Below are 57,671 nucleotides of genomic sequence, written 5' to 3'. Positions count from 1 at the left end.
TAGTTGAAAAAGCGATCAGCAAAGGTTCTTTGATCCTCCTCAGAAGCTCGAAAAGACGGTTGCCCAGGATGAAATACCCTACCAGTAAAAGTGCCAGCCAGAGTATGCCTAAAGCAAAGAAAAAGTCCCTGAGGTAAATCGCATATACTTTAAAGATCTCAAATCCATTGGTAGCAACCACTGCAGCGATAGCTCCCAGCACCCCAAACGGCGCGAACCACATGATGTAGCCAACCATTTTCAGGATCCCGTGGGCTACGATATCAAATAATTTAATCACCGGCTGCGAATATTCTTCGCCCATATTCGCCAGTGCAATCCCGAACATAATGGAAAATACCACGATCTGCAGTACTTCATTGGTGGCAAAAGCCTCAAACAAACTTTTAGGGATAACATGCTTTACAAAATCTTCCATGGAAAAGCCTTTGCTGGTCTTCAGAAGATCCTCCGCCGAAGCTGCATCCTGAATAGGCAGCTGTGTCACATGCCCGGGTTCCAGCCAGTTCACCAGCATCAATCCTATAAACAGAGACAGCAGGGAAGCGGAAATAAACCACAGCATGGCCTTAGTCCCTACCCTTCCGATCATTTTGATGTCACTCATCTTGGCTATTCCCACAACAAGGGTGGTAAATACCAGAGGCGCAATGATCATCTGTACCAGCCTGATGAATACGGTCCCTAAAAGTTTGATATTCTTAGAAAATGATTCTGCGCTTTCCGGATATTGTACATGTACAAGGCCTCCGATGGCTACCCCAAGAACAAGGGCTATAATAATGGCTATAAAGAGTTTGTTTTGTCCTTTCATATCATCCAATTCAAGTTGCACAAATATAATGGTTTTTCTATTGGTACAAACTCTCGTTGAAAATGATGATGAATTCTTTCGGCTGACCTTAAAAAACTTCAATTCCCATAGTATTTTTAACAAATCCACCGGACATTTACAGGATAATATGATTTTGGTATAAATTTTATTGTTACATTTGAGTATACTAACCTATTAAATATACATTTATGAAAAAAACCATCACCATGGCTGCACTGGCTGTAGCTATTTCCTTCGGAGCGGTTTCATGTAAAAAGAAAGTTTCTGATGCAGATTTACAGACGCAGGCTACTACGGTAGTAACGTCAAACCCTAATGCATCGGTTGAGATCAAAGACGGAGTTGCCCATCTGAGCGGAACCTTTGAGAGCCAGGAAGCTAAAGATGCCATGATCAAACAACTGAAAGCTATCAACGGAGTGAAAGAAGTTCACGACATGGCTACTGTTGCTCCTTCTACAGCAGTGACTCCGGTGGATACCCAATCTGCCACAGATCCTGCCGTTCAGCAGAAAGTTCAGGATGCACTTAAAGATTTCCCTTCCGTGAAAGTACAGACCATTAACGGTGAGCTTACCCTTACCGGAAACGTATCTGCGCAGCAGGCCAGAAAGATCAAAGAATCGGTTGATGCCCTGAAAGTAGGGAAAGTAAATTATAACTATACTGTAAAATAAACATCATGAGCACATTACAAGATAAATATTCAGGTGTAATTTCTGCAGCACAGTCTGCCGGCATTACCGATCTACAGGTTCAGGAACAGGATGGCATCCTGTATGTTTCCGGACATGCATCCAATACAGCAGCTAAAGATGCAGTATGGAATGCTTTAGGCGCAATTGACTCTTCGTATTCCGCTTCAGACATCAATATCGATGTTCAGGTAGCCGGTCTATCTGCTGGAGCTCCACTTACCGTAGCTACAGAAGATTCCAACCTTAATATCCGCCAGGAGCCTTCCACAGATGCCGCAGTGGTAGGAAAAGCATCCAAAGGATCTTCCGTAACCCTGATCGAACAGACTTCCGATGACTGGTGGAAGGTAAAAACAGATGACGGACAGGAAGGATATGCCTATTCAAGGTACCTGAAAGCATAATAAAATTTAAAATATTTTTATCATACATCCCAATACTGGGATGTTTTTTTTTATTTTTGCAGCTTTAACAAACGTATGGGGAAGAAATTGCTTTTATTTTGCTGCATGCTGATCAGCTATATATTCAGTGCACAACAACTTGAAATTACAGGAAGCGTCACCAACCATGAAAAGCTTGCTGTAGAAAATGCTACCGTCTATCTTTTAAAGACAGAAGGATTCTTCGATCATCAATTATACTTCCACCAACAACACGGGAAAGTTTTCCCTGAAAGTAACTCCGCAGAATGAGCCTTCGATGCTTAAAATTGATGCTGATAAACTGATTTCCTATTCCAAAATATTTGACAAAATAGATCAACAGGTGTCTTTGGGAAATATTGAGCTTGAGAACAATACGGTACATACTATCGAGGAGGTTAAACTTAGTGTGGCACCGGTTAAAATTAAAAAAGATACCATTGAATTCAATGCCTCCTCCATCAAGATCCGGCCGGACAGTAAAATTGAGGAGCTGCTTAAACAGATTCCCGGTGTGGAGATCAGCAACGAGGGCAAAATAATGGTCAATGGAAAAGAAGCCGACCAGATTATGATCAACGGTAAGCCCTTCTTTGATAAGGACGGTAAGATTGCGCTTCAGAATCTTCCTGCAGACCTCATCAAAAACATCCAGTTCACCACGACGAAAACGAAAGAGGAAGAACTTACCGGAAAAACGGCAAAATCCAAGAATACTACTATTAACTTCAATATCGACGAAAAGAAAAACAAAGGCCTGATTTCCAGAATCACGGCCGGCTACGGATCTGATAAGCGCTATGAAGGGAGCGCATTGATCAGCTATTTTAAAAAAGATACCAAAATAAGCCTTCTGGCGTCTTCTAACAACATCAACTCCCGTGGATTCTCCAACAATGAGATCTTTGATAGCATGGGCAACGGAAGAAATGCCTGGATGATGCAGGGCGGCAGCATCATGAGCTCCGGAGGCACTACATATTATATGCCTTCAGGTGATAATTTAAAAGGGATTCAGAGATCTACGGTTGTCGGGTTTAACTATAATGACAAGCTGGGGAAGGATATCGATCTGGACGCATTCAGCCTTATGTACAATGATAATAACCTGAAAACCCGGTCCAAAGCCTCAAGATCTACCCTCCTTCCGGATTCTGTACTGAAAACCAATTCCGAAAGCGACGGCGAAACGGAAAACAGGCAGTACAGCTTTGATACTTCGTCAAAAGTCAAAATTGATTCGCTGACCAGTTTTTATTTCTCGCCTTCGTTCTCGCATACCAAAAGCTACAGTACCGGAAACTCTGCTTCATCTACATTCAGGAATAATGAGCAACTCAATGAAAATACATCTTTTACGAGGACAGATTCTGAAAACAACTCTTTCAACCCCAATATTTATTTCTCCAAAAAGTTCAGGAAGAAAGGAAGGGTGATGTACAGCAATATTTCCAGCAATATTTCAGAGTCCAAAGACAGCAACCTGAACCGATCGAAAACCGTATTTTACCAGAGTGCTGATCCGGATGACATCAGGAACCAGCTGACCCAAAACAAAAGTCAGAGTAACAACTCTTCTTTCAGCGCAGGATATACAGAGCCTGTTTCTGATTCTGCCACTGTCAGCCTGAATGTGGGCTACAGCTCAAAAATCAGCAGAAACACGAGGAATGTGAATGATTTTAACGCAATAACCGGAGATTACTCTGCTTACAACGCTCTTCTGTCTAACCTGATGAACCAGAATATCAATCAGTTTTCACCGGAACTTTTATTTGATATCAATAAAAAGAAAATCACGGTCTGGGGATCTGCAAAACTGGATGTATCCGATATGAAAGTCAATTCCGTATTCAACGGACAACAGACCCTCCTGACTAAAAGCTTTGTCTTGCCTTCCCACAACATGAGCATCCAATACAACTTTTCTGAAAACAAAAGCTTAAATCTTTATAGCTATTCCTACTTTGATATCCCAACCGCACAGCAGCTTACTCCCTACACCGATTATGTGAATCCGCTGATCGTCTACCAGGGGAATCCTGACCTCAAAAATACTTGGAACACTGAAGTTTTTTTGAATTTCTATAATTATAACATACTGAAAAACATCAATTATTACGCAAATGCCAGCTTCAATTACAGGAATAATGATATCGTTAATTATTCCTACTACGATTCATCCGGCAAGCAGCTGGTCACCTACGCGAATATAAGCGGGAACAAGAATGCCAACTTTGGAGGTGGCATCAGCAAAACCTTCAAATGGAAAGAAAATAAGCTGACAATAGGTCCTAAATTCAACATGAATTATGCCTACAACAAAGGATTTATCAACAATCAGGTATACAGCAGCCAGGTATACAGCATTACACCTGCATTGGGAATTACGTACGAGATCAAAGATAAGATTACACTGAAACCGTCGTACTACCTGGCCTACCAGTTCTCAGATTACACCCATTACAGCATCGATCAGGTAAAGACCACCAACCAGTCCTTAAAACTGGAAATGACCAACTACATCCTGAAAAGCCGCCTGGTTTTGGGAAATGATTTTGAATACAACACCAGCTCAAATATAGCTCCAGGATTCAAGCGAGACTTTTACTTCTGGAATACCAGCATAGGCTATTCATTCTTTGACAAGCAGCTCACTGCCAAAGTAAAGGTCTATGATGTCCTGAACCAGAACCAGAGCGTAAGAAGAGTGATCTCACAAGCCTATTTTGAAGACCGTGAAGACCTTATCCTCAAACGTTACATTATGTTTTCCCTCAGCATGAAGCTGAATAAGTTTGCGGGGAAGAAGGTGAAGACTTAAAAAACATTGAAATCTTCACCCCACCAGAAGAATTTCCTTCATTTTTAAAGCTCCGCATGTTTTAAAATGTTTTTTATTTATAATTTAGCCTCCAAATTATACGTATGAAACTCCGCATATCCATTCTGCTTCTTATATTCTTCATGGTGGCCAGGTCACAGGGCAAACGTCAGGACGATGATTTTGTAGAACAGAACTTTACCAAAGAGGAAGTATACATCCCCATGCGGGACGGTGTCAAACTTTTTACGGCTGTATACATTCCCAAAGATATCTCTTCCAAAAACAGGTATCCTTTCCTGATGCAGAGGACATGCTACAGTGTGGCTCCTTATGGCAAGGAATACCGATCCAAACTGGGACCTAATGAATACCTAATGAAAGACAAGTATATTTTCATCTATCAGGATGTGCGCGGGCGGTACATGAGTGAAGGAACATTCACCAATATGACCCCGCAGGTGGACCACAAGACTAAGAAAGATGTGGATGAAAGCACAGATACCTATGACACCATCGAATGGCTTCTTAAAAACATCAAGAACAACAACGGGAAAGTGGGACAGTTCGGGACTTCTTATCCTGGATTTTATACTGCCGTAGGCACTCTCGCAGACCACCCTGCACTCGTTGCTTCATCTCCTCAGGCACCGATATCCAATTTCTGGAATGATGATTTCTTGCATAACGGAAGGTTCATGCTGGCTTATTTCAGAACTTTTCCCGTTTTCGGAGTACAGAAGACCAAACCGGAAAACAAGGCCTGGTATTCGGATTCCATGATCAAAGCAAAATCGGATGACGGCCTTAAATTTTACCGGGATATGGGCACCCTGAAAGACGGATACGAAAAGTATTATAAAGACAATTTCTTCATGACAGAAATTATGAACCATACCAACTATGATGATTTCTGGCAGAAAAGGAACCTGCTTCCGCACCTGAAAAATATCAAACATGCAGTAATGACCGTAGGCGGATGGTTTGACGCTGAAGATCTTTCCGGTCCGCTCAACATTTATAAAACCATTGAAAAGACCAGCCCGAAAGCTAAAAATACCATCGTTATGGGCCCGTTTTCCCATGGAGGGTGGTCATATGAACAGGGAAAGCATTTCCATAATGATATTTATTTCGGAGACAGCATTGCAACTTATTACCAGAAGAACATAGAAACACGCTTTTTCAACCACTACCTGAAAGGAAATACCAAAGAAGACGCTGGTTTGCCGGAAGCACTGATGTACGATACGGGAGCAAAAGCCTGGAAGGAGTTTGCCACCTATCCTCCGAAAGAGGCTCAAAAGGTTAATTTCTACCTGGCATCAGGAACGCTTAAACCGTCTGCCGGACAAGGATATTCTGAATATTACAGCGATCCCAGCAATCCTGTGGTAAGCTCTGTGAACCTTAAAGATTTCAACGGGTTTACCCCGAGGAACTATATGTCCGAGGACCAACGGTTTGCAGAAGGAAGGCCTGATGTACTCACCTTTACTACAGATGTTTTAACTGATGACCTTAGTTTTGCCGGCGAACTGATGGCCAAACTGAATATCGCCACCACTTCCACTGATGCCGATTTCGCCGTTAAGCTGATCGATGTCTATCCGGAAGATTTCAAACCTGCCGAAAAGAAAGAAGGGGTAGTTTATGGCAATTACCATCAGATGGTGAGGAGCGAAATTATGCCTGCACGATTCAGGAATTCAAAGGAAAAAGCAGAAGCATTGATTCCGAATACGAAAACAGCCGTCAACTTCAGGCTTCAGGATGTTGTCCATACCTTTAAGAAAGGACATAAAATCCAGGTTCAGATCAGCAGTACATGGTTTCCACTTTTCGCTGTTAACCCACAGAAATTTATGGAAAACCCTAATTTTGCCACACCGCAAGATTATACAAAGGCGTTCATTAAAGTCTTTGATGACAGTTCAATAGAAGCGCAGGTCCTGAAATAGATCCTTGTTTAAACATTCTTTTAAAATCTTAGCCAATGATATTCCGAACCTATAAAAGATTGAAAAACGATTATAGATATTCGTGAGAATTAAACTGCATATAAAATAACTTAACAAAGAGCAGGTGTGATGGTGTCGAAAGGGATTATGTTTTTGAAACATAAGCAAATTTAAAGAAAACAGCTTTGAAAAAGAAGAACACATGAGCCTCTAAAAATCTATGATTTTTAAAAATGCGTGGAAAAATAATCTGCGTAATCTGTTAGATCTGCGAGAGATTATAAACCACAACAGTCACAAAAGTTTTTTTGGCAAATGAGAATGATGAAGAAAATAGAAGAACACAAAACTTAAAAATCTACGGTTTTTAATACGTTAAAACAATCTGTGTAATCTGCTTATCTGCGAGAGATAAAGACCATAAACAGCTGTGAACGTCCATGTGGTCATTAGGAAAAAACAGCAGTAGAAGACTAACACCTGATTTTTAAACAGAGCATATTGTATTTAAGGCCTGCCTTTTTCAATATTCTTATATAATCATCATCTATTTTAACTGGATAGCACCGTTATCCTTCAATCGTCCTGAACGTAAGATTGACTCTGGGTGTTTTTACTTTGGTAGTCGGCGGCAGGCGGTGCAGCCAGTGGTCCTGTGTGGTTCCTTTCATCACCAGCAAACTGCCGTTTTCAAGCCACAGCTCAATCTTTTCTTGGGTTGTTTTATGCTTGAAAGCAAATTTCCGCTCTGCTCCGAACGTCAGTGAAGCAATGGCACCATGTTTTTTAAGATCTTTTTCCGCATCGCTGTGATAGGCCATTCCTTCGTTTCCGTCATGATACAGGTTCAGCAGGCAGGAATTATAGGTTTCGCCGCTTAATTCTTCACATTTCTTCTTTAATTCCAGCAATTCAGGAGTCCATGCTATGGCTCGTTTCGTGAGTTTGGAATAGGTGTATTCAAATGGCTGGTCCCCAAACCAGGCTACTTTTCGCTTGGTGGTGATCAGCTTGCCGAAAATAATGGCCTCATCGTTCTCCCAAGGAATCTGGCTGAAAAGGTAGGTATAATAAGATTCTGACATTTCCCCCGAAAACACCTTCCCATAATAATGAACCGTACCATCATATGGAAGGATATTGACCGGATTTTCTGACGGATTTTCAAAAAGGCTGAGCATAATGAATGTGAACTATATATTGATCCATTAAAGGTAAATAATTTTACTGTGATCCTGATGATCTTACAGCTGTATACCATTCCCTGAATAGGAATTGCGGTAAGAATTTAAAGAATCAGGAAAAAGACAGATTTTCAGGATCAGTAAGCGCGTTCTCCCAGCCGATAATCAGTTGCTTCCTGTGGCTTCCCCAATGGTAGCCTCCGATTTCACCGGAAGACAGGATCACGCGGTGGCATGGGATCAGAAATGCGACAGGATTGTTGCCGATAGCCGTTCCTACCGCCCGCGGCGCTCGGGAATGGCCTATTTTTTCTGCCAGGCTTCCGTATGTTGAGAGCTTTCCTGCCGGAATGGTAAGAAGGCTTTGCCAGACTTTAAGCTGGAAATCCGTCCCCCTCAAATGAAGCTTCACTGTTTCCGGACTGTTCCAGTCTTTACTGAAAATGGACAGGGCACTGATGTGAAATGCTGTTTGATGTTCCAAAAAAGAAGCATTGGGAAACCTGAGCTTCAGATTTTCCAATCCTTTTTCTTTATCTTCTTCAAAAGCCATATGGCAGATCCCTTTCTGCGTTGAAGCCGTAAGGATGGATCCGAACGGACTGTCTGAATAGCTATAACTTATTTCCAGGCTCCTGCCGCCATTCTTATATTCGGCAGGGGACATGCCTTCAATATTCACGAACATCTCATGCAGCCTGCTGGTGCTGGAAAGCCCGGTTTCATAGGCCGTATCGGCAACGCTGGCTTTTCCCTCATGCAACAGCTTTTTAGCATGCTCCAGACTGATGTACTGAAGGAATTTTTTAGGACTGGTCCCCGCCCATTCCGTAAATATCTTCTGGAAATGAGCAGGGCTCAGGTGTATTTTTTCCGCTACTTCCTCCAGCCCGGGCTGAAGCAGGAAATTTTCCTGTATGTAGGCTATAGCCTTGGCAATTCTTTGGTAATTGATCTGACTTTGTGTAAACATATCATTCCGTTTTATTCCACAAATTTCCAGAAAATACACGACAGAAAAAATCCGGTTCCTGCGGAATGCATTATTGATTAAGATGGTAATACGCCAGCATTTTGTAGTAAAGCTTAGCAGCCAGGAATGCACTTGGTTTAGCCATCGGGGAATCCATCAGCTCCACGATGTCAAAAGCAACCACGTTGCATTTTTCAAATACTTTTCTCAGCAGTTCCAGGGTAGGATACCACTGAAGGCCGCCCGGCTCAGGAGTTCCGGTAGAAGGCGCAATAGAAGGATCAAACGCGTCAAGGTCAATCGTGATATACACATTCCCAGAAACTTTTTCAAGGACATCGTTCACCCAGTTTTCATTATTAGCGATCTCATGCGCAAAAAACACCCTCCCTTCCGGTAAATACTCAGCTTCCTCAATATCCATGGAACGGATTCCCACCTGAACCAGGTTATGTTTTTGGTTGGCTTCAAAAACCGCACAGGCATGGTTGGATGTAGACCCGTGGAATTCAGGACGCAGATCGGTGTGGGCATCCAGCTGAAGAACAGTCAGGTTCTCATACTTCTCCCCAACGGCACGGATGGAGCCAATCGACACGGAATGCTCGCCCCCGAAAAGGGTAAATAATTTTCCATCGTGGTTCAGAAGTTCTTTGGTTTTCTGGTATACGGCTTCCGTCATTGCTTCGGGAGTGGAATTTTCAGAAACTTCCCCGGCCATGTATACCCCCTGAAGGTAAGGCTCGGTTCCTGTTTCAATGTCATAAAGCTCCATGTTCTCGGAAGCATCAAGGAATAATTCAGGACCTTTGTCTGCTCCTTTGCCCCAGGTGGATGTCCCGTCATAAGGAACGGTAACCAGTACTACTTTAGCGTTTTCCAGTGATGCATTTTCTTCAGGAATTCCTGCGTATGTTCTCATGCTGTATTATAGATTTAAAGATTGAAATATTTGACACAAAGATACAAATAGTCGCGGAGTTATAAAGATGAACTTAATGAGGGAATTTGCATATTCCGGCCCTCCCGGCCTCTTTTTTGCTGTAAACGTTTCAGTCTTTGGTTTTATAAGGTTACTTTTGTAAAAAAAACAACTATGCCTCTAAAAGCTGTGCTATTCGATATGGATGGCGTTATTGTAGACACGGAACCGCTGCACAGAAAAGCGTATTTTAAAACATTTGATGACCTGGGGATACAGGTTCCGGAAGGATTGTACACTACATTTACGGGATATTCCACCAAAAAGGTGTGTGAAACCCTGATTGAAAAATTCGGCCTTTCCCAAACCTACGAAGAGATTGCAGGCATCAAAAGAGAATATTTTAAAGATTTCTTTTACAACGATGAGCATTTCGATCTCATTCCGGGTGTAAAAAACCTGATTGAACATTATTACGAAAACGGCATCACCCTGATCCTGGCTTCTTCCGCTACAATGACTACCATTAATATGGTATTTGAAAAGTTCGGGCTTGAAAAATATTTCAGCGGCAAGATCAGCGGAGCAGATCTGAAAGAGTCAAAACCTCATCCGGAAGTATTTATCCTGGCGGCAGAAATGGCCGGCGAATCCGCAGAAAACTGTATGGTAATTGAAGATTCCACCAACGGGATCCTCGCTTCTCACCGGGCAGGCATTTTCTGTGCCGCTTACAGGAGCCCGCATTCCAAAGACCAGGACTATACCCTGGCAGATACCGTAGTTTCGGATTACCCCGAACTTGAACTGGAAAAAATTTCCAAATACTTTTAAAAACAAAAGCTATCAGTTTAAACTGATAGCTTTTTATTATTTATTTGGTATTAACTCTTATCCTTGGTAACCCAGGAGCTTTAAGATGTCTTCAGGTTCCTGTTTCTCACGGAAAATCTCATACTGGAACTCTCCGTTCTCATCTTTCTGGATCAGGACATGCCTTGGCTGCGGCATCAGGCAATGGTGAACACCACCGTATCCTCCGATGGTTTCCTGATAAGCACCCGTATGGAAAAATCCGATGTATAATGGTTTGGTATCACTGAAAACCGGCAGGTAAATCGCATTGGTATGCTGTTCAGAATTGTAGTAATCATCTGAATCGCAGGTAAGTCCGCCCAAAAATACCCTTTCATAGGTATCTTCCCAACGGTTCAGCGGCAGCATAATAAAATGCCTAGAAATTGCCCAGGTATCCGGAAGTGTAGTCATGAATGAAGAATCAATCATATTCCACTTCTCACGGTCATTCTGGCGTTTCTGTGAAATAATTTTGTATAGGTTGGCCCCACTTTCCCCTACGGTAAAGCTTCCGAACTCCGTGTAAATATTCGGCTCTTCCACCCCTTCTTCCTCGCAGAATTTTTTGATCTGGGAAACGATTTCCTCCACCATATATTGGTAGTCATAATCGAAGTTCAGGGAGGTTTTTATTGGAAATCCTCCCCCGATATTCAGGGAATCCACTTCGGGAGCGATCTTTTTCAGACGGGCATATACCCGGAGACACTTATACAATTCATTCCAGTAATAAGCCGTGTCTTTAATCCCGGTATTGATGAAGAAATGCAGCATTTTCAGCCTTGCATTGGGATGCTCGGCAATTTTCTGGCTGTAATACGGGATGATATCCTTGTATCCGATCCCAAGCCTTGAGGTATAAAACTCAAATTTTGGTTCTTCTTCGGAAGCGATCCTGATTCCGATATCAAATGTGGTATCAATGCTTTCAGTAAGCTTATCCAGCTCACGGTAATTGTCCAGTATCGGAGTAATGTTTTCAAAACCGCTGTTGATCATTTCCGAAATTTTCGCCAGATAATCATCCGTCTTGAATCCATTGCAGATTACTTCAATATTTTTATCTACTTTCCCTTTTTCATACAGCGATTTTACGATGTCCATATCATAGGCAGCTGAGGTTTCTATGGAAATATCATTCCTTAGGGCCTCTTCCAGGACGAAGTTAAAATGGCTGGATTTTGTGCAGTAGCAGTAAGTATAATTTTTCTTATATTCGGTCTTTTCAAAAGCACCTCTGAACCAGCTTTTTGCTTTCTGAATATTTTGGGAAATCCTCGGCAGGTAACTGATCTTCAACGGAGTGCCGAATTTTTCAACAACATCCATCAGGGGGATGTCATGGAACAACAGATTATTCTCAGAAACATTAAATTCCTCGGTAGGAAAATAGAGCGTCTGGTCAATGAGTTCCGAATATTTTATTTTCATTTCTAGATAGGAGAATTAAGGAGTACAAAATTGCTAAAAAACTTTGATTTTTTGGTGTTAATTTTTTATAAATTTTAAATAGCCTTTTAACCGCCAGAACAGCATCAAACTCAGTATTTTTTGCCTTTAAAACCGGAAAAATCAGTTATTATGGATTTTGCATTTCATAATCCTGGTAACAATCAGGATATCAAAAATAAAAGATTTTAATAGTATGGCTTCCCGATAAAAATAAGCAGGTCACCCGTTTCATAAGAGACTGATATCTCATTTTCAGCTGCGAAATTCCGTGTGCCTAATCTGGAAGTTATATTGAGAGCTTCATTTTCCAGGGGCCAGTTCAGGCCTTTTGTCACAATATGATCAGCGGAAGGAAATGGGTACAGTGACACCATCCTGCCCTGAATGCCGGTCAGGGAAAAGTTTTTCGGTATGAAGAAATACTCTGAAAATTCATCATAAAACAGGATATTCATGCGGTCTTTAAACATATAGGCTACCGTAAGATTCCCCAGGAAATGATCCTGTTCGCCGCCGCTTCCTCCCAGAACATCCACTTCAGTAAATCCTTTCTGCAAAATAATTTCCAGAGCTTTATGAAAATCGGTTTTATTTTGATCCGGGGTAAAAATAAATTTGTCCTGATACACATTTTCGTCATTTCCCGTATGCGAATCAAAATCACCGGAAATAAAATCGAGCTTTTCAAGGGGGAAATGCTGACGCTTCAGGTAATGAAAAGCCCCGTCCGTACAGGCAATAAGTCCGTAAAATTCCGGATCGGGAAGGCTTTTCGGAGCTTCCCCATTGATGAAGAGCAATGCTTTACCGCTCATTCGGATTCCAGTATTCTTCCGGTTCATGATTGATTTTAGAGACATACCTTGCAACGACGAAAAGATAGTCTGAAAGCCTGTTCAGATACCTGATCAGCTCCGGGCGCACTTCTTCGGATTCGTTAAGGAAAACCAGTGAACGCTCTGCCCTTCTGCAGATCGTGCGTGCCGCATGAAGAAAGGTTGCTGCTTTTCCGCCACCCGGCAGGATGAAATACTGGAGGGGTTCCAGCTGTTCGTCAAATGCATCCATCCACTGTTCCAGTTCTTCAGTTTCCGTTTCAGAAATTATCAGGGGAAGACGGGATTTTCCATTGGCCAGCATCAGCTTATCTACGGGAGTAGCCGCTTCAGAGCCTACGGTAAAGAGGTCAAACTGGATTTTTTTCAGCTGCTTCAGGACTTCCGCATCTTCTATATGGCTCTTGGCAATGCCGATGAATGAATTCAGCTCGTCTATATTTCCATAGCTTTCCACACGGGCACTGGCTTTGGAAACCCTGGTGCCGCCATAAAGAGCGGTCTGCCCTTTATCTCCTGTCTTCGTGTAAATTTTCATAGTACTAAAATACTTTTTCACAGTAAAACGACCAAGCTTTTTGTACGATTTTTAAGCCTTACCATATTACATCATATTGCTGAGGTATTTAGAATGATGTACGGGAACGGCAAAATGTGATTGCAGATTCATTAGCAAGATTTTAAATTCATTTAAAAATTTTTTTTTATCACGAATTCCTACTGACAGACTGCTGTCATCTATCGGTCTTACCTTTGTCATACAAACAACTTAAAAATGAATATTATGACATCAACACAGACATCAACAGCCACCGGAAAATTTATGAATTCTGCACAACTACTGGAACATTGGCAGGGGCACCGCAACCTTACCAGAAGGGTAATCGAAGCCTTTCCTGAAAAGGATTTATTTGAATTTTCCCTCGCCGGGATGAGGACCTTCGCCAAAATGGCCGTTGAATTGATCAGCATCGGTGGCCCGGCTTTGAGAGGAATTGTAGAAAACAAAACCGATGCTTTGGATGAAGAAGCTTTTGTACCTTCCACCAAAGAGGAGCTTCTGGCAAAATGGGATGAGGAAACCGTAGTGATTCACGATTATTTCAACCGCATTCCGGAAGAGCGTTTCCAGGAATCCTTCAATCTTTTCGGGCAGTATGAATTCCCGGTGTATCAGAATATTATGTATTTCATTGATAACGAAATCCATCACCGCGGCCAGGGCTATGTATACCTGAGAGCATTGGGTATTGAGCCCCCGTTTTTCTGGGAAAGGTTTGCTGTTTAAACTGTAGATTTCTTAAATCAGAATCCTACATAAACAGCCTAAAAAATGAGTTCCGCACGTTACGGGACTCATTTTATTTCGTTCAGAAAGGCCTGATGTCAGGAAGCCGGTAAAATATTCCTGAAAAACTCAGCTATATTCCTTTTAATGGTAGTAAAGATATCCGAAACCGGAAATTCCTTATTGTCATATCCTACAGGAAATCCCTTTTCAACATATTCATTATTCTTAGATAAAGTCAGTACCTCAAAATCTTTATTCACTTCTCCCAAACGGTCTGTGTGGATATCCAGGTAGCGTACGGAAGCATTTTGAGAAAAATCCAGCCCGCTGAGATTGATGGTCTTGATTTCTTTCCTGAGGTCTGAACGGAAGTAAAGATTCATGTTTTTTACATCAATCACCGTCTGCCATTCACCGGGATGGATAGAGTTCAGGATATTCCAGGCGTAGTCTACAGGCTTTTTGTCCTGCGTATAGTTTTTCATCATATAGTATGCACGGCTGTAACGGTTTTCCCATTGGTTCATCTGATCAAAGCTGAACTTTTCCTTTCCGCCTAAGAAATCAAATTTCTGCACTTCCTGCAGATCTTTATGGTATTGGTTATTGCACAGCAACGGCATAGGCATATCTTTATCCGTTAACACCTTATATTTTCCGTCCAGCAGAGCAATGGTCGCAGTATTTCCTCTGGCATCCGTCAGGAAAAAATGACTTCCGGCAGCATTCGGCCACCAGTCGATATTGGGGCCTTTATTAAGGTTGTTTACCACTTCTTTTACGGATGTGTAATGATCCAGCTGATACTGTATCCACTGGGCCCAGAACATATCAGGCTGTGAAGGATTCCTGACTCTACCGGTCTCTTCCAGGTAAAGCTCTACCAGGAACAATCCTTTTTCATTCACTCCGTAACATGGAAAATCATACCCCAGAAGGTTAAAGGTGACAGACCCGTATCTGGATTTCCACTGCGTTGCCGGTACAGCACTATCTGTGGTAAGGTTTTCCCAGCTGATGTTGCGTTTAAGGATGCCCCGCTTATTTACTACAATCATTCCCGGCATGGTTTTCCAGTTCTCATTAAAGCCAACCACACAATAATCATGGCCTTTCAGAAGAAATGCAGAGCATGCTGAAACAGCGGCGGAACACATCAACAGTACAAACAGTAAACACCGTGAAAAAATATATCTCATAATCAGAATTGCTTAAATATATTATCCTGATTAAAAATACTATTTATTATTCAAAAGGAATTTGATGATCTGTTAAACGTGACTGGCAGCGGTACCATTCTGAATTACAATCTGTTCAGGATACGTTCAGCCAACTCTCTTATTTTACTTCTCAGAGAATCGGGTTCCAGAACTTTGGCATAATCAGCAAAAGTAATCAGCCAACGCGGGAATCCTTCTTCAATCCAGTCGGTTTCAAAAATCATTTCAATCCCTTCTTCATGGAGTATTTCTTCTATGATCCCATAGTATTTTTTGGAATTCACTAGGTGCCCCACGATCTTTTTATCGACCATAAGCCTTACTCTGGTCTTGTTTCCATTAGGTTTGCTTCGGTAATCATTGATTTGTCCGTACTCCTGCAGGAAAGGATTCTGCGTTTTCATAATCTGCCGGATCCTGTCGATCCTGAACTGCCTAAAATCGTTCCTTAAGGTACAGAAAGCCATGAAATACCAGTAATTGAACTCAAAAAAGACTCCTACGACTTCAACAGTCCTGGTGGAAATCTTCTCGTCTACCGTACGGTATTCTATGGTCAGCTGCCGCTTTTCCGCTATGCTTTCCATGATGATGGGAATCACATTTTTGATGTGCTCGCCGGACACCGGAGGGTAGTTGAATATATCAACCTTTTTCTCAATGCTCTGGATCAGGTTTTTATCTGAATGCCTCAGTACGGAACGCAGCTTTTCCATGGCATTCTGATGATGGATACCCAGGCTCTGATCCGAAAAATTCTGCATCAGCTTTTCTGCGGTGATAAAACTCAGAACTTCTTCCTTGGTAAACATCACCGGAGGAAGTTTGTAACCATCCATCAGTGAATAACCGCTTCCTGCCTCACCCACAATGGGAATTCCGGCATTCTCAAGAGTCTTGATGTCGCGGTAAATCGTACGGATGCTTACCTCAAACTTTTTCGCGAGATCCTGTGCCCGCACCAGAGGTCTGGATTGCAGTTGGGTGAGAATAGCGGTAACCCTGTCGAGTTTTTTGAGATAATGGTCGTTCATTGGGATGAGTGATGATTGATAAATGATAATTGATGAATGATGAATGATTATTAATGCAAGGTCATTGTTACACTGTTACACTGTTACATTGTTAAATTGATACATTAATACATTACTGCTCTTTAAACGTACTTACCAGCTTATCCAGGTTCAGGCTTCTTGCCGAAGCATCAAAAATTTCCCGGTAGGTTCCATTCTTTTGTACCAGTTCATCATGACTTCCATGCTCCACTACCCGCCCCTTTTTCATGACGTAAATCGTATCGGCATCCAGGATCTGGGACAGTGAATGCGAAATAATAATTACGGTCCGGCCTTCTTTGATGGCATCCAGTGAGTTTTTGATCTGTTCCGTAGCGATTGCATCCAGACTGGCCGTAGGTTCATCCAGGAATATGATGGGAGGATCTTTCAGGAAGAGCCTTGCAATGGCAATCCGCTGCTGCTGCCCTCCTGAGAGCTGGGTGGCATCATGCTGATACTGATCCGGAAGATCCAGGATCTGATCATGCAGATACGCCTTTTTAGCGGCTGCTTCAATTTCTTCGAAGCTGGCATTCATATTTCCGTACCTTATATTGTCTTCAATGCTCCCCTGGAAAATATGGTTTTTCTGGAGTACAAGGCCGAGATCATTCCTGAGAAAAGTATTTTCATATTCATTCAGGTCTATGCCGTCCAGCATAATACAGCCGGAATCGGGAAGGTAGAACTTACAAAGCAGGTTGATTACGGTTGATTTTCCGGCACCGCTTAATCCTACCAGTGCTGTGGTCTTCCCGTTTTCAATAACCATGGAAACTTCATGCAGGGCCTGTGTTCCGTTCGGATAGGTAAAATTGACATTTTTAAGTTCAAAAGTCCCTTTGATATCTTTTTCCTGAAACTTTCCGTCCGGTTCTATTTCATCATCGGCATTTAAGATTTCAAAATAGCCTTCTGCATAGATCATCGCATCGTTCATATCGTCATAAATCCTGTGCAGCTGCCGGATAGGCGCAGAAACGTTATTAAAGAGCATAATATGAAGCATGATAGCTCCAATGGTCATCTGCTGGTCCAAAACCAGATAGACCGTTAACAGGATAATAAGTACAACACCAAACTGCTCGATGAACGTCTTCAGTCCGTCATAGATAAAATTGGTCCTGCGCGTGAACATCTGGCTTTCCATCAGCTGCATCTGCAGGTCATACTGCTTCTTGCCCTCAAATTTTTCCCTGACAAAACTTTTAATGACCATAATGGAGCTGATGAGGTTTAAAAGGCCTGAAGTTTTCTGCTCACGCTGATTTCTCAGGTTCCTTCGTACACCGCTCAGCTTTTTTGCCTGTAATGAACTGATGTAGAAGTATACCGGTACAATTACTGTGGAAACCGCACCCACGTATACATTCTGCATGTACATGATGATCAGTGCAATAAAGGCATTGGAGAATAGCGGCAGCATATCGATGAAGAAATTCTGAACCAGCCTTGTAAGGCTTTCAATACCCCGGTCGATCCTGATCTGGAGCTTTCCGGAATCATGGTTTTCATCATTGAAATAGGCTACTCTGTAGGTAAGGATCTTGTCGATGGCAGATTGTGCTAAAACCGAACTCACATTGATGCGTATTTTCTCTCCGTAAAACTTCTGTCCGAAGTTGATGAAGATATTTAGCAGCTCCTTGCCGAGGAGGATGACCGATATAACAATTAAAACATGTATTCCCTCGGACATCGGATGCGGTAATCTGGTAAGCTGCGTGACCTCATCTACCGTATATTTCAGGACGATAGGGTTAACCTGTGCGGCCAGAGCACCGAGAAAAGTGAGAAACAGCGTTCCGTAGATCATTAGCCGGTATGGGCGGATGAATACGATCAGCTGCTTATAGATTCCGAATAAAGTTAGGGTTCTGGTAAAAGGTTTTGCCATGACTTCATTTAACTAAAACGTACCGTTTCCGAAAGAAAAGGTACGTTTTATTCTATGTTTAAACAAGAAGTTTTTATTTTAAATATTAACCTTCATACACATATGTGGTTACGTAATGCAGTTCCGGACGTGCTGCTGCCTTCGATTCGGCTTCTGCCTGCTCTTTGGAATACTGAGAATTGATTTCTTTTTTCTGGAATACATAGGCATTATTGGCATTCTTGTCAATCACATCATTGAAGATATGCTCAATTTCGGAATTGGCGAGGGATGCAAAGCTGATGTCTTCAAAGCCGTGCATGGTCCTAAGGTCGTCAAACTGGGAGAAATTCTCGTCCACAAAGCTTTGCAGCTGGGTTTTGGAATCGAAATTTCCTGCCCAGATGTTATAGAGGTATTTCTTCTTTTTGGATTTATCCGAAAGGCTCTGGTAAACAAAGTTTTCACCCAGGTAAGCTTCCCGTACCTGCGGATCATTGGCAAGCTCTTCAGGCAGCCCTTCTTTAAGGATCCGTCCTTCGAACATGATGTAGGTTTTGTTCGTAATGGCTAAAGTCTGCTGAACGTTGTGATCCGTGATCAGGATCCCGATATTTTTATCGACCAGACTCCGTACGATTTTCTGGATGTCTTCCACCGCTATAGGGTCTACTCCGGCAAAAGGCTCATCAAGAAGGATGAAGTTCGGACTGGTAGCCAGACACCTTGCAATCTCCGTTCTCCTCCGCTCACCTCCGGAAAGAAGATCTCCACGGTTTTTGCGCACATGCTGCAATGAGAATTCTTCAACCAGTTCATCGCATTTCATCTGCTGCTCACGTTTGGAAAGCTTGGTCAGCTGCAATACACCCATGATATTTTCTTCCACGGAAAGTTTCCTGAACACCGAAGCTTCCTGAGCCAGGTATCCGATTCCTTTCTGCGCCCTGCGGTACATGGCATCTGTAGTGATTTCCTGCTTATCGAGGAAGATTTTACCGGAGGTAGGCTTTACCAATCCCACAATCATGTAAAAAGAAGTGGTTTTACCGGCACCGTTCGGGCCAAGCAATCCTACAATTTCTCCCTGCTGAACCTGTACGGAAACGCCTTTCACCACTTTTTTGGGACCGTATTCCTTGATTAAGTTTTCTCCTCGTAAAATCATATGGCAAATATATAAAATTGCAGCAAGTTATCGCATTGTATACAAATACTATCTTTGGTTTTTTAACCCTGAGAATTTTAGGCTTTAGGTGTAACTTCTGCAGGTATTTCAACACTAATCATTCATAATCTTTAAAAATACAAGTATGGAAAATTACGGTTACACAACAGAAGATCAACAGAACCCGAACAATAACAACTTTCCTTACCGGTCAGAGAAGAAAGTCCCTGCCGCGCTGTTGGGAATCTTGGTTGGCTGGCTCGCCCTGAGTAAGTTCTACCTTGGATATACCAAAGAAGGTATCATCCAGCTGGTGCTTAATATCGTTACCGTTGGGGCAGCCTCTGTCATTCCTTTTATCGAAGGGATCATCTACCTTTTCATGAGCGATAAGCAGTTTGACGACACCTATGTCTATGGCAGAAAAGGCTGGTTCTAAGTTTTAACACAAAAGTGTAAGGCTGTTCTGCTTTTTTGCCATAATTTTATACGACCAATCAACAGAACTACTATTATGGACAATAACCAAGAATTAACGGACCTCCTGGCTCTCGACCTGGGAATCAGCATCATCGACCGAAGGCCTTACGCAAAGGAAGTTTTCAAATGGCAGGATATGGATCTTCTTCCGCATTCTTCCACAGATACGCTGCTGGGCGAAATTTTTGAATGGAACGGAAGGAACTGGCGGACTACAGGCAATAACCTCATCGGATACCTGTTTTCCGGTGACAACCTGAATTATGTAAAGCATCAGCTCATGAACATCCCTAAAAATCCTGCCCTGATCCCTGATTTTGAATTCACAAAGGACAGCATGATTGAGTATGGACTTTCCCTTCCTTCATTGTTCAACATCGGCGTGAACGGGAATATTAAGAATGCCAAAACTTTTTCCGTACGGGTTAATGGGGTTACGAAATCGCGTATCACCAATATTGATTCGCCGGGCATTGAGATTTTAAGGAACTTTTCCATTTTCACACAGTCTAAATCCAAAACCTACCGTAAAAATATCAAATTCAATTATCTGAGCACCGCATTGTTCTATGCCGAAAGCGTTGAAATTTTCCTGGAAAAGGATGCTGGTGTAGGATTGGAGGTAAGTTTCCAGACAGATCATGTGGAAGTGGATGCTAAAGTGAATACGGATACCCAAAAGCACTTCGTACTGAAATATTCAGGAAGCCAGGCTCCTTTCGCTGCAACGTTTACAAAAGGTAAAGATTTTGATATAAGCTGATGAAAGTTATGAGTAAAGAGTTATAAGTTATGAGTTTGCTGAAAATCACTCATAACTTATAACTCTTTACTCATAACTTATCTGTCTCTGAGGATCATTGCCGCTTCTTTAGCAAAATAAGTGAAGATCATATCCGCACCGGCTCTTTTGAAGCAGGTAAGGCTCTCGATGATGGTTTTATCGTTATCCAGCCAGCCGTTCTGTGCTGCAGCTTTCACCATGGCATATTCCCCGCTTACGTTATATACTGCAATCGGAAGGTCAATCGCTTCACGGACTTTGGAAACGATATCCAGGTAAGGCAATCCTGGTTTGATCATGATGATATCTGCTCCTTCTTCGATGTCTTTGAATACTTCATTCATCGCTTCCCTGGAATTATGGAAATCCATCTGATAGGTCTTTTTATCCTTCGGAATTTCCATATCGTCTTTCGGGGCACTGTCCAGGGCACTCCTGAACGGACCGTAAAACGAACTTGCATATTTAGCGGAATAACTTAAAATCCCTAAATCTGTAAACCCGCTTTCTTCCAGGGCTTCACGGATGACCTGAACCCTCCCGTCCATCATGTCGCTCGGAGCCACGATATCTGCACCGGCTTCAGCATGGGACACTGACATTCTGGCCAGTGCTTCATTGGTTACATCATTAACAATTTTACCGTTTTCAATAATCCCGTCGTGTCCGTAAATAGAATACGGATCAAGGGCCACATCCGGCATCACGATCATTTCCGGAATCGCATCTTTGATAGCCCTGATGGTCTGCTGCATCAATCCGTCTTTGTTCCACGCCTCTTTCCCGGTATTATCTTTAAGATGATCGGATACTTTCATATAGAGGTTAACGGATTTTACGCCTAAAGAAAACAGTTCCTTACATTCTTTCACCGTTAAATCTAAACTTCTTCTGAAAATCCCCGGCATTGAAGCAATCGGCTCCTCTTTTTTTTGACCCTCCATAACAAAAACCGGCATTACAAAGTCATTGGTGGTAAGGGTACATTCCCTTACCAGACTGCGGATAGAATCGTTTACTCTCAGCCTTCTGTTTCTTGAATATATCATTTGGAATACTTTTTGAACATTTTGATGCAAATTTACTATATGTTGTACAAAATACTATTGCAGAGACGGGTAGATTTTTATATTTTTGCTGTTAAATCTATCCGAAATAATTATTTGATGAAAAAACTTTTACTTTTATTTCTTTTTACAGGTGCTCTTGTCGGATTTTCCGGCCATGCCAAAGCTCAGCTGAGAGAACCGGGATTTGTTTCCCAGAAATCTGATGACGGGGTTCTGGTAGCGTATCCTAATCCGGCGAAGGACTTTCTGATCGTAAAAGCCAAAGACGCCTCCCTGAAAATCAAAAGTGTGACTTTTTATTCGATCCTGGGCACCCAGGTGGCGAATTATACAGTGAACATGAATTCCGGGGAAATCAATCTTGAAAAACTGAAACCGGGGAAATACCTGATCCGGTATATTCTGAGTGACAATACCCAAAAGGTCACACAGATCGTAAAACAATAAGCTGAATCCTGATAATCATCAGGATTTTTTATTTCCGGGCCTATCTCGTTTAATAATTCCGTAACTTTCGGCGACATTTTTATCCTTACAAATCAAAACCCGAATGCTAAAGGCTGAACATATTACGAAGACCTATAATGCCGGAAAGAAGACCGCACTGGATGATTTCAGTATCGATGTCCCGAAAGGAAGTATTTACGGACTTCTGGGCCCGAACGGAGCCGGCAAAACCTCATTCATCAGAATCATCAACCAGATTACCCAGGCAGATTCCGGAAATGTCTTCATCAACGGACAAAAGCTTAACCCCGATCATATTAAGGATATCGGCTATATGCCTGAGGAAAGGGGACTATATAAAAATATGAGCGTAGGTGACCAGATCATCTATTTCGGAGAGCTGAAAGGCATGAGCAAGAGAGATGCTCAGAACGAAGCAAAACTATGGTTTGAAAGGCTCCACATCGACCAATGGTGGAAAAAGAAGCTTTCCGAACTGTCTAAAGGGATGGCCCAGAAAATACAGTTTGTCGTTACGGTACTTCACAGGCCTCATCTACTGATCCTGGATGAGCCTTTTTCAGGCTTTGATCCTGTCAATGCCAATCTCATCAAAGACCAGATCATCGACCTCAAAAATAACGGCACCACCATCATCCTATCCACCCACCGGATGGAAAGTGTGGAAGAAATGTGCGATTACGTTGCGCTGATCAACAATTCTAAAAAAATCATTGATGGAAAGGTATTTGACGTAAGGGAAAAATTCAAGAAAAATATTTTTGGCATTACACTTTCTGACGTCAATGAAAACGGATTTGAGCATTTCAAAAATAAGTACGGCATTTTTAACCTGTCACATCACAACCATTTGGTGTCCTTCGACCTGAAAAATGAAAATGACCAGAACCTGATTATCTCAGATCTGGTGCAGGCCGGAAAGATCAGGTCGTTCGAAGAAAAAATCCCGAGTATGAACGAAGTATTCATTAATGCTGTGAGTAACCCTTCCTAATAGACTATGAACAATATATTTTTAATCACCAAAAGGGAATTCCTGACCCAGGTTAAGAAAAAATCCTTTATTATTCTTACTTTACTTGCCCCAATCATGCTTATAGCATTCGGATCCGTCATAGGGCTGATGTTTAAAGCTAATGAATCGCATAACGTCATCCAGGTAGTAGACAGAAGTGGACTGTTCAAAAATCAATTGCCTTCTGATAACAAGATCAATTATATTTTCATCCCGGCTGCAGATGAGCAGGCCCATATGAAAACCCTCAAACACAATGAGTCGCTGGACGGAATCCTGATTTTACCGGAACTTAAAAACCGGGACTTCAAAGACCTTCAGAATAATATACGGTTGGTTGTCAACAATAAAATAGGATTTGATACCAAGCAGCGGATCATTAATGACATCAACAATGTCATCAAAAAGGAAAAAATCAGGGAAATGGGGATTGCAGAAAAGCAGTTGTATGACCTTGACAAAGCTTTTACCCTGAAAACCATCAATATCGCTGAAGGTAACAAAGAGGATTCAGACCTTGCTTTCGGCGTAAAATCCGGGTTGAGCATGCTTCTGATGTATGTAACCTTCATGTTTATCATTATTTACGGAGTTCGGGTAATGAGAAGCGTCCTGGAAGAGAAAAATAACCGCGTGGTGGAAATCATCATTTCTTCCGTAAAGCCTTTTGAACTGATGATGGGGAAAATCCTTGGCGTTACAATGGTTGCCCTTACACAGTTTATCGTATGGATTACCATGTCGGTGATCGGAGCCCTGATTTTAAATACCGGATTCACCTCTATTCAGAAAAATATTCCGGGAGCCGGGGAAAGCATTACGGAAAAGCTTGATGTGGCCCAGATTGCCACGGAGGTTTCCCACAGCCTGCTGGAACTGAATTTCCCGCTGATTATTTTCGTATTCATCATCTTCTTCCTTTTAGGGTATATTTTTTACAGCTCTATTTATGCTGCCATAGGTTCTGCCGTTGATAATGAAACAGAAACCCAGCAGTTTACCCTCTTTGCCATCCTTCCTTTAACATTGGGGATGTACGGCAGTTTTACGCTGATGAACAATCCTGACGGACCTCTGGGCTTTTGGCTGTCCATCATCCCGTTTACTTCTCCGGTAGCAATGATCGCCAGAATACCTTTCGGTGTTCCGGCATGGCAGATTGCCCTTTCTATACTCCTGCTGTTAGGCACCACTGTATTTATGATATTCCTTGCCGGTAAGATTTACCGGGTAGGTATTCTGATGTACGGCAACAAGGCGACCCTGAAAGAACTATGGAAATGGATTCGCGGCTAATCAGATAAAATATTCAATATAAAAACCCCGGAAGCTTTGCTTCCGGAGTCTTCTTTTAAATATCTTTTTTTATTCTCTTACTGAAAGATATAGCTGAGCCCGATACTGAGTACCTGCTCAGATTTGCTCTTTTCCGTATCACTGGATTTAGTCCAGGTCTCTACAAGATTCGGATAGGTATTGGATAAACCAAAATCATACTTTATAGCAAGTTCCAGCTGTCTTTTATAGCTGTATCCGATTCCTAAACCGATACCGAAGTTAAAGCTGTTAGCCTTTCCGCTGATCGCAGGATAAGCAGGATCTGTAACATCGGGATTGTAATACGGCCTTGTTAACGGCGCATTTTTAACCGTCTGGTTCACTAAAAAGTTAAATCTCGGTCCAACCATTCCGAAGAATTCCGATTCCGCTTCGGAAAAGTATCCTTTGAAATAAACGGGAACACTAAGGTAGTTATTGGCGTATACGGCATTGTATCCGTCTGCGCCCTTGGCATCCTTGTTCTTTCCTGTTTCCCCCGCGCCGTAATACAGGATTTCCGGCTGAAGATAGAACTGGTTTCCTGTTCCTACGGGAATCAGAGCCAATGCTCCTGCCTGAAATGTGTATCTTGGCCCTGAGGGGTTGTGAGCATTTTTTACACGGGAATAGTTGCCGCCTGCCGTAATCCCGAATCTTGTGCTGCTGAAATCAATCTGCGCAAAAAATAAAGCGGAAAACATGAGGGCTGAGGCTAATAAAAGTTTTTTCATATGTTGTTTGTTAAATGTTACGATAACACTTTGGCTACAGTAGCACCGATGTCAGCCGGAGAATCCACAACATTGATCCCATTTTCTCTCATGATCTCCATTTTAGCCTGAGCCGTATCCTCTGCACCTCCTACAATAGCTCCTGCGTGCCCCATGGTTCTTCCTTTAGGAGCCGTCTGTCCTGCGATGAATCCAACAACCGGCTTTGTAGAACCGCTGGCTTTGTACCATCTTGCTGCTTCAGCTTCCAGTCCTCCACCGATTTCTCCGATCATTACTACAGCTTCAGTCTCAGGATCGTTGATGAATAATTCCAGTGCTTCTCTGGTTGTGGTTCCAATGATTGGGTCTCCACCGATACCAATCGCTGTAGAAACTCCGAATCCGGCTTTCACTACCTGGTCAGCCGCTTCGTAAGTAAGGGTTCCTGATTTTGAAACGATTCCCACTTTTCCTTTTTTGAAAACGAAACCTGGCATAATCCCAATTTTAGCTTCTTCAGAAGTAATGATTCCCGGGCAGTTAGGACCAATCAGTCTGCAGTCTCTGTCAGCAATATAAGATTTTACTTTCACCATATCTGCCACAGGAATTCCTTCAGTAATACATACGATTACTTTAATTCCCGCTTCTGCAGCTTCCATAATAGCATCAGCAGCAAATGCTGGCGGTACGAAGATGATCGTTACATTGGCTCCGGCTTTTTCAACCGCTTCAGCTACTGTATTGAATACTGGCTTTCCAAGGTGCTCGCTCCCTCCTTTTCCCGGAGTAACCCCACCTACAACGTTGGTTCCGTATTCGATCATCTGGCTTGCATGGAAAGTCCCTTCGTTCCCAGTAAATCCTTGTACAATTACTTTAGAATCTTTGTTTACTAAAATTGACATTTTATTGTTGTTTTAATTTATTCTTTGTTTATTAATGCTCACAAATTTACTTATTTTTCTTTGATTATAGACCAACGAAAATAATTTGTTTATTCCAGGTTTCTCAATTTAATTTCCTTCTTCAGGTATGTTTTGTAATCTTCTGCAAACATCCCGATATAGGTCCCTTTTTCAAGGTCTCTGTTAACTCCGGTTTTCCCAAGCAGGACGGTTCCCGCTTCAATGGTATTGCCCGAAGCAATGCCCACCTGGCCCCAAATAGTGACTTCATCACCAATGATGCAGCACCCTGCAATACCCACCTGGGAAGCAATGAGGCATTTTTTACCAATAACCGTATCGTGTCCTACCTGGATCTGGTTATCTAAAACAGAACCCTCGCCGATCACTGTGGAATCAGTTACACCCCGGTCTATGGTACAGTTGTTACCAATCTCGACATTGTTTTCAATGATTACATTTCCTACTGAAATCAGCCGGTCGAAATTGCCATTAAGCTTGCGGTAATAAAAGGCATCGCCACCCAGAACGGTTCCCGACTGAATAATAACATTATCGCCAATCACGGTACGGTCACCAATGACTACATTAGGGAAGATCAGGGTGTTTTTCCCGATCTTTATATTGTTTCCCAATACTGCTGAAGGATGGACATGTGTGCCTTCACCAATTTCAACATCATGCAGCTCTTCGGTGAAATTATAGATCCTGGTAAAGTGGGTATTGATTTTGTTAAAATCCCTGAACGGATCATCGGAAACCAGCAAAGCTTTTCCTTCAGGACATTTTACTTCCTTATCGATCAGAATGATGGTTGCCGCAGACTGCAACGCTTTATCGTAATATTTGGGATGATTGACGAAAACGATATCACCGGGCTGCACCCTGTGAATTTCATTGGTTCCCAGGACTTCAAAATCTTCAGGCCCGATATGCTTTGCCCCGATAATGTCTGCAATGGTTTTCAGGTTTTGCGGAGAATGAAATCTCATAACAGTTATTTTTCTTATAAAACAAAATTCGGAATGCATAGGCAAACCGAATTATTGTACATGATATTTTATCTTATTCTTTCACTCTTTCCAAATAAGAACCGTCTTCTGTACTTACTTTGATTTTGTCTCCCGGCTCAATGAACAGGGGAACCATCACTCTCGCACCAGTTTCTACAATGGCATTCTTAAGAGCATTCGTTGCCGTGTTCCCTTTTACACCCGGATCAGCTTCGATAACATCCAGATATACGGATTGTGGAAGTTCTGCAGAAAGCGGCGTTTCATCCACTTCCTTCAAAATGATGGTTACCTCTTCTCCAGCTTTCATGAACTGGGAGTTTTCAATCATTTCCTTGTTTAAGTATAATTGAGAGAAATCATCGTTATTCATGAAATGGAAACCGTTTTCATCATCATAAAGATACTGGTACTTTCTTGTGATCACTTTAACCTCATCGATTTTGTGGCCGGCAGAGAATGTGTTATCAATTACTTTTCCGTTGGTTACCGATTTTAATTTTGTTCTTACGAAAGCTGGTCCTTTTCCAGGCTTTACATGAAGAAACTCGATTACTTTATAAATATCATTGCTGTACTCAATACACAGCCCTTTTCTGATATCGTTACTTGTTGCCATTAATTTTTATTATCTAAGTTGTATTATTTTTTTTGGATGTATGCTGCTTTTTCAGACCTCTTTATTGGTTCCGTAGCCCTTTACAATTCCTCTTGGTGAATTCTGGATGAACTGCAGGATCTCATCTCTTTCCGCAGTGGGCAGCATTTCTTTTTCAATGTAAGCCATTGCCTGTGAAACGTTCATCTTCATCTGGAATATGGATCGGTAGATTTTCTGGATTTCAAAGATTTTTTCATTGCTGAATCCTCTCCTTCTCAGTCCTACGGAATTAATTCCTGCATAAGACATTGGTTCTCTGGCTACTTTTATATAAGGAGGAATATCTTTTCTTACGAGGGTACCTCCGGAAATCATTACATGCTTGCCAATTTTACCGAACTGGTGTACTGCACTCAGTCCGCCCATCACGGTATAATCACCAATTTCCACGTGTCCTGCAATTCCGCATCCGTTCACAATAATCACATGATCTCCGATAATGCAGTCGTGGGCAATGTGGGAAGTAGCCATGATCAGGCAGTTCTTTCCGATTTTGGTATAGCCCAGTGCTTTTGTTCCCCTGTTTACGGTAACACATTCCCGGATGGTGGTATCGTCATCGATAATAACACGGGTATCTTCACCATCAAACTTCAGGTCCTGTGGTATAGCCGAAATAACAGTCCCAGGGAAAATCTTGCAGTTTTTTCCGATTCTGGCCCCATCCATAATGGTCACATTGGGGCCGATCCAGGTACCTTCACCTATTTCCACATCCCCCGCAATTGTAGTAAAAGGTTCTACAATTACATTTTTGCTGATTTTTGCACGTTTATCAACGGCAGCTAACTGATGAATCATTTAATCAACTTTATTTTTAGCAACCTGGGCCATTAATTCTGCTTCCACTACTACGGAATCTCCTACATAGCCATAGCCTTGCATATGGACAATACCTCTTCGGATCGGTTCAATCAATTCAATTTTGAAAATGATCGTATCTCCCGGAACTACTTTTTTCTTGAATTTAACCTTATCCATTTTAATGAAGTAGGTAGAATAGTTTTCAGGATCCGGCACGCTCGCCAGGACGAGGATTCCTCCGGTTTGTGCCAGAGCCTCTACCTGAAGTACTCCCGGCATTACGGGTTCTTTCGGGAAATGCCCTACGAAGAACGGCTCATTCATCGTTACATTTTTAAGGCCTACCACATGAGAGTCAGATAGCTCCAGAACCTTGTCAATAAGGAGGAATGGTGGTCTGTGCGGCATAAGGCGCATAATTCCGTTAATATCAAAAACAGGTTCTTTAGTAAGATCAAAGTCCGGAACGTTTTTCTTTTTCTGAAGTTTCCACTGGCGGTTCAGTTTTTTAGCAAACTGGGTATTTACGTAATGCCCAGGTTTATTGGCAATCACTTTACCTTTAATTTTAACTCCGGCTAAAGCCAGGTCTCCGATAACGTCCAGCAATTTATGCCTTGCCGCTTCGTTAGGATAATTTAAGGTAAGGTTGTCCAGGATACCGTTGGATCTGATAGAAACATTATCTTTCCCGAATGCCTTCTTAAGTTTTTCAGTCGTTTCAGGTGTCAGATCTTTATCCACATATACAATGGCATTGGAAATATCACCACCTTTAATCAGTCCATGGTCCAGCAACATTTCAAGTTCGTGCAAAAAGCTGAACGTTCTTGCTGAGGATATCTCATCTTTGAATTCTGAAATATTTTTAAGGGTGGCATTCTGGGTTCCCAGGACTTTGGTCCCGAAATCCACCATAGTTGTTACCTCATATGTATCTGAAGGAATGATGGTAATCTCAGAACCGGTAACAGGATCGGTATATGTCTGCACCTCTTTGATTACCAGGTATTCTCTTGGAATTCCCTGTTCAACGACTCCAACACTTTCAATGGCTTCCACAAAATATTTGGAAGATCCATCCATGATCGGAGGTTCAGAAGCATCCATTTCCAGGATCGCATTATCTACATCACAGCCGACAAGAGCTGCCAGAAGATGCTCACAGGTTGTGATTTTAACGCCCAATTTTTCCAATGTTGTTCCTCTTTCGGTAGCTACTACGTAGTTTACGTCTGCCTCTACCTGCGGATGACCTTCCAGATCTGTTCTTACAAAAACAAAACCTGTGTTTTCTTTAGCAGGTTTGATGGTAAGTTTTACTTCTTTGCCTGTATGAAGGCCGATGCCCGAAAGAGTTACCTCTTGCTGAAGCGTTTTTTGCATATCACTCATTAGTTTTATCTTTTGAGTTATTCTCTAGATTATTTATTCTGTTAACAATTCCGGTAAGGTTTCTGAAGTGGATGTAGTTTCTCAGGTAATCATTATAATTGATTGCCGGTGAACCGTACAGGCTCTCCTTATCTTTTACACTTGAATTTACCCCGCTCTGCGCCTGGATTCTTACCTGGTTACCGATTTTTATATGTCCGACAATGCCCACCTGACCGCCGATCTGATTCCAGTCTCCGATTGTCGTGGAGCCTGCAATTCCTGCCTGCGCGGCAATTACATTGTTCTGTCCTATTTTAACGTTATGGGCAATCTGAATCAGGTTATCGATCTTAGTACCTTTGCCAATTATGGTTGAGCCTATGGTCGCTCTGTCTATACTGCAGTTGGACCCGACTTCCACATCATCTTCAATGATCACGTTGCCCAGCTGGGGAATTTTTTTAAAGCCCTCAGCAGTAGGCTGGAATCCGAAGCCGTCACCTCCGATAACGGTATTGGAATGAACAATACAGTTGTCTCCGATAATGCAGTAATCATAGATGCGGGCACCACTGTCTATTTTGCAGTTTTTGCCAATCTTCACTCCTTTCCCGATGTAGACCTGCGGATAGATCTGTGATCCTTCACCGATTTTCGCTTTCTCGGAAATGTAGGTGAAAGCACCAATATAAACATTTTCGCCTATATGAGCTGTTGCATGAATGGAGGAACCCTCTTCAATCCCGTCCTTTCTGCCTTGCATTTCCTGATACAGATTCATCAGAACCTGAAAGGAAAGATAAGCATCCTTTACGGAAATAACTGTGGGCTCATAGGTATCTTTTGTCAAAAGATTTTCAGAAACAATGATAACGGAACACTTTGTGCTATCTAGAAAATGGGAAAACCTGTCCTGTGCTATAAAAGAAAGGTGTCCCTGTTCGCCGTTTTCAATAGGTGAAACTCCTTTAATAAGTGCATTCTCGTCACCTATTATTTTACCGTCTATAAAACTTGCAATTTGCGAAGCTGTAAATTCCATATTCTGCAAAGATAAGAAATTCTATAATTCGCAAAGGTTTTTTGATTCCGTAACGTGCATTTTAATATACTTTAATACTCCTGGATATTGGTATTTCTTGGAAATGTGAGAATGTATCTCGTTGTCTTATTCACCATTAATCCTGAGAGCAGCTGATCTTCGGATTCGTGAAGTTTTATTTTTTCACCGTTTTTTTGCAGCAACCAGATCGGCTGTTTTTCAGTATCGTAGGGAAGAAGTTTCCGTTTAATTTCATGCACCAATTCATGACCATTATCAATTCCGAAAAGTGCATTGGTATGTTTTATTTTATCGTCAATAAATTCCTTCTCGAAAGGATGGGAAGATATAATGGTTTTGGGAAGATCCCTCTGGATTACGCAACGGCACCAGTATGACAGGATAAAATCTTCAGATTTCTGCCATAATTTCATCGCCTGAATAATATCATTATCATCAAGCTGGGTAAAACGTTCCACATCTTCATCTGTAGCTGACCCTTTTTCCCGGTACAGGAAATACGTAAGGTTTTCAGTCGCAGGAAGGATGATCCCCTGTGAAACTAGATACTTAGCCCTTTTAAGGATTTTAACCAGAATAAACTCTGCCAGTGCAGAGGTTTTATGATAATATACCTGCCAGTACATAAACATCCTTGCCGTAAGGAAATTTTCAATGGAGTAAATACCTTTGGCATCGACTACCAGTTCCCGATCCTCACAAACATTCATCATGGAAATGATCCGCTGGGTATTAACATTCCCTTCCGAAACCCCGGTAAAGAAGCTATCCCTTTTGAGATAATCGAGCCTGTCTACATCCAGTTGGGATGAGATAAGCTGATTGAAAAATTTCCTGTGGTATTTCCCCTGAAACATTTCGATGGCCGTAGAGAGCTGACCGTTGAACTGTTCATTAAGCCTGTTCATGAGAAGTAGTGATAGGTTTTCATGATGCCAGTCATCCATCAGCATGCTTTCCAGTGCATGAGAAAATGGTCCGTGTCCTATATCATGCATCAGAATAGCCAGCAATGCTCCTTTTTCTTCTTCTTTAGAAATCTCCACTCCTTTCAGTTTCAGGGTTTCAATTGCCGTAAACATCAGGTGCATCGCTCCCAAAGCATGATGGAACCGGGTATGTGTTGCTCCGGGAAAGATCAGGTTCAGAAGACCGGTTTGAGATATCCTTCTCAGCCTCTGGAAATAAGGATGCTCAATAACGTCGAATAAAATCTCATGGGGAATTTTTATGAATCCGTGTACAGGATCGTTGATGATTTTTAGCTTGTTCTGCATGAAGGATACGTATGGATACAAAGTTAGTAAAATTTAACGGTAAGCCCTATTAAATTCACCTGAATGTCATAATGTCAGACGTACAGCATGGGACATGAGCATCCTGCTGTCATTCAGTCTGTATCATAGGGTAGCCCAGATAAAAGCCTGTTAATATAAGCCATTGTAAGTGTTAGAGTTAGTTAAATAACCACCTGCACTCTTTGATTTAACTATTATTTAACTAATATCCTCCTTACTTTTGCATCACAAACCGTGATTTGGTCAGTATTTTGATGCTGTAATCATGTAAAAAATAAATTATGTCGGAAAAGATATTATGGATAGATGATGAAATAGATTTACTTAAACCTCACATCGTATTTTTAGAAAAAAAGGGCTACCATGTAACCCCCGTAAATAACGTGAATGAAGCTCTGGAACTTATGGATTCGGAGAAGTTTGCGTTGACGCTCATTGATGAAAACATGCCCGGAATTTCCGGACTGGAAGCCATTCCAATGATCAAAGAGAAAGACAATGCTCTTAAAATCGTGATGGTGACCAAAAGTGAAGAGGAGCATATCATGGAGGAAGCCATCGGATCTCAGATTGCCGATTACATCCTGAAACCTGTAAACCCCAACCAGATCCTTTTATCGCTGAAGAAAAATCTCCAGGAAGATAATCTTGTGGAACAGAAAACGATCCTTCAGTATCAGCAGGAATTCAGAAACCTTTCTATGGAGCTATCCTACCTGAGAACATATCAGGAGTGGGCAGAATACTACAAAAAGATCCTGAACTGGGAAATCAAGTTCGATAAGGTTACTGATAATGAGTTTGCAGATCTGCTCCAGAGCCAGAAAGAGGAAGCCAACATTCAGTTTGCCAAATTTATTGAGAAGAACTATGAAGACTGGCTACAAGGTCCTGACAAACCGGTAATGAGCCATACGCTTTTCAAGGAAAAGGTAAAACCTGAGGTTGAAAAAGACAAGGTACTTTTGCTGATGGTAGACAATCTCCGTTACGACCAATGGAGGGTAATCGAGCCTCTGTTCACGAAATATTATAATAAAGTCTCTGAAGACTATTATTACAGTATTCTCCCAACGGCTACACAATATGCGAGAAATTCTTTCTTTGCAGGACTGATGCCTTCTGAAATTGAAAAACGTTTTCCGGATAAATGGTTCAATGATAATGAAGAAGGAAATAAAAATGAGTATGAACGGGATTTTCTTGAAGACCAGATGAAGAGGATCGGCCTGAACTCAAAGTCGATGAAGTACCTGAAAGTACTGAATGCAGATTTTGAGAGGAAGATTTATGATGATTTCAACCAGCATAAAAACAATGATCTTCTGGTGATCGTTTACAATTTCATTGATATCCTGTCACACGCTAAAACGGATAACCACATTGTAGACCAGTTAATCCGTGATGATAAAACGTTCAGATCGTTAACATACAACTGGTTTGAAAATTCTTCACTACTGAAAATCATCAAAGCAGCCGCGGAAAGCGGATTCAAACTTGTGATCACAACAGATCATGGCACAGTATATGTGAAAAAGCCAAGCAAGGTGGTAGGTGACCGTGAAACCTCAACCAACATCCGTTATAAGACCGGAAAGAGCCTTACTTATGATAACAGTGATGTCTGGGCCATTACCAACCCTGAAAAGCTGTTTTTGCCCAAAGGTAACCTGAGCTCAAAGTATATTTTTGCCAAGAATAATATTTTCTTAGCATATCCTAAAAATTACAACCACTTTGTAAATTACTATAAAGAAACATACCAGCACGGCGGAATATCCCTGGAGGAATGTATTATTCCGTTCAGCATATTAGAACCCAAATAGTTTTTTTCATAGTTTATTTAGTCTGGGTTCTGAGCGGAAAAAATCTCACGATTTTTTCCGCTCATTTTTTATACTGTTCAATAGTTTATATCTTCGTAAAAAAATTATGTTTATTATTTCCCTTACCTATTCCGGCCCTTTTGAAGATATTGACCGCCTTATTCCCGAACACAATGCTTTTCTTGATAAACATTATGAATCTGGCAGCTTTATAGCTTCCGGCAGGAAGAATCCCCGGACGGGGGGCATTATCATAGCCAATGCAGCATCAAAAAGTGAACTTGAGGAAATAATCAAGGAAGACCCATTTTACCGTCATCAGGTTGCCAACTATGAGATTGCCGAATTTATCCCTTCTAAATACAATGAAAATTTTAAGCTTTTTATCAAAGAATCATGAGACTAATTACTTATAACGTAAACGGTATCCGGGCGGCCTTCACCAAAGATTTTCTAGGATGGCTGAAAACAGCTGATCCCGATATTATCTGCATCCAGGAAAGTAAGGCAGGAAACGACCAGATTGACATTGAAAGCTTTGAAAAACTCGGCTATCACAGTTACTGGCATTCTGCCGTGAGAAAAGGTTATAGCGGTGTAGGCATCGCTTCAAAGACAAAACCTAATCATGTAGAATATGGATGCGGTATTGAAAGCTACGACAGTGAGGGAAGGATCATCAGGGCTGACTTTGACGGATATTCTGCCATCTCAGTGTATGTACCCTCTGCCTCCAATATAGAGCGCCTGGATTTCAAAATGCAGTTCTGCCATGATTTTCTGGACTACATCAAAGAGCTTAAAAAAAGTATTACGAACCTCATTATCTCCGGTGATTTTAATATTTGTCACCAGGCGATCGACATCCATGACCCAGTTCGGCTGAAAAACGTATCAGGATTCCTGCCGATGGAAAGAGAATGGATGACCAGTTTTATTGAAGAATGCGAACTGATCGACAGTTTCAGGTTTTTCAATGACCAGCCTGATCATTACACATGGTGGAGTTACAGACAGAACGCGCGAGGAAAAAATAAAGGCTGGCGCCTCGACTATAATTTTACCTCCTATACTTTAAAAGACCAGCTTTCGAGGGCTGTGATTCTTAAAGAAGCCGTACATTCTGATCACTGCCCTGCTCTGGTAGAAATCGACCTATAAAACAAATCCGTCTGACCTTAAGGTCAAACGGATTTTTATTTTAATTTAATCAACAATTTCATACTCAACAGGAATGGTTCCTCTGCCTGTATCTCCGATTTCCTTAAAGGCAGCTTTTGACATATCTAAAGACCTGGAAGAAGAGTAGGGTCCACGGTCATTAATCTTAACAATAACCTCTTTACCGGTATTAAGGTTGGTTACCTTGATATGGGTACCAAAAGGAAGTGATCTGTTGGCTGCGGTAAATTTTGAATTATCAAAAATTTCTCCGCTGGCTGTTTTTCTACCGTTGAATTTGTCGTTATAATAAGATGCGTAACTTGTTTTTTTGGCGTCAGCAGCATATTTGCTAAAAGAGTATGTGCTAAAGGTTGAAATCATCATTATGATTACGAGAATGAATCTTTTAATCATTTTAAACTTTTATAGGGTTTTGACGAAGGCAAATCTATATGGAAACTTCTAACCTACCTATTTTAAAAGTTAACATTAGTTAATGAAACCTTAATTAAAAGTCAAATTAAAATCCAAATAGCTCTTTATCAATAACTTATTACACACTGTTAAAAAACGTTAAAATAATATTTTGAAAGTTAACAAAATTAACTTTTTAAGAAATATTATTTATGAACAGTACCGCAAATAACTTATAATCAATATATAGAAATAAAAAAAGCCAATAAGACTTGCTTATTAGCTTTTATATGTTGACTGTTTTAATTTATACAAGCTCTCCGTAAAGATCAAATTCTTCAGCAGAGGTAATTTTTACATGGGCAAATTCACCGATGGAAATGTAGGTATTTTCAGCCGGTACCAGGACTGTATTATCTACATCAGGGGAATCATATTCCGTCCTGCCGATAAAATAATTGCCTTCCTTTCTGTCGAAAACACATTTATATACGTGGCCGATTTTTTCCTGATTTTTCTCCCATGAAATCTGCGATTGCAACTCCATGATTTCCTCTACCCTGGCTTCTTTGACTTCCTGCGGAATATTGTCTTCAAGGACATGGGCTGTGGTATTTTCTTCATGGGAATAGGTGAAACATCCCAGCCTGTCAAATTTCTGTTCTCTTACCCAGTCTTTAAGTTCCTGAAATCTCTCCTCCGTTTCTCCAGGATATCCTACAATTAGTGTGGTCCGGATGGCCATATCCTGAACTTTTTCCCTGAACTTGGCAAGAAGCGCGTCGGTCTTTTCATGCGTTGTGCCTCTCTTCATTGATTTCAACAATTCGGAGTTGATGTGCTGAAGCGGAATATCAATATAGTTGCATATTTTAGGTTCTTCACGAATGATATCCAGTACATCTTCAGGAAACCCGCTAGGAAATGCATAATGCAGCCTGATCCATTCGATACCGTCAATCTTAACGAGTTCTTTAAGAAGATCACCCAATGCTCTTTTCTTGTACAGATCAAGCCCGTAATAGGTAAGATCCTGAGCAATAAGAATGAGTTCCTTGGTACCGGATTTGGCCAGCTTTTGTGCTTCAATAACGAGTTTTTCTATCGGAGTGGAAATATGGCCTCCCCTCATCAGCGGAATAGCACAGAAAGAACATGGTCTGTCACAACCTTCGGAGATCTTCAGATATGCATAATGCTTAGGCGTTGTCGTTAGCCTCTCCCCAACCAGTTCATGCTTATAATCTGCTCCGAGATGCTTCAGAAGAATCGGCAGATCGCGGGTACCAAAGTACTGGTCCACATCCGGAATCTCCTTTACCAAATCCGGCTTATACCTTTCGGAAAGGCATCCGGTCACAAAAACCTTCTCCACTTCCCCCCTGTTCTTTGCTTCCACATAATCCAGGATGGTGTTGATGGATTCTTCTTTGGCATTGTCGATAAATCCGCAGGTATTGATCACCACGATATCTCCCCTGTCTTCATGAACCACTTCTTTACCGTTGGCTTTCAGCTGGCTCATCAGCACTTCAGAATCATAAACATTCTTGGAGCAGCCCAGCGTTACCACATTGATTTTCTTTTTACCTACAGATTTTGTGCGCATCTTTTTGATTTTGAGTGTGCAAAGATACGAATTATTGGAGAGTTTGAATTAAAAATAAATTGAGTTTGGATTGGCTTAATTTAATTCATTAGAAGTTTCTGTCCTTAAAGCTCGGAGCATTTTGATCTTTATCAGAAAGAATGGCATCGTTCTCAGCAATTTTCCAATCTATCCCAAGATCCGGATCATTGAATTTCACACTTCCTTCAGATTCTCGATGATAAAAATTATCGCATTTGTAAGAGAATACTGCGGTTTTACTGAGTACAGAAAATCCATGACCAAATCCTCTAGGGATATAGAGCTGAAGCTTATTTTCAGCACTAAGTTCAATACCAAACCATTGGCCAAAAGTAGGCGAGTTTTCCCTTAGATCTACTGCAACATCCCAAACCTTTCCTTCAAGACATGAAACCAGTTTTGCCTGTGCATGTTCCCCTTTTTGCAGATGAATTCCACGCAGCACTCCATAAGATGATTCTGAAATATTATCCTGCACAAAATGGCCATTCATTCCTGTAAATTCCTCAAATTTTTTCTCATTGTATTTTTCGAAGAAATAACCTCTGTCATCTACGAATACAGTGGGTTCTATAATATAACAGTCTTTCAAGGGGGTTTGTAAAATTTTCATGTGTAAAATTCAGTTATTTTCTATCTTTGACAAAAATAAGGATATCTCCAGGTAAAATTATATCGCTGTACATTTTTTGTTTCAATAAATTTTCTTCTTTACCTGAAAGGTTATGTACCTTTTTTAGTGTGGATTTTAATTTGTAATCCAGAATAAGATTTTCACTTAAAGATTTATTTTGTACAATTATAAATTTATTTTTACTGGCAGTCATAAATGAAATCATTGCATTTTTTCTACGAGTAGAAAACACTTGAAAGGGTTCAGGAACAAATTTTAGTTTGGTTGTCCCTTGAGGAATTTCATCACCTATATGGAAAACAGCATCCGATTTAGCTCCTAAAAAAACCCATGCAACTCTCTGAATTTGTTCATTTAATTCTTTTACAATAGTATAAGTAGGCGTAGGATTGCCTTGATCGTCTACAATTGCATAAGAATAATGATCTTTTTTCCAATTTGGATCTGAAGTCATCGTCCAGTATGTAAAATATTGTAATCCCTGAGCTCCATATAACAAGTTACTGAACTGCTGTAATTTCAGACCTGCAAGAGTAGGCTTCAAATAATCAAAGTGGATAGCTGTACACGCAAAAGCCCAAAATGGTTTATTACTGTTGCCAGATTCTCTTCTTACCAATTCAAGATTTTCGTAAAAACCAGGTCTCACTTTATTATTTACCAATGGATAATTATCAAATGATATAAAAGAAAAAGGTATTTCATTAATCGCCCTTCTAATATAATCAATATATGATAATCCATCTATTTGTTGTGGAGTTGTATAGTTTGGAAAAAGATTTGCATAGAAAACCGGTGCAGGATCATAAACCTTTATTGTTTCTGCAAATTTTTTGAAATCTTTAAAATCCCTAGGTCTAGGCTCATCTCCCAGATAATAACCTCCTAAAGCCGCATGGTTTTTGATTTTAGAAATCGACTCTTGAGGTTCAGAATATAGTTCGGGGTAGGAAAGGATTAATTTAATATTAGATTGGCTAGCAGCATCAAGCGCTTTTAAAGCATTTTGATGATCTGAAAATGTCATTAGACTTATAGAGAAACCTGCCTCCTTCATTTTTTTATAGTTGCTTACAGTAGCATTACTTTCTGGAATTCCTACAAATCCAAGAATCGGAATTTTCTGCCCTGCGGCAAAAAATGATAAAAAACTTAACGATAATATACTTAAAATTTTCGCCACCGTTTTAATTACTATTTAAAGTAAAAATAACTTTCAATGTATTGAATACGATAATTATATCAAATAGTACAGAATAATTTTTGATATAATATAAATCATATTCAAGCTTTTCCAAATTATTTTCAGGTGTAGCTTTGGGTAGGTTTACCTGTGCCCATCCAGTAACACCAGGCTTGACAAGGTGTCTTAAATCAAACATCGCATTTTCCTCATTGGAAATTTTCACAAAATGAGGGCGTTCAGGCCGGGGACCTATAAGGCTCATTTCGCCTTTAAGAATATTCCATAGTTGCGGTAACTCATCTATTTTTGTAAGTCGGAGAAATCGCCCCACACCATTCACTCTTTGATCATTTTTTGCAGTAAAATCACCGCTATGCTTTGAAACCATCGTTCTGATTTTGTAAATCGTAAAGGGTTTTGAGTTTTTTCCTATGCGCTCTTGAGAAAACAGAACGCTTCCCTTCGATGTAAATTTAACTAAGAGGAAGCCTAAAAGAATAAGTGGAATGACAAACGGTATCAATATTAGACTTACAAGGATATCGATCGACCTTTTAAAATTAAGTTTCTCCTGCTTTTGTCCTATTGAAAAAATATCATCTACAAGGTACTCATTTTGCAATCTAACCAAGGGTATTCTTTTATTAATATGCTCATAAAATTCATGGGCATCGTATACGGTAATACCATTATTTCTAGCTGCAACAATTTCATTGGCAATATCCTTATGCAGATGAGTTATGTTAGAAGTTTCTAAAATGATTCTACGTATATTAAATTTTTCAAGGTATTCAGTGATACTAATTTTTGACTGTGTAGATTCGTAAACTATGGCTTTGTATTTTTTTTTGAATTTATGATCATTAAAAAGCTTAAGTGAAATATCACTAACATTAATAAAGAGACAGACTTTTAAAGTTCCCTTCATCTTAAAAACTTGCTTATTTTCTCTTATTATTACAAAAGCCTTTGTTAAACTTTTCTCCACTATATTTCAGTTTGTGCTTATTACAAGTAGTTATTTTAGCTGCATAAAAAACTTCTATAAACAAATATTAATTTCTGTAAATTTCAACATTAACAAAATATCTTTCTATTATTAAAGAAATATGCCTTTGCGAATAATTATTAACCGGTAAATTTAATATTTTTTTATAACAAATTACAGTTTCTATTTTCTTCAATTAAAATTGAGACAATTTTACGAAACTTTTTTAGCTTTCACTGTTTAATTATCATTTAATTATAACATTTTTATATAAATCCATGTACTGTAGATACATTTTGTCAATCGTAAATTTTTTTTTATAGATCAATCTCGCTTCATTACAAAATGATTTAAAAAATTTGCGGTCATTAACTATCTTTTCTATGGCATTTTTAAAATCTAAAACATTATTTTCCACTGCAAAACCATTTTCATTATTAAGAATTTCTGATATACCACCAACATTCGAAGCGATTACGGGAACACCAAAACACATAGCCTCAATTATTGAAATAGGCAATCCTTCATATTTGCTTGGCAATAAAAAAAGATCTGCATATTTTAGATATATATAAGCATCCACAAGCTCTCCAAGCATGGTAATATTAGTGGTATTGCTTCCATTTCCTTCTTTATTTCCTATCCACACAAATTTGAAGCGTTCATCATTTTTGAAATGATCTGCTACATTGCAAAAAAGCTGGTAATCTTTAGGCGGGCTAAGCCTAGCAATGGTCATGATTACAATATGATTTTTATGCAGATTCTCCAAATACTCTGAAGCGTATAAACTCACTTCACCTTCGTTAGTTGTATAAGTATCTTTTATTCCATTATAAATCATCTCGACATTTTCTGTAATACCTTCAGATACCAAAGCTGCTTTATCGTAATTGCTTACTGCAACAATATATCTTGCTTTGTTTTTCAAAAGTTTTTCGAAAATAAGAAATTTCCTGTTGGCTGTTCTTACGGAGTCAAAACCGTGGACTGTATAGATGATTCTTTTTGCAGGAAAAGCAAGTCTACCTAAGAGTCCTATTTTTGATGAATGGAGATGAATAACATCTGGTTTTATCTCCTTATATATCTTTCTAAGTTGCAACAGAGTTGAAAAATCTTTTAAAGGATTTACTTCTCTCTGAAGTTGATTAATTTTAATTTTAATTATTTTATCATCCAATTGTTTCCACATAGGACCTTCGGATTCTGAAATTACATATGTTTGATGACCATCTTTTACTGCACGGTTGCAAATATTTATCAGAACACTTTGTGCTCCTCCTAAATCAGCTAATGTAATGACATGTAAAATTTTCATTATGCAAATTATAAAATGTATCTAATCGTGAAATCAATGATTAAAATCCCTTCTTATATTAATTATAATAGGCCATCTGTAAAATTTATTCCAAAATGCTTTTAATGTGTACCATCTGTAAGATAGCTTAAATAGCATGGTATTATTGTTTACTGGAAGATTACCTTCTTTTTCTGAAAGAAGAGCACTGGTAGCCGAAACATTATGCTTATGTCTGCGGTAATATATTTCGGGGCTGTTTAATAAATTAAATTTGTTCTTCTTATGCTTTACAACAAGACCGATCCACAAGTCATGAGGAACATCATCAGGAATTGGCAAAATGTATTCTAAAAGTTCTCGTTTGAATGCCATGCAACATCCTAAATATCCCGATTTATAGAGATTTTTCCAGAAACCAACATTAACATTTTCCAATTTAAACTTTGAAGGGAAAATCGAATTTAAAGATTCGTCAACAATATGGCAATCTGATAATACGAGATCTGCATGTTGTAGGGCGCCAACCTGCCGCGTTACTTTATCATCCAGCCAAACATCATCCTGATCTGATAAAAAAATAAAATCTCCTTTAGCTCTTATCAGAGCATTTTCAAAATTTTTTGAAACATAGCCAAACTTGAATTTTTGTTTTTTAGGAGTATGATGATAAACTTTTATGCGGCTATCGTTATAGCGGTCAATAATTGAAAGTGTTTCGTCATTAGACCCATCATCTGAAATAATGATCTCATCATTTTGGCTCAGTTGTTTCAAGATAGAATCCAACTGTTCCTTTATATATTTTTCACCATTATAGGTAGCCATGCATACTGAAATCATATATTTCTAATTATGGTATATCTTAGTTTAAAATAGTAAAATTTGAACATGGAGCCATAATTGAATTCTTTTAAAAATGCATGCATTTCCATCTGATCTCGGATAGTTTCTTTAATTTTTTTTAATCTTAAAAAAAAGTAACCGACATTTATATTAGTAGCTCCTACCTCATTTTTTTGATGCTGACGATACAGTATCGTAGGAGTATCTAAGAATACTATTTTTCCATATTTAGCAACTTTCAATGCTATAAAATAATCATGCATTGGTGGTTTGGTGTTTATCGGGAAAACTATATCTTTGACATTCTGATTGATCAATGTAGTACATCCTGTAACACCATTGCATACTCCTAAGTAATTAAAATCTGATAAATAACGCTGTTTCAATTTCGCATAACTCCAAAAGGATCTACTGATTTCTTTCAGGTTGGTGTCCACAACTTTTAAATCAGTATGAATTAAAATTGGCAAACCAACCGTATGCTTCAATTCTGTTTCTTTCATTAAATTTAATGATAAAGAGATTTTATCAGGCTGCCAAATATCATCCTGATCACAAAACATGTAATATTCCGCATCCGTATTTTTAAGTAACCAAAGAAATGATTCACAGGCACCTATATTTTCCGAACATTCAAATAAATGTATATTATTATATTTTGTACAAAATCTTTCAATAATTGACAGTGTACTATCTGTAGACCCATCATCACGAATAAATAAATCCCAATTCTGAAAAGACTGGACTAATAAAGATTCAATCTGTTGCTCCAAAAATTTTTCTCCATTATATGTCGATAACAGTATAGCAATCTTTTTCATTTTGCAATCAGTTTTACATAGTAAATATCTATAAGCAATAACACTAAAGCAAGACACCAGATAATGAGTTTGCCTATCCATCTGAATCGTTCTGCAAAAATAAATATAATTGAAGGAAAGAGAATAATTTCTGCAACACCGAAAAGCTCCTGAATCCTGAAAGCAAATACAGGAATATCAGAGAAAAAAAGGAAAGTAAATAAAGAAATGGCATACATCTTTATAAAGAAATAGAATGATGGTAAATGACTACCAACCCTTTCTTGAAAATAAATAAGCAAATAAAGGACAGCAATCCTCAATAAGAATAAAATATTAAATACATTAACCTCGGAATCTTTTATGAAGCCTGCTTCAGTAGCCTCTTTATAAGTATCAATTTTATCCTGAAAATAAGGAATCGGAATTGAAACATTAAAATAGGTATTAGAGAAATATAATAGATAGCCTACAGGGACTAAAAAGAGATAAGGCTTTAAGTTTCTCTTAGTATTCCCTACTAAAATAAGAAAAAGAGCCATAGAACTCGATTGATGAAAAAAGATTGCAAATAGCATGAAAAATAAAAACATAAAATAATTTTTATTATACATGTAAAAACAACCGATTAAAAGAAACCCTGTCGCAACGCCAATCCTGATTTGAGTTATTTCATGAAGAATATAATAGTGGCTTAAATAAATTAAAATGGAACCGTATAAAAAGGGACTTAACTTTTTAATACCGTAAAATTTTGCAGAAACACCCAATATAGCATAAGTCAATAAGAGATACGTAAAATTCAGTCTGAGATAATTTTTTATAAAATGTTTAATAATTATAAAAGAGTATTCAACATCACTTTTCAGATCACTTACCCTCCATTTATAAAAATATACATAATAATCATTATCAATATTCTTATCTCTCAAACCTGCAACAAAGATTAAAACTAAAGCCAGTAAACAAAGGATAGTGATATTGATTATCTCATTTTTAGGATCAAAAATATAAAAAATTGATACGAGTGCAAATAAAATGAAAAGAAGTAATATCATCTATATTTTAATTATTATGATTTGCAAATTAATGGCATTTTCTTATCTCCCTCAACTCAAAAGTCGTTATTTAAATTAATTTAAACTTTAATGTATGAAGAATACGACCCGTTTCTTTCTCTTTTAAAAGCACTAGCATTAACAAATATATTGCCCAAGAAATAAATGAAGAAAGTAAAAAAAACACCATTCCTTCCGGGAAAAAAAAGACTATAGAGACTGAAGCTAATAGCATGGTAAGAGAGGCAAGAACAATTTTATAAGTATTAACTGACAATATATCTTTAGGAAGCATCTTTTCTTTTCTTAAAAACACAAACATAATAATTATGGCTATCAACTCAGATAAAACTCCGATTACTGCTGCCCCGTTGTGCTGATAATACTTTATAGCAAAAAAATTGGCTCCTACGCTGAATATGGCAGATATTACAGTAGCGTAAGTATAAATTTTTTCCTTATTTTGAGGATATAAAATCAGAAACCCCATAAAATATGCTATACTCACAATAATACAGAGAGGTGATATGATCCTCATGGTGAGTATAGAAGCGTCAAACCCCGTTCCCGCAATTAAATTGATGATAGGCTTTGCAAAAACTAAAAAATATACTGTAAATGGTAAAGAAGCCAGAAGCAAAAAAGTAAAACTTTTGTACAGGTATTTGAAGTATACTTCCTTATCCTCGTTATATAATAACGACAATCTCGGAAGCATAACCGCACCAATGATAGTGATAAAACTTATGATAAACCGTACTAATTTGTTAGCCACAGAATAATATCCCACATATTTATCCCCTACAATGCTTCCGATAAGAAAATAATCTATATACATATAGATGCTTACAGAAATAGTTGCAATAAACATCATCAATATAGGTTTAATATGCTTTCTTATATTTAAGGGTTTTAAATCCTCTTTTTCTTTGTAAATGACTTTGGAAAGTATAATAAAATTAAGAATATTTGCCCCACAGCTGGTAATAACAATACACAAAGCATAAAAATGATCATCTTGTGGGGTTTTTATATACATAAACATGAATATGACCATCAATATCCGTACACCAACATAACGCAGTGTAATGTAAAGTTGATCTTCCATCCCCTGAAAGTACCATTCTGCCCCAATATTGGTTAAAAATATCATAGAACTTAAAATTAAAATAATCGTCCTATAACTGGCAAAATAATTCAAATTATATAGTATACCAAATAACAAGCAATAAGATATGACGGTAGTAATTCCAAGTATCAGTAGTAATTCTACTAAAGTCCTTGCTTTTTCTGCAGGTTTATATCTTGTTTTTGAAATTTCCCTTATACCATACATTGGAATTCCCAAAGCCGTAAACAATAAAAAATAGTTGATAATGGTATTAATATATTCTACTTTACCGATATGTTCTGCTCCTAAAACCCTATTGAGATAAGGCATAGTAATAATACCAACAGCTGCACCTGAACCTACCCTCAAAACATTGAGTGCATAGTTGGATTTTATACTTACTACCCTTTTCAAAATAAGCTATCTATAGAATTTCTGCCACCATTTTTTTTCTTCAGCCTGATACCCATAGCCGTACTTATTTCCGTATCCGAAATTTGATTCCGACACATCATTTAAAACGATGCCTACATTCTTCAGTTTTTTATCTTGTACAGAATTATTTAAAAATTCTATATAACCTCTTTCTGTCACTTCAGACCTTGTAACAAATACCACAACATCGCTCTTATCAGAAATAAGGAAAGAGTCGGTTACCAATAATAGTGGAGCAGTGTCTAATACTATATATTTATACTTACCCAGTCCCTTAATAAGTGTTAATAATTCATCCAGCTTTCCGTTTTGCAAAAGATCTGTCGGGTTTGGAGGTATTGATCCTGAATAGATAAAATCACAATTATCATTATAACTGCTTGGATGAATTACTTCACTAAGAGTAATATCTTCTCCACTTAAAAACTCTGTAAGCCCTTTTGCCGTTTTCATTGAAGTATTATATCGCTGTAACTGAGGGTTTCTTATATCAGCACCCACTACTAGTACTTTATCGCGAGCAGACGCCAGTACAGTGGATAAATTAGTGGATACAAATGTTTTTCCTTCCCCCTTTACAGATGATGTAACCAAAATAATATGAGGCCCCTCTCCTAAGGGCAGTAAAAATCTCAGATTAGTTACTAAAATCCGGAATGCCTCTGCCATAGGAGAGATATCATTAAAACTTACAAGCGTATGATGTTTATTTTTAAGCTTAGGAATTTCAGCAATCACTGGCAATGTAGTAACTTTCGTAAGATCCCCCCTATTAATAATGGTGCTTTGCAGTAATTTTTTAAAATAAATGAACAGGAAAGGAATAAAAATACCCAAAGCAAAGAATACGCCTAAAATGATTATTTTCTTCGGAGCAACAGGCTTTTTAAATACAAATGCCTTATCAATAACTCTTGCTTTTTCAGCGGTAATTTCCATGCTTATTGCAGCTTCTTCCCTTTTTTGTAAAAGTAGCAGATAGAGACTTTCCTTAATCTGCTGTTGCCTTTCAATACTTCTAAATAATTTTTCCTGTTTTGGTATTTTTCCGATCATCTGTTCAGAACCGCCTAATTGACTTTCTACCTTTTTCTTAGCAAATTCTAACGAAACTGCATTTTTTTGTAAGGATTCTGCCAAAGAAGTTTTCATTTCCTGAATTTGCCGATTGGCCGATTTTACTATTGGGTTATCCGGGGTAGCATCCTGCAGATATTTATTTCTTTGCAAAACCAGTGTATTATATTCCTGTATAGCTTTTCCTGCGGCCTCATTATCCAAACCTATATTAAGCGGAAGTACATCTTCTGTCCCTTTTCTGTCTAATGAACTTCGAAGTATTTTGGTCAACTCTATTTGGGTACCTATTTCTAATAATTGTGCTTTACTCTGTTCTTTAAGTTGCAGATTGATCTTAGCTTCTGTAGGAAGATCAACGATATTATTATTTGATTTGAATCCTTCTTTTTGAGTTTCAACATCTCCTAACTCATTAGAAATAAGTAAGATTCTTTTATCAATAAAATCTTTCGTCTTTTTCGATTCTATATTTTTATCATTAATAGCATATACATTATACTGCCTTACCAATCCATTGAGAAAATCTTTTGCTTTTTCTTTATTTTCAAAGTCTACTGAAAGGTTGATGATAGTACCATCTTTATCTAATAACTCTACATTTAATGATTTCTGAAAATCATCAACAGTGTCTTCAAAAGTATTGTAATTAAAATAAATATCAGACATTTTAGCTTTGTATGGCGCTTGAAAATCCGGATTTTTACTGATCATGATCAAAGCAAACGGTAGACTAATCGTTTTATTAAATGCTGTAACTACATCTTTTTTCCATTCTACGGAAGAAAGCACGACATCATTGCCTCTGATTTTGATATTAATAGGCTTTTTAGGCAGGTCTACATCTTTTTTCTCCTGAATGATATTGATAATGTATGGGCTGGTCTTACCATATAGTTCCAAATCATTGAATGTTTGTTTTGTGTAAATAGGAGTTTGAAAATTATGCTGTTTCAATACATCTTCTACAATTGTTTTAGAATCAAAAACACCCAATTCATTTTCGATACTGTTAGTTCCCATTCCACTGAAACCTCCTAAAGTCTGAAGAATTCCAAAATCACCAGATGCTGATGACATTTTCTTTGCATCTTTAATAAGTACAGATGTTTGTATTTTATATATAGGGGGCGTAGACTTTATAATGTATAATGCTATGATCAACAATAAAAAAACTGTCCCGACAAAATATTTCCAATTCTTTAGATAAGGATTTATAAGTTCTTTAAAACTGACTTCTTTTGTATCTTTTTGATCCATTTGGTGGACTATATTTTTGTAATTAAAATTATCTATTCTAACTTAAATTAAACGTTGCAAATATATTTATATTTTGTATAACACCCGTATTAATCTACCGCTATTTTATAGAATAATTGAAATTAAATTATGAAAATCCTTTGATTATAAACGGCTATATGGCAAATAAATTTCAAATTATGTATTATATAGTAATATGTGAATTGTTTTCAGAATTATAGAAAGATCTTTCTTAAAAGAGAGCTGATGATAATATTGCAGATTCATCCTAACTTTATCCGGGAAAAGCACTTCATCATTGTATTGTAGAGGATTTTGCTGTTGCTGAAGCAATTCATCTTCATTTCGGTACTTCATTCCGGCTTCACTAATAATACCGGGCTTCAGCTGGAGAATCAAACGATTTTCGCCCTGTAACTGATCATAATATCCGGAAATATCCGGTCTGGGCCCTATCAATGACATCTCTCCCTTAAGAATATTGAATAGTTGTGGTAGTTCATCGAGCTTAGATCTTCTTAACCACGATCCTATGTTAGATTTTCGGGAAGTAAGCGGATGTATGGTTCTGAATTTGTAAATTGTAAATGGAACGGCATCTTTTCCTATCCTTTTTTGAATAAAAATACCTGGAAACCCCGTATCATAAGAAGCAACAAGAAACAGAATCAAAAGTAAAGGAGAAAAAATCACTACAGAAAAACCTGCAATACCATAATCCATTAGCATTTTCCAGAAGGGATATTTTTTCACAATACTTGTATTGCAGGCAAATATATAAAAAATATTTCCGGAAATTAACGCTATAAGGGTATGTTTAATCTTACAAATTTAAACTGAAGGACCAATTTGAAAATTGGTCCTTCAGTTTAAATTTTTACAATTATGTATTCAATGGTCAGAAAAAAAATCAACGATTACATCTGTAATCCTTTTTTTATCCGATTCAGTCAAATTGGATCCTGAAGGCAGGCATAGACCGTTCTCAAATAGTTTTTCAGAAACATCGGTTTCATAATAGGGAGATGTTGAAAATACCGGCTGTAAATGCATCGGTTTCCACAAGGGCCGGGACTCTATATTTTCTTCTAAAAGTGCCATCCTTAATTCTTCTCTTGTTTTTCCTGCAATTTCAGGATCAATAATGATTGCTGATAACCAATGATTGGAATAATATTCATCTGTGGGTTCAGAAAAAACTTTTATCCCTTTAATATCCTTGAAAAGACTGATGTAAAAGTCATGCATTTTTCTTCTTGCTTCAATCCTGTCTTTCAAAACTTCCATTTGCCCTCTACCAATTCCCGCTACGATATTGCTCATACGGTAGTTATATCCAATATGGGAATGCTGATAATGGGGAGCAGGGTCTCTTGCCTGGGTGGAAAGAAAAACTGCTTTATCCTTATCTTCCTGCGTATGGCAAACTAACGCACCGCCACCTGAAGTGGTAATAATTTTATTGCCATTAAACGATAAAATCCCGAAACGCCCGAATGTTCCGCAGGACTTCCCTTTGTATGATGAGCCTAATGCTTCGGCAGCATCCTCAATAACAGTAATTTCATATTCTTCAGCAATCTTCAGAATTTCGTCCATCTTTGCAGGCATTCCATAAAGATGAACGACAATGATAGCCTTTGGCTTTTTACCTTTTGATATCCTGTCCTTTATTGCCTGCTCCAGAGCAATAGGACACATATTCCAGGTATCCTCTTCTGAATCTATGAAAATTGGCGTGGCACCACAGTAAATAATAGGATTAGCAGACGCCACAAATGAAAATGAAGAGGTTATTATTTCATCCTGAGAGTTGGTTCCCAATAAAATAAGAGCGATATGAATGGCAGAAGTGGCAGAATTGAGTGCAACAATATGGTTGTCCATCTCCATGTATTGTGCAAGGGAATATTCAAACTCATCAATATTTTTTCCTATTGAAGTGATCCAGTTCTCATCAAACGCTTCCTGAATATACTGCATTTCATGTCCTGAAAGGTGAGGTGAGGAAAGCCAGATCTTTTTTTTCATTCAATAATTTTATGCTTAAAATTAAAAAATTAATCAAAATAACTTATTTTTTTATCCGGTCTCCTGACCCTTTTCCTGATACTGTGGCAAAAATGTATCTGAAATAATCTGACACTGTGAGATTCTGCAACATTTCAGCATCTTTCTCTGACAGCTCAACCGGAGTGGACATGTCAATTTCATTGACCTGAGCAAGACCTGTAATCCCCGGAAGGAAATTATACACCCCTCTTTTGTCCCTTTCTGCGATCAGCTCTGTCTGGTTAAAAAGATTAGGCCGTGGCCCCACAAGGCTCATGTCTCCTTTCAGAACGTTGATCAACTGAGGCAATTCATCTAATTTGGATTTTCTTAAAAAACTTCCGAATTTCGTCACGGACGAACTGCTAGAAAGATGGGTAGCCACTGATTGAGTATTGACATGCATAGTCCTGAATTTAATCAGCTTAAATGGCTTCTTATAGCGCCCTACTCTTTCCTGTACAAAAATCGGTGATCCTGTATCGAACAGGCCAATAATATACAATATCACTAATACTGGCCACAGAAACAATAAGCCCAAAAAAGAAAATAGAAAATCGAAAATCCGGATCATAAATTTATTATTTATTGCAAGTATAAAATATTACTTTTCTTTCCTAAAGCTTTTAATGGTTTTGATAAGTCCTTCTTCTGGTGACAAAGGTAATTTTTCAATGCCCAAAGCTGATTTGATCTTTAGGTTAGAAACAACGTAGGATTCAGTAAGCTTTTTCAATCTTTCAGAGTTTAGCGGAAGCCTGAATCGATCGCCTAAACGTGCTATGTTTTCAATTACTTTTTTTGATATTCTCCAAAGTTTTGGCTTTTTGTCCAAAGCAAGATTCACCGTTTGAATTAATTCATTAGTAGACAGCGATTTATCGTCAGCCAAATGATAAACTCCGGAAGGAATATTCTTATGTTCGAGCATCCCGGCAATTATAAAAATAAGATTATCAATACTTAAAAATGACCGGCGATTTTCGAATGCAGCCAGCGGCCAGGGAAGACCTTTTTCAACTATTTTATACAATAAGTTGAGGTTACCTTTATTGCCCGGCCCATGTACCATGCATGGACGGATGATAAAAACTCTTTTCCCGGCAGGTACATCAGCATCCAATATGTATCGTTCTGCTTTCAGTTTTGATTTTCCGTAAGGAGTTAACGGACTCGGACTTATGCTTTCATCCAAAATACCCTCTACACTATCCGCTACTGCCTTAACAGATGAGAAATAGAAAAAGTCTCTGCTTTCTGATCTTAAAAACTCATTAAATAATTCTATGGTAAGATCCGTATTTACTCTAAAATATTCTTCCGGATCAGACGCATTTTCTGTGTCATGAGCTTTTCCGGCAAGATGGATTATTGCATCACCATCCATATTTATATGTTTCTTCCAGTCTTGATCCCGCAGGCTCAAAGGATAAATCATGTGCCCTTTATCGGTGAGAAAGGCAGAAAGATTTTTGCCGATGAAGCCGGAAGAGCCTGTAATAGTTGTTTTCATAAAATAGAGTAATCAGTTTTCTTTTGAAATTATACTTTCTAAATTAGATATACATGCAGACATTTTAAAATTCATTTCATAATACTTCCTGCTGTTACTCCCCAATTTTTGTAATTGTTCATATGATAATTCTGATGCAGTTAATATTGTTTTCGCTAATGAAGAATAATCTCCAGCCGCAACTACAAAACCACATTCAGCATCAATGACATTCTGTGCTCCTTCTCCATTCAGCATCGCAATCACAGGTTTTGAAGCACTCATATATGCCTGTAATTTGGCTGGAACAGTTAAATTAAATATGGGATCATCCTTTAAAGTAACAAGCATTATATCTGCTTTATCAAAAAAACTAGACATTGCTTCAACAGGAAATCTTCCCATAACTGAAACCGTATCGGTAAGTTTATGTTCTTCAATAAAATTTTTAACAAATGGCATTTTTCTTCCGTCTCCAACCAAAATAAATTTAATGTTTTTATTGGCCTTCAATTGAACTGCCGCTTTCATAATATTTTCCAGATCCTGAGCTTCGCCAATGTTTCCGGCAAACATAACTTTAAATCCGTCAGGCATTTTTGGAATGGGAAAATCTTTATTACCATCTGAAATAGAATCTTCAGCCCAATTTGGAAAATATACTATCTTATCATCAAAATCTCCTTTTTCATTGATTGCACTTCTAAAACCTTTAGAGGTTACTAATAATTTTTCAGCATTTTTGTAAAAGTTTTTAATAACCTTGGAATAATAATTTAGAATAAATTTATTTTTAATACCTCCAGCAATAGATAAACTTTCCGGCCACAAATCCATTACCCAAAAATAAACAGGTATTTTCCACAGTTTGTTCATGAGTAAAGCTGGATAATATTGTGTTATAGGTGAAGGTTCATGTACAATAATGGCATCAAACCGATTATTTATTCCAAGGAAAAAAGCTTTTATGGATGCAAAAAAAGCGAAGCTGTAATAATTTGTAAATAAGCGTAAGCCACCACCTTTTCCTCTTGGTAACAGTAATGACCTTATTACTCTTACACCATTTATGACTTGCTTTTTATTTTTAAAAAAGCCATATCCATCAAATATTTTGCCTTCAGGATAATTTGGTATTCCTGTTAAAACAGTTACATTATGTCCACGATTCTTTAGTTCAAAAGCTAAATCGTTGCTTTTAAAATTTTCGGGATAAAAATATTGGGTAATTATTAAAATATTCACATCTAAATTTCCTCAGACCAAACCGTCCTTTTAATATAATCTGTATAAGAAATAATAATTCGAACTAATTTATCCGAAACGTTTGGCATCGAATAATCAGAAACTTTTCTAAAATTTCTTTCTTCACCAACTTTTTGCTGTAAAACTTGAGTCAACCCTTGTAAAATACGCTCTGGTGATAGACCTACCATCATTACACTCGCCTCTTCCATCGCTTCTGGCCTTTCATGAGCCTGCCGTATATTTAAAGCTCTAAAATTTAATATGGAAGACTCTTCAGAAATCGTTCCAGAATCTGAAAGTACAGCATATGCATTTTTCTGCAAAGCATTATAATCATGGAAGCCCAAAGGCTTTAAGAACTGGATTTCAGGACGCATATCGATCTTCATTTTATCAATCATATTTTTTGTCCGGGGATGCGTAGAAACAATAATAGGATATTTATACTTTTCTGCGATGGCATTTAAAGAATCCATTAAACCTCTGAAATTTTTTTCATAATTGATATTCTCTTCTCTGTGTGATGACACTACAAAAAATTTATCTTGTTGTAAATTTAATTTTTCGAGAACTTTTGATGCGTTAATCTGAGGTAAATAATGAGTTAGAACCTCAAACATCGGTGAACCGGTTTTAATAATTCTGTCTGCAGGCAAACCTTCTCTTAACAGATATTCTCTTGCAATGTCTGAATATGTCAAATTAATATCCGAGGTATGATCGACAATTTTACGGTTGGTTTCTTCAGGAACCCTCTGATCGAAGCATCTGTTTCCAGCTTCCATATGGAAAATTGGGATATGCCTTTTCTTTGCCGGGATGGCACATAAACAAGAATTGGTATCACCTAAAACCAAAAATGCATCAGGTTTAAGTTCTTCAAGTAGAGGATCAATCTTAATTAAAATATTTCCTACTGTTTCTGTAGCAGTCTTTCCTGCGGCTTCTAAAAAATAGTCCGGTTTACGAAGTCCTAAATCGTCAAAAAAGATCTGATTCAGTTCATAGTCGTAATTCTGGCCAGTATGAACGATAGTATGTTCTATTGCTTCGGATGTATCCAAGGCGTCCAATACTCTTGACAATCTAATAATTTCCGGCCTTGTTCCTACGACCGTCATTACTTTAAGTTTTTTCATTGTATTACTTATTGTTGTTGGCTCTAGCTCATAGATAGCTTTCAGCAGTTTTAAATTATTTTTTAACCTCTACAAAATATGTATCTGCATTTTCAGGATTAAAAGCTTCATTAATCCAAAAAATAGTATATAATTCTTCTTCACCTATATTTTGAATACTATGAGTATACCAGATGGGCATGTCAACATAAGCCGGCTCACTTCCATCAAGATAAAAATCAAGAATTTCATCTGAATCAATTTTTCTCAATTGAATTAAAGCTTTTCCTTTGATTACAGCAAAACGCTCAATTTTTCTAGTATGATAATGATTACCCCTGGTGATTCCGGGTACGGTTGTAGAAAATGAGCATTGTCCACCAATCCCTAAACGAATCACTTCAACAAAAGCTCCACGAGGGTCTGTATGTTGTGTAAACTTTACCGGAAAATGGTTTTTATAGTCAATATAAGAGCGGTAAGTATTGAACAAATTATGCTCAAAGATATTATTGATTACCGGAATTTCTCCGCCATCGAAATATTTAGTCTTATAATCATTCAGGAATGCTAAAACCTCAGACACTTTTTTAATGGCAGTAGGTTCAACAAAATATTCAACTTGGCCAATCCCTCCTCTTATTTCGCTGATGATGATTTCTACCAGCTCCTGCACATATATTAATTTAACCTCACCATCATTTGCAATCGTTGGTGTTTCTCCATGCGTTAGCTGATAACTGAAAGTTGCAATAAATGAGTTGTAAAAAGGCTTCCCAAATGCTCCGAAAACATTAGGTATAATTAGCCCCGTCATTTTTGCACCATTTTCATCTGCCCAATTTGCCAAAATCTGTCTGCCCTCTTTTTTTGATTTTCCGTAAAGATTATCTTTTTCTTCCTGAGTAGAAGAAGAAATCATCACATGAGCTTTTGAGCCTGTTCTGCTTAAAGAATCAACTAATTTCTGAGCCAGACCTATGTTGGTTTCATATATGAATTGCTCATTTCCGTGACGGTTTATTGCTGCTAAATGTACAATAACATCACATTGTAAAACAAACTGATCTAATTTATGCTCTTGTTCAAAATATTCTTTCTGGAAATCTACTCTTTGAAATTCTTCAGGGTACAGTCCTAAAGTATTGTATAAATGCCTTCCTACAAAACCATTCTGACCGGTAATTCCGATTTTTTTCATCTTTTATGTTTATCTTTTATAGACTTTTTTAAAATAATTTAAATCAAATCTGTATTCATCATTGATTTCTCCCAATTTGTGATCCGCCAAAATCAGTAATTTGCTGTTTTCCAATTTAGCCTGAATTGCAGTAAGACATCCAGCAGGAATATGTAGATAAGTTAATACTTCATCAGTTAAAATATATTTCTTGATTGTCAAATCCTTTGAAGGATTTGTGAAATCATCTACCTCTATCACAGAAATTTCAAAACTTCCTTTCATACAGGCAAACCATCGCTGCTCGATTTTATGACCTTGCCAGCCACGAATAATTTGTGTAGAATGGTTTTCAATAGTATAAATTCATTTTATTGATAAGGCTTCAAAATCATTATTAAATGTAATAATTCCTCTTTCGTCCTGATATTTTTCACCTCCTAACAGCATTAGCTACTACTTTATTTTTACTTGAGATCTTTTACTAAAATCTTTTTAATAAGGATATTGTAAGACATCTTCACCGAAAACCTCTCTGCGAATCAAGGGTAAGGTTGAAATCAGCTTTTTAAGACCTTCTACACCCTGCTGTTCTGTATTGTGCGAATGATAGTCTTCGAGAAGAGCAACATCTTCCTCTCCTTCAGAAAAGTATTGCGCATAATTCAGATCCCGGTTATCTGCTGGAACTCTGTAGAAATTCCCCATATCTTCAGCTTTTGCCATTTCCTCGCGAGTACACAAAGTTTCATATAATTTCTCACCGTGGCGTGTGCCAATCACTTTTATGGGAACTTCTTTTCCTGTAAGCTCTATTAAAGCTTTTGCTAAATCTCCGATACTTCCTGCAGGAGCCTTATTGACAAAAAGATCACCAGGATTGGCATTCTCAAAAGCAAATAGTACCAAATCTACCGCATCATCCAATGACATAAAGAAACGTGACATATTAGGATCAGTCACAGTAATAGGCTCACCTTTTTGAATCTGATTTAAAAACAGTGGAATAACAGAGCCTCTTGAAGCCATTACATTTCCATAACGAGTAAGGCAAACCACGGTGTCTTTAAGATTTCTGGATTCTGCAACCGCTACTTTTTCCATCATTGCTTTAGAAATACCCATTGCATTAATCGGATAGGCTGCTTTATCTGTCGATAAACAAATTACCTTCTGCACCTTATTAGACGCCGCTGCACGAATGACATTCTGTGTACCCTCAACATTAGTTTTTACTGCTTGCATTGGAAAAAATTCGCATGAAGGAACCTGCTTTAATGCTGCCGCATGAAAGATATAATCTACTCCTCTTGTAGCCGGTTCTACACTTGAAAAATCCCTAACATCACCAATATAATATTTAATTTTGTCATTTTTATATAAGTTTCTCATGTCATCCTGCTTTTTCTCGTCACGAGAAAAAATACGGATTTCTTTGAAATGGTTTGTATGTAAAAACCTGTTTAGAACGGCGGTACCAAATGATCCTGTACCTCCTGTTATAAGTAAAACTTTATTCTGGATTTTCATATTATCCTAATAATGATATTAATTCATCAATTCTGTTTGATACCTTCGCAACAGAAGGTATTGTATTTTTTTTCAAAGATAGTGATAAAGCTTGTGATATTGATTTTTCGTCAAACGGATTAAATGTTAAACTTGGTGTGCAAACTGCAAAAGTATATGGCAAATCGGCACCAATAACTTTACACCCGTTTTCTATAGCTTCCACCAATCCCAACCCAAAACTTTCTGCTAAAGAAGGGTATATAAGATATTCTGATTCCTGATATACTTTGGATAATTCACTCCTCTCAATAAATCCGAGGTTTCGAATAGGATATTTTTGTGTTATTTTTTCTTCTATTAGTGCTAAAAGTTCAGGAAATTCTTTACTCACGGTCAAAGTGAGCGTTCCTAGTTTATATTCATCATAAAAAGTGCAGAAAGCATTAATCAGCCTTATATGGTTTTTATGTGCCGGGGCGTTACTGATGTAAACATAGGATAATGATTTCCGTTCTGCTTTAAATCCTGCATTAAACTGCGGATAAAAAGGGTATACCAATACTTTAGAGGGGGCGATATTAAACTTTTTTTCAAAATTTGTTTTGATCAGGTCAGTCTGAAGAAGCCAATAATCTGTATTTACAGAAAAAAACTTAAGCACTGTCCTTTTAAGGAAAAAAGAAATCCTTTGCTTCAGCGATGCTGTTTCAGGAAGCAGAATATACAACTGCTGATGAAAATACGTATATACTTTGGCTTTTAAGCGGATGTTTGGAGGTAAATTA

Annotated in this window: 55 protein-coding genes and 1 pseudogene (2 of these 56 cut by a window edge); 15 read left to right on the top strand and 41 right to left on the bottom strand. The window is 38.6% G+C overall.

Annotation, left to right across the window (positions count from 1 at the left end):
- On the bottom strand, positions 1-814 hold the 5' portion of the coding sequence (locus tag QE404_RS01655) for a dicarboxylate/amino acid:cation symporter (RefSeq protein WP_307445733.1). Its footprint begins 440 nt before the window's first position; only the first 814 of its 1,254 coding nucleotides appear in the window; its start codon is at positions 812-814; its stop codon lies beyond the left edge, outside the window.
- A gap of 209 nt (positions 815-1,023) precedes the next feature.
- Here QE404_RS01655 and QE404_RS01650 point away from each other — a divergent pair, with 209 nt between their 5' ends.
- From QE404_RS01650 to QE404_RS01630, 5 genes are all read left to right on the top strand, one after another.
- Entirely contained in the window at positions 1,024-1,512 is a 489-nt protein-coding gene (locus QE404_RS01650) for a BON domain-containing protein (protein WP_307445731.1), read from the top strand.
- Positions 1,513-1,517: 5 nt separating this feature from the next.
- On the top strand, positions 1,518-1,937 hold the full coding sequence (locus tag QE404_RS01645; RefSeq protein WP_307445729.1) for an SH3 domain-containing protein: 420 nt from the start codon (positions 1,518-1,520) through the stop codon (positions 1,935-1,937).
- 75 nt (positions 1,938-2,012) lie between these two features.
- Positions 2,013-2,228, top strand: a complete 216-nt coding sequence (locus tag QE404_RS01640; RefSeq protein WP_307453668.1) for a hypothetical protein — start codon at positions 2,013-2,015, stop codon at positions 2,226-2,228.
- Between the two features lie 7 nt (positions 2,229-2,235).
- Positions 2,236-4,782 carry an outer membrane beta-barrel protein gene (locus QE404_RS01635; RefSeq protein ID WP_307453666.1) on the top strand — a complete coding sequence of 849 codons (2,547 nt, stop codon included), beginning with the start codon at positions 2,236-2,238 and terminating at the stop codon, positions 4,780-4,782.
- Positions 4,783-4,886: 104 nt separating this feature from the next.
- Positions 4,887-6,743, top strand: coding sequence for a CocE/NonD family hydrolase (locus QE404_RS01630; protein WP_307445725.1), 1,857 nt, complete (start codon positions 4,887-4,889; stop codon positions 6,741-6,743).
- 569 nt (positions 6,744-7,312) lie between these two features.
- Here the strand turns inward: QE404_RS01630 and QE404_RS01625 are convergent.
- The 3 genes from QE404_RS01625 to speB all read right to left on the bottom strand — a co-directional run bounded on the left by QE404_RS01625 (position 7,313) and on the right by speB (position 9,822).
- Positions 7,313-7,924 (bottom strand): alpha-ketoglutarate-dependent dioxygenase AlkB family protein, encoded by a 612-nt coding sequence (locus QE404_RS01625; protein ID WP_307445723.1) that lies wholly within the window; start codon positions 7,922-7,924, stop codon positions 7,313-7,315.
- A 115-nt stretch (positions 7,925-8,039) separates the two neighbouring features.
- Entirely contained in the window at positions 8,040-8,900 is an 861-nt protein-coding gene (locus QE404_RS01620; RefSeq protein WP_307445721.1) for a bifunctional transcriptional activator/DNA repair enzyme AdaA, read from the bottom strand.
- Positions 8,901-8,970: 70 nt separating this feature from the next.
- Positions 8,971-9,822, bottom strand: coding sequence for an agmatinase (gene speB, locus QE404_RS01615; RefSeq protein ID WP_307445719.1), 852 nt, complete (start codon positions 9,820-9,822; stop codon positions 8,971-8,973).
- Between the two features lie 174 nt (positions 9,823-9,996).
- Here speB and QE404_RS01610 point away from each other — a divergent pair, with 174 nt between their 5' ends.
- Positions 9,997-10,656, top strand: coding sequence for an HAD family hydrolase (locus QE404_RS01610; RefSeq protein ID WP_307445717.1), 660 nt, complete (start codon positions 9,997-9,999; stop codon positions 10,654-10,656).
- Positions 10,657-10,713: 57 nt separating this feature from the next.
- Here the strand turns inward: QE404_RS01610 and QE404_RS01605 are convergent, their stop codons facing one another.
- The 3 genes from QE404_RS01605 to QE404_RS01595 all read right to left on the bottom strand — a co-directional run bounded on the left by QE404_RS01605 (position 10,714) and on the right by QE404_RS01595 (position 13,506).
- Positions 10,714-12,111, bottom strand: coding sequence for an arginine decarboxylase (locus tag QE404_RS01605; RefSeq protein ID WP_307445716.1), 1,398 nt, complete (start codon positions 12,109-12,111; stop codon positions 10,714-10,716).
- Positions 12,112-12,317: 206 nt separating this feature from the next.
- Entirely contained in the window at positions 12,318-12,974 is a 657-nt protein-coding gene (locus QE404_RS01600) for a thiamine diphosphokinase (RefSeq protein WP_307445714.1), read from the bottom strand.
- Positions 12,937-13,506, bottom strand: coding sequence for a cob(I)yrinic acid a,c-diamide adenosyltransferase (locus QE404_RS01595; protein WP_307445712.1), 570 nt, complete (start codon positions 13,504-13,506; stop codon positions 12,937-12,939). Before QE404_RS01595 ends, QE404_RS01600 begins: the two co-directional genes overlap by 38 nt.
- 246 nt (positions 13,507-13,752) lie before the next feature.
- Between QE404_RS01595 and QE404_RS01590 the strand changes: the two genes are divergently transcribed.
- On the top strand, positions 13,753-14,256 hold the full coding sequence (locus tag QE404_RS01590; RefSeq protein ID WP_307445710.1) for a DinB family protein: 504 nt from the start codon (positions 13,753-13,755) through the stop codon (positions 14,254-14,256).
- Between the two features lie 98 nt (positions 14,257-14,354).
- Here the strand turns inward: QE404_RS01590 and QE404_RS01585 are convergent, their stop codons facing one another.
- The 4 genes and pseudogenes from QE404_RS01585 to lptB all read right to left on the bottom strand — a co-directional run.
- Positions 14,355-15,458 (bottom strand): linear amide C-N hydrolase, encoded by a 1,104-nt coding sequence (locus QE404_RS01585; protein ID WP_307445708.1) that lies wholly within the window; start codon positions 15,456-15,458, stop codon positions 14,355-14,357.
- Between the two features lie 104 nt (positions 15,459-15,562).
- Positions 15,563-16,513: a helix-turn-helix transcriptional regulator gene (locus QE404_RS01580; protein WP_307445706.1), complete on the bottom strand. Its 951-nt coding sequence runs from the start codon at positions 16,511-16,513 to the stop codon at positions 15,563-15,565.
- A gap of 112 nt (positions 16,514-16,625) precedes the next feature.
- On the bottom strand, positions 16,626-18,353 hold the full coding sequence (locus QE404_RS01575; protein WP_307453318.1) for an ABC transporter ATP-binding protein: 1,728 nt from the start codon (positions 18,351-18,353) through the stop codon (positions 16,626-16,628).
- A gap of 502 nt (positions 18,354-18,855) precedes the next feature.
- Positions 18,856-19,581: pseudogene (gene lptB, locus QE404_RS01570) on the bottom strand (LPS export ABC transporter ATP-binding protein); the annotation flags it as partial.
- A 145-nt stretch (positions 19,582-19,726) separates the two neighbouring features.
- Here lptB and QE404_RS01565 point away from each other — a divergent pair.
- Both QE404_RS01565 and QE404_RS01560 read left to right on the top strand, forming a co-directional pair.
- Positions 19,727-20,020 (top strand): TM2 domain-containing protein, encoded by a 294-nt coding sequence (locus QE404_RS01565; RefSeq protein WP_307445702.1) that lies wholly within the window; start codon positions 19,727-19,729, stop codon positions 20,018-20,020.
- A gap of 75 nt (positions 20,021-20,095) precedes the next feature.
- Positions 20,096-20,824: a hypothetical protein gene (locus tag QE404_RS01560; RefSeq protein ID WP_307445699.1), complete on the top strand. Its 729-nt coding sequence runs from the start codon at positions 20,096-20,098 to the stop codon at positions 20,822-20,824.
- 77 nt (positions 20,825-20,901) lie between these two features.
- Here QE404_RS01560 and hemB read toward each other — a convergent pair whose 3' ends face one another.
- Positions 20,902-21,894, bottom strand: a complete 993-nt coding sequence (gene hemB, locus QE404_RS01555) for a porphobilinogen synthase (RefSeq protein ID WP_307445696.1) — start codon at positions 21,892-21,894, stop codon at positions 20,902-20,904.
- 117 nt (positions 21,895-22,011) lie between these two features.
- Here hemB and QE404_RS01550 point away from each other — a divergent pair, with 117 nt between their 5' ends.
- The 3 genes from QE404_RS01550 to QE404_RS01540 all read left to right on the top strand — a co-directional run bounded on the left by QE404_RS01550 (position 22,012) and on the right by QE404_RS01540 (position 24,694).
- A complete protein-coding gene (locus tag QE404_RS01550; RefSeq protein ID WP_307445694.1) occupies positions 22,012-22,362 on the top strand; it encodes a T9SS type A sorting domain-containing protein in 351 nt (116 codons plus the stop codon).
- Between the two features lie 103 nt (positions 22,363-22,465).
- Positions 22,466-23,377 carry an ABC transporter ATP-binding protein gene (locus tag QE404_RS01545; RefSeq protein WP_307453664.1) on the top strand — a complete coding sequence of 304 codons (912 nt, stop codon included), beginning with the start codon at positions 22,466-22,468 and terminating at the stop codon, positions 23,375-23,377.
- Positions 23,378-23,383: 6 nt separating this feature from the next.
- Positions 23,384-24,694, top strand: coding sequence for an ABC transporter permease (locus QE404_RS01540; protein WP_307445691.1), 1,311 nt, complete (start codon positions 23,384-23,386; stop codon positions 24,692-24,694).
- A gap of 77 nt (positions 24,695-24,771) precedes the next feature.
- On the opposite strand, the gene QE404_RS01535 is transcribed toward QE404_RS01540, so the two are convergent.
- The 8 genes from QE404_RS01535 to QE404_RS01500 form a co-directional block, all read right to left on the bottom strand.
- Entirely contained in the window at positions 24,772-25,449 is a 678-nt protein-coding gene (locus tag QE404_RS01535; RefSeq protein ID WP_307445688.1) for a porin family protein, read from the bottom strand.
- 17 nt (positions 25,450-25,466) lie between these two features.
- Positions 25,467-26,339 carry a succinate--CoA ligase subunit alpha gene (gene sucD, locus QE404_RS01530; RefSeq protein WP_100076874.1) on the bottom strand — a complete coding sequence of 291 codons (873 nt, stop codon included), beginning with the start codon at positions 26,337-26,339 and terminating at the stop codon, positions 25,467-25,469.
- A gap of 89 nt (positions 26,340-26,428) precedes the next feature.
- Entirely contained in the window at positions 26,429-27,331 is a 903-nt protein-coding gene (locus QE404_RS01525) for a UDP-3-O-(3-hydroxymyristoyl)glucosamine N-acyltransferase (protein WP_307445684.1), read from the bottom strand.
- A 73-nt stretch (positions 27,332-27,404) separates the two neighbouring features.
- On the bottom strand, positions 27,405-27,971 hold the full coding sequence (gene efp / locus QE404_RS01520; RefSeq protein WP_121460282.1) for an elongation factor P: 567 nt from the start codon (positions 27,969-27,971) through the stop codon (positions 27,405-27,407).
- A gap of 51 nt (positions 27,972-28,022) precedes the next feature.
- The gene (gene lpxA / locus QE404_RS01515; protein ID WP_100076871.1) at positions 28,023-28,814 is read right to left on the bottom strand and encodes an acyl-ACP--UDP-N-acetylglucosamine O-acyltransferase; all 792 of its coding nucleotides are present in this window, start codon (positions 28,812-28,814) and stop codon (positions 28,023-28,025) included.
- Positions 28,815-30,212, bottom strand: a complete 1,398-nt coding sequence (locus tag QE404_RS01510; protein WP_307445681.1) for a bifunctional UDP-3-O-[3-hydroxymyristoyl] N-acetylglucosamine deacetylase/3-hydroxyacyl-ACP dehydratase — start codon at positions 30,210-30,212, stop codon at positions 28,815-28,817.
- Complete coding sequence (gene lpxD, locus QE404_RS01505) at positions 30,205-31,236, bottom strand: UDP-3-O-(3-hydroxymyristoyl)glucosamine N-acyltransferase (protein WP_307453316.1); 1,032 nt, start codon at positions 31,234-31,236, stop codon at positions 30,205-30,207. The genes QE404_RS01510 and lpxD overlap by 8 nt, the downstream gene beginning before the upstream one ends.
- Positions 31,237-31,307: 71 nt before the next feature.
- Positions 31,308-32,534, bottom strand: coding sequence for an HD domain-containing protein (locus tag QE404_RS01500; RefSeq protein WP_307445679.1), 1,227 nt, complete (start codon positions 32,532-32,534; stop codon positions 31,308-31,310).
- A 302-nt stretch (positions 32,535-32,836) separates the two neighbouring features.
- Here QE404_RS01500 and porX point away from each other — a divergent pair, with 302 nt between their 5' ends.
- The 3 genes from porX to QE404_RS01485 all read left to right on the top strand — a co-directional run bounded on the left by porX (position 32,837) and on the right by QE404_RS01485 (position 35,542).
- Positions 32,837-34,381, top strand: a complete 1,545-nt coding sequence (porX, locus tag QE404_RS01495; RefSeq protein WP_307445676.1) for a T9SS response regulator signal transducer PorX — start codon at positions 32,837-32,839, stop codon at positions 34,379-34,381.
- A 106-nt stretch (positions 34,382-34,487) separates the two neighbouring features.
- Positions 34,488-34,781: a YciI family protein gene (locus QE404_RS01490; RefSeq protein WP_307445674.1), complete on the top strand. Its 294-nt coding sequence runs from the start codon at positions 34,488-34,490 to the stop codon at positions 34,779-34,781.
- Positions 34,778-35,542: an exodeoxyribonuclease III gene (locus QE404_RS01485; RefSeq protein ID WP_307445671.1), complete on the top strand. Its 765-nt coding sequence runs from the start codon at positions 34,778-34,780 to the stop codon at positions 35,540-35,542. Before QE404_RS01490 ends, QE404_RS01485 begins: the two co-directional genes overlap by 4 nt.
- A gap of 45 nt (positions 35,543-35,587) precedes the next feature.
- On the opposite strand, the gene QE404_RS01480 is transcribed toward QE404_RS01485, so the two are convergent.
- The 21 genes from QE404_RS01480 to QE404_RS01380 form a co-directional block, all read right to left on the bottom strand.
- Positions 35,588-35,959, bottom strand: a complete 372-nt coding sequence (locus QE404_RS01480) for a septal ring lytic transglycosylase RlpA family protein (protein ID WP_307445670.1) — start codon at positions 35,957-35,959, stop codon at positions 35,588-35,590.
- Between the two features lie 307 nt (positions 35,960-36,266).
- On the bottom strand, positions 36,267-37,568 hold the full coding sequence (gene rimO, locus QE404_RS01475; protein ID WP_307445668.1) for a 30S ribosomal protein S12 methylthiotransferase RimO: 1,302 nt from the start codon (positions 37,566-37,568) through the stop codon (positions 36,267-36,269).
- An 88-nt stretch (positions 37,569-37,656) separates the two neighbouring features.
- Positions 37,657-38,202, bottom strand: coding sequence for a dTDP-4-dehydrorhamnose 3,5-epimerase (gene rfbC / locus QE404_RS01470; protein ID WP_307445667.1), 546 nt, complete (start codon positions 38,200-38,202; stop codon positions 37,657-37,659).
- Between the two features lie 13 nt (positions 38,203-38,215).
- The gene (locus QE404_RS01465; protein WP_307445665.1) at positions 38,216-39,406 is read right to left on the bottom strand and encodes a hypothetical protein; all 1,191 of its coding nucleotides are present in this window, start codon (positions 39,404-39,406) and stop codon (positions 38,216-38,218) included.
- A gap of 4 nt (positions 39,407-39,410) precedes the next feature.
- Positions 39,411-40,397, bottom strand: coding sequence for a sugar transferase (locus tag QE404_RS01460; protein WP_307445663.1), 987 nt, complete (start codon positions 40,395-40,397; stop codon positions 39,411-39,413).
- A gap of 247 nt (positions 40,398-40,644) precedes the next feature.
- Entirely contained in the window at positions 40,645-41,718 is a 1,074-nt protein-coding gene (locus QE404_RS01455; RefSeq protein ID WP_307445661.1) for a glycosyltransferase, read from the bottom strand.
- 33 nt (positions 41,719-41,751) lie between these two features.
- Positions 41,752-42,525 (bottom strand): glycosyltransferase family 2 protein, encoded by a 774-nt coding sequence (locus tag QE404_RS01450; RefSeq protein ID WP_307445659.1) that lies wholly within the window; start codon positions 42,523-42,525, stop codon positions 41,752-41,754.
- Between the two features lie 11 nt (positions 42,526-42,536).
- On the bottom strand, positions 42,537-43,364 hold the full coding sequence (locus QE404_RS01445) for a glycosyltransferase family 2 protein (RefSeq protein ID WP_307445657.1): 828 nt from the start codon (positions 43,362-43,364) through the stop codon (positions 42,537-42,539).
- Positions 43,361-44,401 (bottom strand): EpsG family protein, encoded by a 1,041-nt coding sequence (locus tag QE404_RS01440; RefSeq protein ID WP_294215470.1) that lies wholly within the window; start codon positions 44,399-44,401, stop codon positions 43,361-43,363. Before QE404_RS01440 ends, QE404_RS01445 begins: the two co-directional genes overlap by 4 nt.
- A gap of 70 nt (positions 44,402-44,471) precedes the next feature.
- On the bottom strand, positions 44,472-45,926 hold the full coding sequence (locus QE404_RS01435; RefSeq protein WP_307445653.1) for a flippase: 1,455 nt from the start codon (positions 45,924-45,926) through the stop codon (positions 44,472-44,474).
- 6 nt (positions 45,927-45,932) lie between these two features.
- A complete protein-coding gene (locus QE404_RS01430; RefSeq protein ID WP_307445651.1) occupies positions 45,933-48,284 on the bottom strand; it encodes a GumC family protein in 2,352 nt (783 codons plus the stop codon).
- A gap of 177 nt (positions 48,285-48,461) precedes the next feature.
- Positions 48,462-49,007 (bottom strand): sugar transferase, encoded by a 546-nt coding sequence (locus tag QE404_RS01425; RefSeq protein ID WP_307445647.1) that lies wholly within the window; start codon positions 49,005-49,007, stop codon positions 48,462-48,464.
- 168 nt (positions 49,008-49,175) lie between these two features.
- The gene (locus tag QE404_RS01420) at positions 49,176-50,315 is read right to left on the bottom strand and encodes an aminotransferase class I/II-fold pyridoxal phosphate-dependent enzyme (RefSeq protein WP_307445645.1); all 1,140 of its coding nucleotides are present in this window, start codon (positions 50,313-50,315) and stop codon (positions 49,176-49,178) included.
- Between the two features lie 43 nt (positions 50,316-50,358).
- The gene (locus QE404_RS01415; protein WP_307445644.1) at positions 50,359-50,910 is read right to left on the bottom strand and encodes a sugar transferase; all 552 of its coding nucleotides are present in this window, start codon (positions 50,908-50,910) and stop codon (positions 50,359-50,361) included.
- 30 nt (positions 50,911-50,940) lie between these two features.
- On the bottom strand, positions 50,941-51,849 hold the full coding sequence (locus tag QE404_RS01410) for an NAD-dependent epimerase/dehydratase family protein (RefSeq protein WP_307445641.1): 909 nt from the start codon (positions 51,847-51,849) through the stop codon (positions 50,941-50,943).
- 12 nt (positions 51,850-51,861) lie between these two features.
- Positions 51,862-53,073 carry a glycosyltransferase family 4 protein gene (locus tag QE404_RS01405; RefSeq protein ID WP_307445639.1) on the bottom strand — a complete coding sequence of 404 codons (1,212 nt, stop codon included), beginning with the start codon at positions 53,071-53,073 and terminating at the stop codon, positions 51,862-51,864.
- A gap of 2 nt (positions 53,074-53,075) precedes the next feature.
- Positions 53,076-54,215, bottom strand: coding sequence for a non-hydrolyzing UDP-N-acetylglucosamine 2-epimerase (gene wecB, locus QE404_RS01400; protein ID WP_307445637.1), 1,140 nt, complete (start codon positions 54,213-54,215; stop codon positions 53,076-53,078).
- Positions 54,216-54,270: 55 nt separating this feature from the next.
- A complete protein-coding gene (locus QE404_RS01395; RefSeq protein WP_307445634.1) occupies positions 54,271-55,395 on the bottom strand; it encodes a polysaccharide biosynthesis C-terminal domain-containing protein in 1,125 nt (374 codons plus the stop codon).
- Between the two features lie 9 nt (positions 55,396-55,404).
- Positions 55,405-55,731 (bottom strand): WxcM-like domain-containing protein, encoded by a 327-nt coding sequence (locus QE404_RS01390; RefSeq protein ID WP_307453314.1) that lies wholly within the window; start codon positions 55,729-55,731, stop codon positions 55,405-55,407.
- 138 nt (positions 55,732-55,869) lie between these two features.
- Positions 55,870-56,904: a polysaccharide biosynthesis protein gene (locus tag QE404_RS01385; RefSeq protein ID WP_307445631.1), complete on the bottom strand. Its 1,035-nt coding sequence runs from the start codon at positions 56,902-56,904 to the stop codon at positions 55,870-55,872.
- A gap of 1 nt (position 56,905) precedes the next feature.
- On the bottom strand, positions 56,906-57,671 hold the 3' portion of the coding sequence (locus tag QE404_RS01380) for a glycosyltransferase (RefSeq protein ID WP_307445629.1). Its footprint extends 251 nt past the window's final position; 766 of the gene's 1,017 nt are visible here — the last part of the coding sequence; its start codon lies off the right edge, out of view; it ends in the stop codon at positions 56,906-56,908.

This window comes from Chryseobacterium camelliae (assembly GCF_030818575.1).
Taxonomy (GTDB): Bacteria; Bacteroidota; Bacteroidia; order Flavobacteriales; family Weeksellaceae; genus Chryseobacterium; species Chryseobacterium camelliae_A.
The sequence above is the reverse complement of the archived record's forward strand: the minus strand, read 5'-3'. Positions and strand labels throughout refer to the sequence as shown.

Excerpts from the sequence above, each read along its gene's own strand:
- QE404_RS01650 (WP_307445731.1), top strand. The coding sequence starts at position 1,024 with ATGAAAAAAACCATCACCATGGCTGCACTGGCTGTAGCTATTTCCTTC.
- QE404_RS01645 (WP_307445729.1), top strand. The coding sequence starts at position 1,518 with ATGAGCACATTACAAGATAAATATTCAGGTGTAATTTCTGCAGCACAG.
- QE404_RS01640 (WP_307453668.1), top strand. The coding sequence starts at position 2,013 with ATGGGGAAGAAATTGCTTTTATTTTGCTGCATGCTGATCAGCTATATA.
- QE404_RS01635 (WP_307453666.1), top strand. The coding sequence starts at position 2,236 with ATGCTTAAAATTGATGCTGATAAACTGATTTCCTATTCCAAAATATTT.
- QE404_RS01630 (WP_307445725.1), top strand. The coding sequence starts at position 4,887 with ATGAAACTCCGCATATCCATTCTGCTTCTTATATTCTTCATGGTGGCC.
- QE404_RS01625 (WP_307445723.1), bottom strand. The coding sequence starts at position 7,924 with ATGCTCAGCCTTTTTGAAAATCCGTCAGAAAATCCGGTCAATATCCTT.
- QE404_RS01620 (WP_307445721.1), bottom strand. The coding sequence starts at position 8,900 with ATGTTTACACAAAGTCAGATCAATTACCAAAGAATTGCCAAGGCTATA.
- speB (WP_307445719.1), bottom strand. The coding sequence starts at position 9,822 with ATGAGAACATACGCAGGAATTCCTGAAGAAAATGCATCACTGGAAAAC.
- QE404_RS01610 (WP_307445717.1), top strand. The coding sequence starts at position 9,997 with ATGCCTCTAAAAGCTGTGCTATTCGATATGGATGGCGTTATTGTAGAC.
- QE404_RS01605 (WP_307445716.1), bottom strand. The coding sequence starts at position 12,111 with ATGAAAATAAAATATTCGGAACTCATTGACCAGACGCTCTATTTTCCT.
- QE404_RS01600 (WP_307445714.1), bottom strand. The coding sequence starts at position 12,974 with ATGAACCGGAAGAATACTGGAATCCGAATGAGCGGTAAAGCATTGCTC.
- QE404_RS01595 (WP_307445712.1), bottom strand. The coding sequence starts at position 13,506 with ATGAAAATTTACACGAAGACAGGAGATAAAGGGCAGACCGCTCTTTAT.
- QE404_RS01590 (WP_307445710.1), top strand. The coding sequence starts at position 13,753 with ATGACATCAACACAGACATCAACAGCCACCGGAAAATTTATGAATTCT.
- QE404_RS01585 (WP_307445708.1), bottom strand. The coding sequence starts at position 15,458 with ATGAGATATATTTTTTCACGGTGTTTACTGTTTGTACTGTTGATGTGT.
- QE404_RS01580 (WP_307445706.1), bottom strand. The coding sequence starts at position 16,513 with ATGAACGACCATTATCTCAAAAAACTCGACAGGGTTACCGCTATTCTC.
- QE404_RS01575 (WP_307453318.1), bottom strand. The coding sequence starts at position 18,353 with ATGATCTACGGAACGCTGTTTCTCACTTTTCTCGGTGCTCTGGCCGCA.
- QE404_RS01565 (WP_307445702.1), top strand. The coding sequence starts at position 19,727 with ATGGAAAATTACGGTTACACAACAGAAGATCAACAGAACCCGAACAAT.
- QE404_RS01560 (WP_307445699.1), top strand. The coding sequence starts at position 20,096 with ATGGACAATAACCAAGAATTAACGGACCTCCTGGCTCTCGACCTGGGA.
- hemB (WP_307445696.1), bottom strand. The coding sequence starts at position 21,894 with ATGATATATTCAAGAAACAGAAGGCTGAGAGTAAACGATTCTATCCGC.
- QE404_RS01550 (WP_307445694.1), top strand. The coding sequence starts at position 22,012 with ATGAAAAAACTTTTACTTTTATTTCTTTTTACAGGTGCTCTTGTCGGA.
- QE404_RS01545 (WP_307453664.1), top strand. The coding sequence starts at position 22,466 with ATGCTAAAGGCTGAACATATTACGAAGACCTATAATGCCGGAAAGAAG.
- QE404_RS01540 (WP_307445691.1), top strand. The coding sequence starts at position 23,384 with ATGAACAATATATTTTTAATCACCAAAAGGGAATTCCTGACCCAGGTT.
- QE404_RS01535 (WP_307445688.1), bottom strand. The coding sequence starts at position 25,449 with ATGAAAAAACTTTTATTAGCCTCAGCCCTCATGTTTTCCGCTTTATTT.
- sucD (WP_100076874.1), bottom strand. The coding sequence starts at position 26,339 with ATGTCAATTTTAGTAAACAAAGATTCTAAAGTAATTGTACAAGGATTT.
- QE404_RS01525 (WP_307445684.1), bottom strand. The coding sequence starts at position 27,331 with ATGAGATTTCATTCTCCGCAAAACCTGAAAACCATTGCAGACATTATC.
- efp (WP_121460282.1), bottom strand. The coding sequence starts at position 27,971 with ATGGCAACAAGTAACGATATCAGAAAAGGGCTGTGTATTGAGTACAGC.
- lpxA (WP_100076871.1), bottom strand. The coding sequence starts at position 28,814 with ATGATTCATCAGTTAGCTGCCGTTGATAAACGTGCAAAAATCAGCAAA.
- QE404_RS01510 (WP_307445681.1), bottom strand. The coding sequence starts at position 30,212 with ATGAGTGATATGCAAAAAACGCTTCAGCAAGAGGTAACTCTTTCGGGC.
- lpxD (WP_307453316.1), bottom strand. The coding sequence starts at position 31,236 with ATGGAATTTACAGCTTCGCAAATTGCAAGTTTTATAGACGGTAAAATA.
- QE404_RS01500 (WP_307445679.1), bottom strand. The coding sequence starts at position 32,534 with ATGCAGAACAAGCTAAAAATCATCAACGATCCTGTACACGGATTCATA.
- porX (WP_307445676.1), top strand. The coding sequence starts at position 32,837 with ATGTCGGAAAAGATATTATGGATAGATGATGAAATAGATTTACTTAAA.
- QE404_RS01490 (WP_307445674.1), top strand. The coding sequence starts at position 34,488 with ATGTTTATTATTTCCCTTACCTATTCCGGCCCTTTTGAAGATATTGAC.
- QE404_RS01485 (WP_307445671.1), top strand. The coding sequence starts at position 34,778 with ATGAGACTAATTACTTATAACGTAAACGGTATCCGGGCGGCCTTCACC.
- QE404_RS01480 (WP_307445670.1), bottom strand. The coding sequence starts at position 35,959 with ATGATTAAAAGATTCATTCTCGTAATCATAATGATGATTTCAACCTTT.
- rimO (WP_307445668.1), bottom strand. The coding sequence starts at position 37,568 with ATGCGCACAAAATCTGTAGGTAAAAAGAAAATCAATGTGGTAACGCTG.
- rfbC (WP_307445667.1), bottom strand. The coding sequence starts at position 38,202 with ATGAAAATTTTACAAACCCCCTTGAAAGACTGTTATATTATAGAACCC.
- QE404_RS01455 (WP_307445661.1), bottom strand. The coding sequence starts at position 41,718 with ATGAAAATTTTACATGTCATTACATTAGCTGATTTAGGAGGAGCACAA.
- QE404_RS01450 (WP_307445659.1), bottom strand. The coding sequence starts at position 42,525 with ATGGCTACCTATAATGGTGAAAAATATATAAAGGAACAGTTGGATTCT.
- QE404_RS01445 (WP_307445657.1), bottom strand. The coding sequence starts at position 43,364 with ATGAAAAAGATTGCTATACTGTTATCGACATATAATGGAGAAAAATTT.
- QE404_RS01440 (WP_294215470.1), bottom strand. The coding sequence starts at position 44,401 with ATGATATTACTTCTTTTCATTTTATTTGCACTCGTATCAATTTTTTAT.
- QE404_RS01430 (WP_307445651.1), bottom strand. The coding sequence starts at position 48,284 with ATGGATCAAAAAGATACAAAAGAAGTCAGTTTTAAAGAACTTATAAAT.
- QE404_RS01425 (WP_307445647.1), bottom strand. The coding sequence starts at position 49,007 with ATGGATTATGGTATTGCAGGTTTTTCTGTAGTGATTTTTTCTCCTTTA.
- QE404_RS01420 (WP_307445645.1), bottom strand. The coding sequence starts at position 50,315 with ATGAAAAAAAAGATCTGGCTTTCCTCACCTCACCTTTCAGGACATGAA.
- QE404_RS01415 (WP_307445644.1), bottom strand. The coding sequence starts at position 50,910 with ATGATCCGGATTTTCGATTTTCTATTTTCTTTTTTGGGCTTATTGTTT.
- QE404_RS01410 (WP_307445641.1), bottom strand. The coding sequence starts at position 51,849 with ATGAAAACAACTATTACAGGCTCTTCCGGCTTCATCGGCAAAAATCTT.
- wecB (WP_307445637.1), bottom strand. The coding sequence starts at position 54,215 with ATGAAAAAACTTAAAGTAATGACGGTCGTAGGAACAAGGCCGGAAATT.
- QE404_RS01395 (WP_307445634.1), bottom strand. The coding sequence starts at position 55,395 with ATGAAAAAAATCGGAATTACCGGTCAGAATGGTTTTGTAGGAAGGCAT.
- QE404_RS01385 (WP_307445631.1), bottom strand. The coding sequence starts at position 56,904 with ATGAAAATCCAGAATAAAGTTTTACTTATAACAGGAGGTACAGGATCA.